This window comes from Streptomyces sp. NPDC054813 (genome assembly GCF_053611365.1).
Genome location: NZ_JBSHAF010000010.1, coordinates 148,427 through 203,204, shown reverse-complemented (window position 1 = coordinate 203,204; position 54,778 = coordinate 148,427). Strand labels below are relative to the sequence as shown.

Sequence of the window (54,778 nt, the reverse complement as noted above, 5' to 3'; positions counted from 1 at the left end):
AGCCCCACACCGCGAGGACACACACCCCCGCCCCCCCCCCCACACACCCCCCCCCCCCCCCCCCCCCCCCGCCCGGGGGGGCGCCCCCCCCCCCGCCCCCCCCCCCCTCGGGGCGCGTTCAGTCCCGCAACCGCTCGTAGTACGCCAGGCAGTCCGCGTAGGTCGGCAGCAGCCCCGACGCCTCCGCCTCGGCCAGGGTGGGTGCCTCGGCGTCCTTCTCCGACAGCACCGGCTCCAGGCCCTCGGGCCACTCGATGCCCAGCGCGGGGTCGAGCGGGTTGATGCCGTGCTCACGGCCCGGCGCGTACCCGGCCGAGCACAGGTACACCACCGTGGCGTCGTCGGTCAGCGCCATGAACGCGTGCCCGAGGCCCTCCGAGAGGAACACGGCGTGCCGGTTCTCCTCGTCCAGCCGGACCGCCTCCCAGCGGCCGAACGTGGGGGAGCCGACCCGGATGTCCACGACGACGTCCAGCACGGCCCCGCGCACGCACTTGACGTACTTGGACTGGCTCGGCGGCACGTCGGCGAAGTGGACGCCGCGCAGCACGCCCCGCCGGGAGACCGAGCAGTTGGCCTGGGCGAGGTCGAGGTCGTAGCCGAGGGCCTCACGGAACTCCCCGGCCCTGAACCACTCGTGGAAGCTGCCCCGGTCGTCGGGGAAGGCCTTGGGCTCCTGGACCCAGGCGCCTTCGATGTCCAGCGGTCGCACGGTTCTTACTTGCCTTCCTGTCGTGCGGGCTTGCCCTTGCCGAGGGCCCTGACCAGTGCGCGGCGCACCGGCAGCGGGAGCTTGCGGGCGAGGCGGCGGGCCGCGCTCGGCCTCGGCTTGGCGGCGGGCCTGGGCGCGGCCGCCGCGGGCTTCTTCGGGGCCGACTTGACCACCTTCAGGCCCTCGGGGGCGTTGCGGACGACGAGCGGCAGCGTGAAGAAGCGCGGCTCGGTCGCGTCCGCGACCAGGCACAGCGCGAGCCGCCAGCCGCCCTCCTGGAGCGAACGCACCGGCAGTGGGGCGTCCAGCACCGCTCCGCCGCTCCCGGCGGGGGACAGTGTGGCCGGCACCTCCAGCACCTCCGCGGCGGGCTTCGGGCCGGTCAGCCGGACCGAAGCCTTGACGTCACCGGCCACATGGAACGGCAGCACGGCGCGCAGTCGGTCGCCCGCCACGGTGAAGTCCTCGGGCCGGAAGGCGCCGAACCCCAGCCGCTTGCCCGCCATGTCGACGTCGAGCGCGAAGTTGTCCTTGACCGTCCAGTACGGCAGCACCCGGAGGCCGCCGACCACACCGGGCGACGGCATCGCGGGGAACGGCTCCCTGGACACCGGGAACAGCCGGTGCTCCCGGGTCCAGCCGCCGATGGTCAGCCGGACGAACGCGTCCCACAGGCCGGCCGGCAGCGGGGTGCCGCTGGCGGCGGTGGCCGGGTCCACGGTGGCGGTGGCCCTGACCACGAGCCGGACGCGGCCGGGCTCGCCCTCGACGGGCAGCGTCTCGCGGGTGAGCTGGACCGGCTGGAAGAACTGCGCGTGGGTCTCGCGCTCGCGCATCATCAGGTCGACGTTGGCCTTCCCGAAGCGGGCGGCGGTGCCACGCTCCAGCCAGGCGACGGCGTCGGCGACGGTCTCCGGCGGCCCGTCGAGCGGTACGGCGGCGGTGTCGGCCGGGTAGGTCTTGGGCGCGCCGTCCGCGGTGTACTCGGCCGTGAAGTCGATCTTCAGCGCGCCGCCGTCCCAGGTGACGCTCTCCAGAGCCGTCGAGGGGCCGATGGAGGCCTCCCACTCGGCGACCGCGAGCACGTCCTCGTAGCGGCCGGCGCCGGCCAGCTCGGTGACCACCCGGTGGGCCGGCTCCAGCAGGGCGAACACGGAGGGGCCCATGCGCTCGGCGATCACCTTGTGGATCTCGTCGAAGAGCTCCCTGCGGTAGTCGTCCGGCAGCTTGAGGAAGCGCTTGCCGCGCAGCCGCTCGCCCATCTCGCTGCGCAGCCAGCGGCGGAACATCCGGTCGCGCGTGGGGCCGGGCTCGGTGTAGCGCTCGACGACGTCGAGGGCCTCACGCAGGTTGGCGAAGTAGCCGACCGGGTCGAAGCGCTGGAAGCCGGCGTTGGAGGCGTCGTCGCGCTTGAGGTGGTAGTAGCAGACGTAGTCGCCGAGCACGGAGATGTTCGACGCGCGCAGGTACGCCTCGGCCACGAAGACATGGTCCTCAAGGCGTCGGCGGCCCTCGGGGAAGCGCAGCCCGATGCGGTCCAGGAAGGACCGGCGCAGCATCTTGTGCGGGGTGAGGCTGTCCATCAGCGGGGCGTTGTCGACGGTGGCCCGCGGGTGGTTGTGACGGAACAGCTCCACGGGCACCGGGCGGCCCTTGCCCGCCATCTTGCCGATGATCAGGTCGGCCTCGTTCTCGACGCCGTAGTCGTACATCCGCTCCAGGGCCTCGTCGCCGAGGAAGTCGTCGTTGTCGACGAACATCACGAACTCGCCCTTGGAGGCCTCGATGCCGACGTTGCGCGGCTTGCCGGACCAGCCGGAGGGCTCCTGGTGGATGACGTGGATGTGCGGGTGCTCGGCCGCGAGGGCGTCGAGCCGGGCCGGGGTCCCGTCGCTGGAGCCGTCGTTCACGAAGATCACTTCGTACTCGTCGCGCGGCAGTGACTGCCGCAGCATCGACGCGATGCAGTCCTCGATATAGGGCCCCGGATTGTAGACAGGGACGACAACACTGACCTTGACCGGCATCCGGCTTCCTAGCCCCCTGGATAAGCCGTCCATTCTTCTGGACGGCACGTACATGTGGCCGAATGCTAACCCGGTCTTGCCCTCAGGTGTGTCTCATCCCTTGGTCAAGACCGGGTCGTGAAGGGTCAGCCGTGCGTCAAAACCCCTGATCAGCCGTGGGTCTTGGCGAGCAGCTCCAAGACCTCGGCCGTGCTGCCGGACTCACCGAGCCGCGGGAAGATCCGCTCCACGCTGCCGCGGTGCGCCTCGGGGTCGGCGTCGGCCATGGCGTCCGTGGCGAGCGTCACGTGGTAGCCGTGCGCGTAGGCGTCGCGGGCGGTGGACTCCACGCCGATGCTGGTGGCGATGCCGGCCAGGACGATCTGGGTGACGCCCCGGCGGCGCAGCTGGACGTCCAGGCCGGTGCCGTGGAAGGCGCTCCAGTTGTGCTTGGTGATGTGGATGTCGCCGTCATGGCCGGAGAGCTCGTCGACGACGATGTCCCAGCCCTCCGGGAAGGCGAGACCGCGCGGCTGCCGCTCGGTGCGGCCCGGGACGGCGTCGGCACCGTCTGCGGCGAAGGACACCCGGACCAGGACCACGGGCAGGTTCTGGGCGCGAAAGGCGTCGGCGAGCTCGACGCTGCGGGCCACGACCTCGGCTCCGGAGTACGGCTGGGTGGGCATGCCCACGATGCCCTGCTGGAGGTCGATGACGACAAGGGCGGTACGCGGGTCGAGGGTGCTCAAAGACATGAGGTGGATCAGGCCTTTCGGGGGGCTTGACGGGGTTGGGGGGTGAGCCGGGCCAGGGAGCGGTCCGGCAGGGTGATCGCCAGCAGCAGTGCGGAGCCGGCGAGCATGAACAGGGCCAGGCCGTGCAGCCCGCCCGTGTCGGCGCGGTGCGGGAAGAACGCCGCGGTGGCGGCGGAGGCACCCAGCGCGCCGAGGTACATGAAGGTGCGCAGCAGTCCGGCGGCGGAGCCGACCCGGTCCTTGTCGGCCTGCCGGTACAGCGCGTTCTGCGCGGCGAGGCCGAGCAGGCCCTGCGGTATGCCCAGCAGTGCTCCGGTGCCGAGCAGCACCCAGAGCGGGCTCTGCGCGTCGAACATCAGCAGGGCCGCGCAGCCCGCGATCTGCAGCACGGAGCCGGCCAGCACCTTGGTGCGGATCGCCTCGCGGCGGCCGGTGAGCGTGGAGACGACCAGCGCGGCGACCGACAGCGGCAGGAGCACCAGCCCCGCGGTGGAGGCGCTGAGCCCGCGGCCCTCCTCCAGCCACTGCGTGTAGCCGTACAGGACGGAGTAGGAGGTGACGTTGCCGAGGAACTGCCGTACATAGGTGGCGATGAGGGGGCCGTTGCCGCCGAGGACACGCAGGTCGACGAACGGGTCCGGGACACGCAGCTCCCGGGCCCCGAAGGCGGCGGCCGCGAGGAGCGTCAGGGCCGGCAGGTACCAGCGGTCGAGCCGCGGGTCCATCAGGAAGAGCATCAGGGAGACCAGCAGGACGGCGAAGAGGGCCATGCCGGGGAGGTCCATGCGCCGGCGCCGTTCGGCGGGTTCGGCCTTCGGCAGCCACAGCACGCCCAGGACCAGGCAGGCCGCCGAGAGCGGCACGTTCACGGTGAACACCAGGTGCCAGCCGCCTGCGCCGATCAGCAGCCCGCCCAGCGTCGGGCCGATCACGGACACGGTCTGCGCGGACACGGCGAGCGCGGTGAGCACCCCGGCCGGGCTGTCCTGCCCGGTGCGTTCGGCCTCGCTCCGGGTCAGCCGCATGGCCGCCGGGAAGGCCGCCGACGTGCCGAAGCCGAGCAGCACCCGGGAGGCGACCAGCACGCCCAGTGAGGGGGCCAGCGCGCCCATCAGGCCGGCCACCCCCACCAGGGCCGTGGCGACGAGGTAGAGCCGGCGCGGCCCGTACACGTCCACCAGCCGGCCGATCACCGGCTGGCCCACGGCCGTCGCCAGGTAGAGCGCGGAGACCAGCCACACCGTCTCGGCGGGCGGGGCCCCGAAGGCGATGCCGATGGGCACCAGGGCCACGGCGATCATCGAGGAGTTGATCGGGTTCAGTACGGAACCCAGGATCATCGGCGCGATCAGCCGCCGGTCGAAACCGGCGGGGGCCGGGCGGGTGTCCTGCGGGGTGCGTCCGGTGAGCCTCGGTATCACGGCCGGGAGAGCCGTTCCAGCAGTTCGAACGCGGTGAGCATGGTCTGGCGCTCCTCCTCGGTGTAGCGCTCCTGGAAGGCGCGGGCCAGCCACTCGTCGCGCACCTGACGGTTGCCCTCGACCCGGGCCTGCCCGGCCTCGGTGAGGGTGACCAGCTGGCGGCGGCCGTCGGTGGGGTCGGGGCTCCGGCGGATCAGCCCCTGCTGGTCGAGAGCGGCCAGCGTGGTCGCCATCGACTGCGGCCGCACCCCCTCGGCGGAGGCCAGCGCACTGGCCGTGGCGGCACCGTGCTTGGAGACCAGGGTGAGCGCCGACTCCTGGGACGGGGTGAGGTCCGCGTCCTGCGCGACCTCCCGGATGCGGCGACGCAGTCTGCTGAACGCCACGCGCAGATTGCGCGCCGTGCGGGTCGCGGAGTCCGAGATCTCAACCATGCGGGCCACCCTAGGACCGTCAGTGAAAACTGTCCAGTCGGAACTGTTAAGTTCGGCTGAAGATCCCGTGGGGTCGTTAGGCTGGCCAGGTGCGCCTGCTCCTCACCTCCGACACGCACCTCCGGGTGCGCGCCAAGCGGCTCCCGGACCAGCTCCTCGCCGAACTTCCGCGCGCGGACGTCGTCCTCCACGCCGGCGACTGGGTCGACGAGGCCACGCTCGACCTGCTGGAGAGCCGCAGCCGCCGGCTGATCGCGGTCTACGGCAACAACGACGGCCCCGGCCTGCGCGCTCGGCTCCCCGAGGTCGCCTACGCCGACCTGGGCGGCCTGCGCTTCGGGGTGATCCATGAGACCGGTGCCGCCCAGGGCCGCGAGGCCCGCTGCGCCGCCCGCTTCCCAGACCTGGACGTCCTCGTCTTCGGGCACAGCCACATCCCCTGGGACACCACGGCCCCGGCCGGCCTGCGCCTCCTCAACCCCGGCTCACCCACCGACCGCCGCCGCCAGCCGTACTGCACCTACCTCACCGCGACGGTCGCCGACGGCGCCCTGACGGAGGTGACCCTCCACCGGCTGCCGCCCCGCCGGCCGACGCCGTGACAGCATGCGCGGATGATCTCCGACTCCGGCATACCCGATGCCGTTCCCGCGGGCTGATCGGCCGGAACGCCGTGGACCACGCCGGAGCCGGAGGGCGACCCGGGACCCGTCAGGGGGCGATCCCCACCCCGTCGATCCTGCTCCACCGCTTCTCCTGAGCCGCCGTCATGGCGGGCCAGCGCAGTCCGCCCGGTCGCGGGCGGACCCGGGAGGCGTAGGAGGCGGGGCGGAAGTCCGGGTCGTAGAAGCAGCCCGTGGGGTAGGTCCGCTCGAACGCGGCGCACGGGCCCGTGATCGTCCTGGGCGTCGGCTTCCGGCCCGTGCGCACCCAACCGTCCAGTGCCGCGATCGAGTTGGCGTAACGATGTCCCGGAACGTGAAGACCGCGAACCGCAGAGGCGACTCCAGGGCGCGCTCGGGGACACCGGTGACGGCGAGGATGTCGTCGAGGTTGTGCACGGCGGTCACGGCGGCCCCCGCGGCGGCCCGCTGCACCGGCCGTCCTGTCACCGCCAGGTCGACTCACTCCGCCCGGCGGTCAGTGCACGGCGGCCGTGTGGATGGCCCCGGTGGTCGTCGTCAGGGGCGCTCCGCTGCCGCCCCAGCGCAGGGCGACGATCTCGGCGGCGACGGACACGGCGACCTCCTCGGGGGTACGGGCGCCGAGGTCGAGGCCGAGCGGTGAGCGCAGCCGGGACAGTTCGGCCTCGGTGAGCCCGGCCTCGGACAGCCGGGCGCGCCGCTCCTGGTGGGTCCTGCGGCTGCCCATCGCCCCGATGTAGGCGGCCGGTCGGCGCAACGCCTCCTCCAGCAGCGGCACGTCGAACTTCGGATCGTGGGTGAGGACACAGATCACCGTGCGGTCGTCGGTCGCGGTGCCGCGCAGATAGCGGTGCGGCCAGTCCACGACCACCTCGACGGCGGCCGGGAAACGCTTGGGCGTGGCGAAGGCCGGGCGGGCGTCGCAGACGGTGACCCGGTAGCCGAGGAAGTCACCGATGCGGGCCACCGCCGCCGCGTAGTCGATCGCCCCGAAGACCAGCAGCCGCGGCGGCGGCGCGAACGACTCCAGGAACACCGTCACCGCGTCCTCGCGGCGCTCCCCGTGCGGGCCGTAGTGCCGCAAGGCCGAGGCGCCGAGCGCGAGTTCACCACGCGCGTCCGCGGTGACGGCGACGTCGAGGCCGCTCGCGCCGAGCGTGCCCGCCGCCCGGCCGGGCCATACGGCGAGCGTGGCACCGCGCGGTGCGGGCCCGTCCACCACTGTGGCCACGGTCACCGCCTCGCCCGCGGCCACCGACGCGGCCACCGCGCCGAACGCCGGGTCCGACGCGGCGGTCACCGGCCGCACCAGCAGGGTGATCTCGCCGCCGCAGGTCAGCCCCACCGCGAACGCGTCCTCGTCGCTGTAGCCGAAGGTCTGCAGCCGCGGCTCGCCACTCGCCACCACCTCCTGCGCCAGTTCGAACACGGCGCCCTCCACACAGCCCCCGGAGACGCTGCCCACCACTTCGTCGCCCGGCCCCACCGCCATGGCCGCGCCGGGCCCCCGCGGCGCGCTGCGGCTGACCGCGACCACCGTGGCCAGCCCGAACGGGATCCCGGCCGCGTGCCAGCCGGCCAGTGTCGGCAGAATCTCACGCACGTTCCGCTCCCTTCCCCGAAGCCGCGTCCGCCCGCGTCGGGCGCACCACGGCCGCCGGCCGCTCCGGCGCCGCCCGGCTGGGCCCTCGAGGGTTGTGCCCTCGGCGAAGGCGTCGACGCTGGGCAGCGCCGCCGGCGTCCCGGCCGCCGGCGGTGCGTGACCGGGCCGCGCTTCGCGGGGGTTCGCCCACACCACATGGTGGGCCAGGGCGTGCGGCCGGCGCATCTGCTGTCCGAGCGGCTCGGGATCGCCGCGCTCCCAGCCGCCCGAGAGCGGCACGACGACCGCGCCCCGCGCCATCTCGCCCCGCCCCCACCGGTTCGGGAACTGCGGTCGGTGCCGTTGCCGGAGCGGATCAGCGGGGCGTCGTCCGCCGGCGCTTTCGCCAGGTCGAGGACACCGTCCACGTTCAGCTCGCCTGATGCGGATCACTCCATGGCCGGGCTCTGGAGGCCCGCGAGCGCTGGGCCGGGGCTGTCGTTGAACGTTAATCCATTGCCGTCGGGTCAGGTGCCCTGCTGCACTTCTCCCTGACCTGATGACCCGACGGCCCACCGAGAGGACCACCGATGCGCGCTGCGTGCATGTCCGCCCAGGAAGGAATCCCACCCATGCCGAAGGACATCACGCTCAGTGCATCTGCTCAATCTCGGAATTCTCGCCCATGTCGACGCAGGTAAGACCAGTCTGACCGAACGGCTGCTGCACGCGGCCGGGGTCATCGACGAGATCGGCAGTGTCGACGCCGGCAGCACCCGGACCGACACCCTCGCCCTGGAGCGGCAGCGCGGTATCACGATCAAGTCCGCGGTCGTGTCGTTCCCCCTCGACGGGGTGACCGTCAACCTCATCGACACCCCGGGGCACCCGGACTTCATCGCCGAGGTGGAACGGGTCCTCGGGGTGCTGGACGGCGCGGTCCTGGTCGTCTCGGCCGTGGAGGGCGTCCAGGCCCAGACCCGCGTGCTGATGCGGACGCTGCGGCGGCTGCGCATCCCCACACTGGTCTTCGTCAACAAGATCGACCGGCGCGGCGCCCGGCACGAGGCCGTGCTCGCCCAGCTCTCCCGCAGACTCGCCGTCCCGCTGGTCCCGATGGGCCGACCGGTCGCGCTCGGCACCCGCGCCGCCCGCTTCGAGCCCGGCCTCGCCCCGGGGGCGGTGGATGTGCTCGCCGACCACGACGACGCACTGCTCGCCGCCTATCTGGACGGCGGGGTCCCCGACGGCCGGCTGCGCGCCGCGCTCGCCGACCAGACCCGGCGGACCCAGGTCCACCCGGTGTACTTCGGCTCCGCCGTCACGGGCGCCGGGGTGCCCGAGCTGATCGCGGGCGTCGAACGGCTGCTCCCCGCCGCCGACGGTGACCCGGCCGGACCGCTGTCGGCCACGGTCTTCAAGGTCGAACGCGGCCCGGCGGGCGAGAAGATCGCCTACGCGCGCATCTTCACCGGCGTCCTACGGGTCCGCGACCGCATTCCCTTCGGAGGCGGCGGCCGGGAGGCGGCTGAGGGCCGGGAAATGCGGACGGGCCGGTCGGCCGGAGCCCGTGAGGGGGACCTGGTGGCAGGCGCCCGCGAGGAGAACCGGGCTGCCGGCGAGGCCCGGCCCGGCCGGCCGGAGGGTCGGATCACCGCGCTGAGCGTTGCCGAGCGGGGCGCCGACCTGCGGCAGGACAGTGCCGGTGCCGGGCGGATCGTCAAGGTGTGGGGGCTCGGCGGCATCCGCGTCGGCGATGCGCTCGGCGTGCCCGGACGGGGGTACGAGCACCACTTCGCACCCCCGACCCTGGAGACCGTCGTCGTCCCGGGACCGGTCACCGACCGGCGCGCCCTGCATGTCGCGCTCACCCAGCTCGCCGAGCAGGACCCGCTGATCGACGTCCGGCACGACGAGGTACGGCAGGAGACCTCCGTCTCCCTCTACGGCGAGGTGCAGAAGGAGGTGGTCCAGGCGACCCTCGCCGACGAGTACGGCCTCGACGTCACCTTCCGGGAGACGACCACCATCTGCGTCGAACGGCTCACCGGCACCGGAACCGCCGTCGAGTTCAACAAGAAGGACGGCAACCCCTTCCTGGCGACGGTCGGCCTGCGGGTGGAACCGGCCCCGCCCGGCACGGGCGTCGGCTTCCGGCTGGAAGTGGAGCTGGGCTCGATGCCGTACGCCTTCTTCAAGGCCGTCGAGGACACCGTGCGCGAGACCCTCGGCCAGGGGCTGCACGGCTGGCGGATCCCCGACTGCACGGTGACCATGACCCACTCCGGCTACTCGCCCCGGCAGAGCCATGCCCACCAGGGTTTCGACAAGAGCATGTCGAGCACGGGCTACGACTTCCGGGGGCTGGCCCCGCTCGTGCTGACCGAGGCGCTGCGCCGGGCCGGCACCCGGGTGCACGAGCCGATGCACCGGTTCCGGCTGGAGGCGCCGGCGGACACGCTGGGCGCGCTGCTCCCGGTGCTCACCCGGCTCGGCGCGTCACCTCAGCAGACCAGGACGCAGGGGCCGCTCTGCCTGCTGGAGGGAGCGGTGCCCGCCGGCCGGGTGCACCGGCTGGAGCAGTTGCTGCCGGGGCTGACCCGGGGCGAGGGCGAACTGGAGAGCGCGTTCGACCACTACGCCCCCGTCTCGCGCGGAACGGTCCCCGAACGCCCACGGACCGATCACAACCCGCTCAGTCGGAAGGAGTACCTGTTGAACGTGACGGGTCGAGTGGGTGGCTGAGTCCCAAGTGCCAAGCAGGTATTCAACTTACCCATGAGTCAGAAGTATTGACGGTGTCCGGAAATCACCAGACTGTAGTGGACATGACTACTGTCCGGGCGCGTTTGATCGTTGTCCTGGTTGTCCTCTGCGGATTCCTCGCGGTGGCGGGCGCTCCGTCCGCCACCGCGGCCACCCCGTCCGACTCCCTCTGGTTCGACGGCGCCTCGCTCACCGTGCAGAACGGCCGTTTCGTCGACGGCCAGGGCCGTGAGGTGGTGCTGCGCGGCTACAACGTCTCCAGCGAGACCAAGCTGGAGGAGAACGGCGGCCTGCCGTTCGCCTCCGTCGCCGACGCCAAGAAGTCCGCCACCGCACTGCGCGCCCTCGGCGGCGGCAACTCCGTGCGCTTCCTGCTCTCCTGGGCGCACGCCGAACCCGCCGAGGGCCAGGTGGACACCGCCTACCTGGCCGCCGCCACCGCGCAGATGCAGGCGTTCCTGGACACCGGCATCCGCGTCTTCCCCGACTTCCACCAGGACCTGTACTCTCGCTACCTGTTCAACTCGGGCAGCTGGTACACGGGCGACGGCGCCCCCGAATGGGCGGTGGCGCTCGGGAACTACCCGGCCGAGTCCTGCGGCATCTGCCTGTTCTGGGGCCAGAACATCACCCAGAACACGGCCGTCCAGGAGGGCCAGTACGACTTCTGGCACAACAACTACGGCCTCCAGGACGCCTTCCTGGCCACCGCCCAGACCACCATGGCCTACCTGGCCCAGCATCTGACGTCCGACGAGTTCGCGGGCGTCGTCGGCTTCGACCCCTACAACGAGCCGTACGCCGGCTCCTACGACTCCGGCCAGACCTCCCGCACCTGGGAGCAGAACCTGCTGTGGCCCTTCTACCAGAAGTTCCGGGCCCGGATGGACGCGGCCGGCTGGAGCGCCAAGCCCGCCCTGGTCGAGCCCAACCTCTTCTGGAACGCCAACATCAGCACCCAGAAGCAGGAGGGCGGCCTGCTGGACGCGGGCACGCTCGGCTCGCGCTATGTCTTCAACACCCACTTCTACGACCAGAAGGCCATCTCCGGCATCCTGATGTGGGGCAACGCCTCCGACGGCCAGTACAGCACCGACTTCGGCACCGTCCGCGACCGCGCCTCGGCCGCCGGAACCACGGCGGTCGTCAGCGAGTTCGGGCATCCGCTGTCCGGCACCACCGCGGGCAAGGCGCCGACCGTCGACAAGGCCATGTACCAGGCCCTCGACTCCCGCCTCCCCGGGTCCACCTGGTGGACCACCCCGGCGTCCTCCGGTCCGGTGCTCTCCGGTACCCAGTGGCAGTGGGACATCTACAACGGCCGCCATCACGAGCTGATGAACGACAACCCCGACAAGGTCCTCACCTCCGGTGACGCCTGGAACGACGAGGATCTCTCGGCCGTCGCCATGAACGACTCCGGCACGGTTACCCTCCGGCAGGACGCCAGACTCCTCGACCGGATCTACCCGGGCGCCACCTCCGGCTCCACCCTCGCCTTCACCTACGAGGACCGCTCCCGGGACGGCTCCACGACCCTGACCTGGAACCCGGTGCCCAGTTCGCTGCCGAACGTGGCCGCGCTGGTGGGCTCCGGCCAGTACGCCGTCCAGGTCTGGCGCTCCGGCAGTGCCACCGCACCCACCGAACTCCACCTCCCGGCCTCCTTCCCGACCGCGTCCACCACGGTCGTCTCGGATCTGGGAACCGTCTACGCACCCCCGTCGTACACGTCCTCGACCCCGGTCGGTGTGGCGGTCGAACCGGGTGGCACGGGCAGCCGCCGACTGCTGCTCAGTGACTCGGACTCCGGCGTGCTGCACTTCGCGCTGGTGACCAACGGGGCGACCTCGCCGGGCTCCACCCTGCTGAACGCGGCCAAGTCCGAGCTGGCCGCCTGGGTGGCGGCGAAGTTCTGACAACGCGCTTCGGCCTCCGGGACGCCGTGCGACCCCGGAGGCCGAAAGTGCCTGAGAGTCCGTCAATTCGAGGACGGCCCCGTCCAGCCGGCCTGCACATGGCCGAGCCGGACGCGCTGCGGGTGGTCGCCGACCGCGACCGAGGTCACCTTCTCGCCGGTGGCGAAGTCGATGGCCGTCACCTGGTCGGCGCCGCTCTCGGAGATGACGCAGTCCTTGCCGTCACCGCTCACCGTGGCCCAGTACGGGGTCGACGCGGTCACGAGCGGACCCTCCTGCAGGGTGGCCCGGTCGACGACGGTCGCGTAGTTGTCCATCGTCCCGGCGACGCACAACTTGGTCCCGTCGGGGCTCATCGAGATGCCGTGATGGCGCGAGTCCAGCAGCCAGGTGGTGCGGTCGGTGCTGGTCGCCGGGTTCTCCGGCAGCGTCTTCACCCGGGTGATCTTGTCGGTGGCGACGTCGTACTCCAGGAAGCCGTTGAAGAACGACACCTGGAAGTACAGTTTCGACCAGTCCGGGGTGAACGCGGCGGGCCGCACCGCGTCGGAGAAGTTCGTCAGGCCGATCGCGTCCAGCCGTTCGCGCATGTCGATCGTCCGGACGGTCTTGTAGGTGGTGGCGTCGACGACGGTGATGTGCCGGTCGCCCTTCGTCCAGTCCCATATCGGGTCGTCGAGCGAGGTCGTGACCTCGCCGATCGACATGTTCCAGATGTACTTGCCGCCGTTCGTGAAGACGTTCTCGTGCGGCTTGTCACCGGTGTCGAACTCGCCCAGTTCCTTACCGGTGTTGATGTCCAGCACCTGCACCTTGTTCGCCGTGGACGCCGAGACCGCGACCTTGGTGCCGTCGGGGGAGACGGCCATGTGGTCGGCGCGATAACCTGCCACCGGGAAACGCCAGTTGACCGTGTCTGTGGCCAGGTCGATGGAGACGACGTCGGCGAAGCTCGGACGGGAGACGACCACGGACTTGCCGTCCGGCGTGGAGTACATGTCGTCGGCGTACTGGTCGTGTCCCTGACCGACCTCGTTGCGGATGGACGTGTAGTAGATCCACTTGATCGGGTCGGCGTTGATCTCGGCGATCCGCTGGTCCTTGTCGGGAATGACGTTGATCTGGCCGACCTTGGCGAAGTCTCCGGACGAGTTCAGTACGGTCGCGGTGCCGTCCCAGTTGTTGCCGACGAACAGCACTTCGCGCAGGGAGGCGTCGGCCGCGGCGGTGGCGGCTGTCGCGGGTGCGGCGACGGTCAGGACGAGGGCGGCGGCTACGGAGCAAAGGTGCCTGGGTCTGAAAGCAGGCATGACTGCTCTCTCCTCTGAGGGGGGTGTGGGGGTGCGCGCAGGCCAGGGGTCTTGGAATCTGAACACGGCTGCGTTCAAAGTGAACTTACTGAAAAGTAAGGAGAGGGCGCCTTACTCCACAAGAGGCGTACACGACAAAATTGGCCATCGGGCGAATGACGGAGGGGACAACCTTGGCGGGCAGGCTCAAGGCACCGACGGGACGCTACGGCGGCCGGTCCGCCGAGGAACGCAAGGCCGAACGGCGTCGGCGCTTCCTGGATGCGGCCCTTCAGCTCTTCGGCGACACACCGGGATTTCGCGCCACGACCGTCGCCGCGCTCAGCCAGGCGGCCGGCCTGTCGACCCGTCAGTTCTACGAGGAGTTCCACACCCTGGAGGACGTGCTCGCCGCGCTGCATCTGGAGGTCAACGCATGGGCCGAGGAGGCGGTGACGGACGCGTTCGCGGAGGCGCAGCTGCTGCCGCTGGTGGAGCGGGTGACGGTGCTGTTCCGCGCGTATGCCCGTGACGTCACCTCAGATCCACGCCGCATCCGCATCGCCTTCGTCGAGATCATCGGCGTCAGTCCGCGGCTGGAGGAGCAGCGGCTGGCGCGGCGGGCGCGGTGGGTGGAGCTGATATGCGGTGAGGCGAACGCGGCCGTTGCGCGGGGGGACGCGGCGCCCCGGGGCTATCGGTTGGCGGCGACGGCCTTTATCGGCAGCGTGAACGGGTTGCTGCACGACTGGAGCGCGGGGTGGGTGGACGCCAGTCTGGATGAGGTCGTGGAGGAGCTGGTGCGGTTGCTGGTGGGGATGTTGCGGCCGGAGGGGTGGGTGTCGGGGGGCTCCCGGTAGCTGTTCGTCTGCGGGTGTGGGTGGATCGGGGCCAGTGAGCCGGACGGCAGCAGTACGTCGCTCGACCGCGCCGCCGCGACCAGGCCGTCCGTCATCCGCCCGACCAGCCGCCGGGCCATCTCCACCATCCTCAGCAGCTTGCCGGGCCCGCTTACGCTGCGATGCAGCCCGCGCCCCGCGAGGACTCCAGCTCGGTCCGGGGATCCACCGGGAGGGGGGAAAGCCACCCCGGAACCTTCGACGAGCCCCGCTGCGCGCACGACCGGCAGTATGGCGGCGTGCGGGCCATCATGCGGTGAACGCCCATAGGGGAGCGGCGACTTCACGCCTGTCACATCCGTTGACTTCACCCTCGCGCGGCTCTACGTTCGGCGCGCAGAGTGTTCGGAACCTCGATCTCTGTTCGGGATTACGAACGAATTCGAGTCGCACCCCGTGGAGGAGCCGCATGTACCCCCCGCCCAGATCGACCGGCAGCGGTCTCGTACGACACCTGTGGGCCACCGCCGTACGCGCACTCGCCCTGGCCCTGACGGCCGCCGGCGCGCTCCTCTTCGCCGCCCCCGGACCGGCCCAGGCGGCGACGGCCCGGCAGATCTCCGTGCCCACCGCCCCGATGGGCTGGGCCTCCTGGAACAGCTTCGCCGCGAAGATCGACTACGACGTCATCAAGCAGCAGGTCGACGCGTTCGTCGCGGCCGGGCTGCCGGACGCCGGATACAAGTACATCAACATCGACGAGGGCTGGTGGCAGGGCACCCGGGACAGTGCCGGCAACATCACCGTCGACACCGGTGAGTGGCCCGGCGGGATGAGCGCCATCGCCGACTACATCCACAGCAAGGGCCTGAAGGCCGGCATCTACACCGACGCGGGCGCGAACGGCTGCGGCTACTACTACCCGACCGGCCGCCCCGCCGCCGCGAACACCGGCAGCGAGGGCCACTACGACCAGGACATGCTCCAGTTCTCCGAGTGGGGCTTCGACTTCGTGAAGGTCGACTGGTGCGGCGGCGACGCCGAGGGCCTGGACGCGGCCACCGCCTACAAGTCGCTGAGCTCGGCGGTCACCAAGGCCACCGCCGCCACCGGCCGCCCGCTGACCCTGTCCATCTGCAACTGGGGCTACCAGAACCCGTGGAACTGGGCGCCGGGCGTCGGCACCATGTGGCGGACCAGCACCGACATCTACTACTACGGCGGCACGGCGTCGCAGGCGAGCGTGCTGTCCAACTTCGACCAGACCCTGCACCCGGCCGCCCAGCACACCGGCTACTACAACGACCCCGACATGCTGACGGTCGGCATGACCGGCCTCACGGCGGCCCAGAACCGTACCCACATGGCCCTCTGGGCGATCTCCGGCGCCCCGCTGCTGGCCGGCAACGACCTCACCACGATGACCAGTGAGACGGCCGCCATCCTCAAGAACTCCGACGTGATCGGCGTCGACCAGGACCCGCGCGGTCTGCAGGGCGTCAAGGTCGCCGAGGACACCACCGGCCTCCAGGTCTACGGCAAGGTGCTCTCCGGAACCGGCAACCGCGCGGTCGTGCTGCTCAACCGCACCTCCGCCGCCCAGAACATCACCGTCCGCTGGTCCGACCTCGGTCTGACCGGCGCCGCCGCGACCGTGCGCGACCTGTGGGCACAGCAGAACCTCGGCTCCTACGCCACGAGTTACACCGCATCCGTCCCGGCGGGCGGTTCGGTGATGCTCAAGGTGAGCGGCGGCACGGAGGCGTCGAGCACCGCCTACAGCGCCACCGCCACCGGCAAGTACACCGGCGTCAGTGCCGCGAGCACCGGCCTGAACGTGGTCGACGTCGCCTACACCAACACCGGCTCCGCCGCCGTCACCGGCACGCTCCAGGTCAACGGGCAGACCGCGACCACGGTCTCCTTCCCGCCGACCGGGTCCTCGCAGGGAACCGTGTCGGTGCAGGTCGACCTGAGCAAGGGGTCCGGCAACGCGCTCACCTTCACCGGGAGTTCGCTGCCGACGCTCGGTTCCGTCACGGTGGGTCCGGTGCCGGGCACCAACGGGACGCTGCTCGTCGGCAAGCAGTCCGGCCGGTGCGCCGACGTCTACAACAACACCATCACCAACGGCACCCAGGCGGAGATCTGGGACTGCAGCGGCGGCCAGAACCAGGCCTGGACGTACACCTCCCGCAAGGAACTGGTGGTGTACGGCAACAAGTGCCTGGACGCGTACAACCTGGGCACCACCAACGGCACCAAGGTCGTGATCTGGGACTGCAACGGGCAGAACAACCAGAAGTGGAACGTCAACTCGGACGGGACGATCACGAACGTCAACGCCGGGTTGTGCCTGGACGCGTACAACGCGGCCACCAGCAACGGGACCTCGCTGGTGCTGTGGACCTGCAACGGGGGGACCAACCAGCAGTGGAGTCAGAGTTGAGCCGGTAGTTCGGGTAGGTCTTCGGGCGCGGGTGGGCTGTGGCTGGTCGCGCACACGCGGCGGTAGCCGCATACCAGACACAGCCCCGCGCCTCTTTGGGGCGCGTCCACGCTCAGGTCGACAGTGCGATCAGGGTCGCTGCCGCCCATAGGGCGCAGGCGAGCAGGAAGCCAACCATGAGTCGTTGGCGCAAGATCCGGTACCTCTGCTCGTACTCACGCCTCAACTCCGTGCCGCGTTCCGCCGTGCGGCGCCACGATGTGCGGCTCAGCGCCAGGTACTCGGTCCTGAACTGGCGCTCCAGATCATCCCGTTGGCTGTCCGTCAGCCAGCCCAGGCGGTCCGCCGCCCGGGTCGCCGCGTCACGGCACTCCTCGCGTGCCGCCGCCAGCAGCAGATGCCCCTCGATCTGGCCGACCAGCGCCCGTTCCTCCTCCCGGGCCGTCATCGCGTACTCAACTCCCGGTCCACGGTGTGGTGCAGATCGAACGCCGGGGACTCGCTCCGTATCTGGGGGAGTGACACGAAGTTGTGGCGTGGCGGCGGGCACGACGTCGCCCACTCCAGGGAACGCCCGTACCCCCAGGGGTCGTCCACCTCGACCTTCTCGCCGTACTTCGCCGTCTTCCACACGTTGTAGAAGAAGGGGAGCAGTGACGATCCCAGCAGGAAGGAGAAGATCGTCGAGACCGTGTTGAGCGTGGCGAAGCCCTCCACCGCCAGGTAGTCGGGGATCCGGCGCTGCATGCCCTCCGCGCCCAGCCAGTGCTGGACCAGGAAGGTGCCGTGGAAGCCGACGAACAGCGTCCAGAAGGTGATCTTGCCGAGCCGTTCGTCGAGCATCTTGCCGGTGAACTTGGGCCACCAGAAGTGGAAGCCGGCGAACATCGCGAAGACGACCGTGCCGAAGACCACGTAGTGGAAGTGGGCCACCACGAAGTACGTGTCGGAGACATGGAAGTCGATCGGGGGCGACGCGAGCATCACGCCGGTCAGACCGCCGAAGACGAACGTCACCAGGAAGCCCAGGGTCCACAGCATGGGCGTCTCGAAGGACAGCGAGCCCTGCCACATCGTGCCGATCCAGTTGAAGAACTTCACTCCCGTCGGGACCGCGATCAGGAAGGTCATGAAGGAGAAGAAGGGGAGGAGCACACCGCCGGTGACGTACATGTGGTGCGCCCACACGGTCACCGACAGGCCGGCGATCGCGATGGTCGCGGCCACCAGGCCCATGTAGCCGAACATCGGCTTGCGGGAGAATACCGGGATGACCTCGGAGATGATGCCGAAGAACGGCAGGGCGATGATGTAGACCTCGGGGTGGCCGAAGAACCAGAAGAGGTGCTGCCAGAGCAGGGCTCCGCCGTTGGCCGCGTCGAAGACGTGGGCGCCGAACTTGCGGTCCGCCTCCAGCGCGAACAGCGCGGCGGCGAGGACCGGGAAGGCGAGCAGGACCAGGACGGCGGTCAGCAGCACGTTCCAGACGAAGATCGGCATCCGGAACATGGTCATGCCGGGGGCGCGCATGCAGATGATCGTGGTGATGAAGTTGACCGCGCCGAGAATCGTGCCGAAGCCGGAGAAGGCCAGGCCCATGATCCACATGTCGGCGCCCACGCCCGGGGTGCGCACCGCGTCCGAGAGCGGGGCATAGGCGAACCAGCCGAAGTCGGCCGCGCCCTGCGGGGTGAGGAAACCGCCCACCGCGATGGTCGAGCCGAGCAGATAGAGCCAGTAGGCCAGCATGTTCAGGCGCGGGAAGGCGACATCGGGTGCGCCGATCTGGAGCGGCATGATCCAGTTCGCGAAGCCCGCGAACAACGGGGTCGCGAACATCAGCAGCATGATCGTGCCGTGCATCGTGAACGCCTGGTTGAACTGCTCGTTCGACATGATCTGCAGGCCCGGCCTGGCCAGTTCGGCGCGCATGAACAGGGCCATCACACCACCGACGCAGAAGAACGAGAACGCTGTGACCAGGTACAGCGTGCCGATCGTCTTGTGATCCGTGGTCGTGAGCCACTTGAGGTTCCTCATGCCCCGCCTGTGTCCGGGCGGTGCGCACCGGTCACACTCGACGGATGCGACGAGCGTCACGGAAAGGGGTGTGACGATCGGGAAGGTGCCGGACAAGAACCGAACATGAGCAACGACGAGATTTTCGCCGCTGCCTATCGCGAGCACTACTGGGCGGTCAGCCGTTATGTCGCGCGGCGACTGGACGGGCGGACCAGCGAGGTGGAGGAAGTGGTGGCGGAGGTGTTCACGGTGGCCTGGCGCCGCCGCGCCGACCTGCCGGCGACCCCGCTGCCCTGGCTGTACGGCGTGGCACGCAACTGCCTCGCCAACGCGGTACGCGGATACGGGCGCCGGCGCCGGCTGGTGGACCGGCTGGGCAACGACGAGAGCGCCCACGGGCGGCAGACCGTGGCCGGCCCGGACACCGAACGCCCCGGCTCCTGGGTGCACGAGGCGCTGGGCCGGCTCTCCCCGGCCGACCGGGAGGTGCTGCGGCTGACCGCGTGGGAGGAACTCGGTGTCGACGAGGTCGCGGTCGTCCTGGGCTGCGGCAGCCGGGCGGCCGCGATGCGGCTGCACCGCGCCCGCCGCCGGCTCAGAGCCGAGATCGACCGACTGCGACCCCCTGCCGCCGAGGCTCTTTCCGAGGAACACCGCCATGGCTGACGAACTCGATCTGCTGCGCGCCGCCGACCCGGTACCCGCCGACGGCCCCCACTTCGGCGACGGCCCCCTGGACCACACCGCCGAACGGCACCTCGCCCGATTGCTGCACGACGCTCCGCACCCCTGGCGCCGGACCCGGCCGCGACTGGTGTGGTCGCTCGCCGCGGCCCTCGTCGCCGTGGCCACCGCCCTGACCGTGCTGCTCGGCGGTCCCGCCGGCACTCCCGCGGTCGCCGCACCCCGGCCGCTGGCCGTCCGCGCCCACTCCACCCCCGTACCACTCGCCGAGGTCGCGAAGCTGGCCGCTGTCGCGGCCCAGGACGGGTCCCCGGCGCTGCGCCAGGGCACCCACGTGCAGTCCTGGAGCCTCGGCATGAGCGACGGCAGGCCGCCGGTCACGCTGCCGGAGGAGCGGGTGGTGCGCTGGGCCGCGGACGGCAGCCATACCGAGGTGGTCGTGGCGACCGACCCGTCCCACCCCGGCCGCCCGGTCCTCACCGACGACGGTGACCGGTCGCGGCTGGTCGAGGACGGCCATGTGCTCAGCCGGCGGACCTTCCCGCCGATGTGGGGCGACGCCCCGCCGTTCGGCACACCCCCGCACGACCCGGCGAAACTGCGCACCTACCTGACCGAGCTGATCTACAGCCACACCCTCACCACGTCGGAACTCCTGGACGCCTCCCGCGAGCTGCTCGACAACTGGACGCTCGGCGCCCGGGAGTCGGCCGCCCTGGCCCGCCTCCTCGCCGACGCCAAGGGGCTGCGCCCGGCCGGCCAGGTCACCGACCGGCTCGGCCGCACCGGGCAGGCGTACGTCCACGACGAGGCCTCGGGCGCCCGGCGGATGCTGATCCTGGACCCGGCCACCGGTGCCGTACTCGGCCTGGAGACCACGTTCACCCGGGGCGACCCCGAGTACGGCGTGCGGGCCGGTGACGTCATGGAGTACAGCGCCTGGATGCGCTGATCACACCCCGAGCTGCCGGGCGGCCGCGGTGACCGTCTGCTCCAGCAGCACGGCGATGGTCATCGGGCCGACCCCGCCCGGCACCGGCGTGATCAGCGAGGCCCGTTCGACGGCGGTGTCGAAGTCGACGTCACCGACGTTCCCCTCGTTGTAGCCCGCGTCGAGCACGACCGCGCCCGGCCTGATGTCCTGGCCCCGGATCAGCCGGGGCCGGCCGACGGCGGCGACCACGATGTCGGCCTCGCGAACGGCCGCCGACAGGTCCCGGGTGCGGGAGTGGCAGTAGGTGACGGTGGCGTCGCGGGCGAGCAGCAGCATGCCGGCCGGCTTGCCCAGGATCGCGCTGCGGCCGACGACCACCGCCCGCTTCCCGGCCGGGTCGACGTCGTACGCGTCGAGCAGCCGCAGGATGCCGCCGGGCGTGCAGGAGACGAAGCCCGGCAGGCCGAAGCTCATCGTCGCGAACGACGCGAAGGTCACGCCGTCGACGTCCTTCTCCGGCGCGATCGCCTCGAACGCCGCCCGCTCGTCGATGTGTTCGCCGACCGGGTGCTGGAGCAGGATGCCGTGCACCGCCGGGTCGGCCGACAACTCCCGCAGCGTGCCGACGAGTTCCCCGGTGGTCGTGGTGGCGGGCAGTGCCACGTGCCGGGAGGCGATGCCGGCCTTGCGGCTGCGGTTCTGCTTCATCCGGACATAGGTGACGGAGGCCGGGTCCTCGCCGACCAGCACGGTCGCCAGGCACGGCGTGGTGCCGGTGCGTGCGGTGAACTCGGCGGCCCGCTGCGCGGTCTGCTCGACGATCCGGCGGGCGACGGCGGTTCCGTCCATGAGACGGGCATGGGTCATGCGGCACACTCCTGAGCTGGTCAGACCTTGATCGCCCAGGCGCACGGCATCGACAGTGCGGGCCGCTCCACGGTGGTGCTCCACCTCAGCGCCAGTCACGGCCCGCGCCCAGCGTAACCGAGGTGCTCAGCGTTTCCCACGGCGGTGCGCCGCCCGCAGGGCCGTCCGCAGCAGCACGACGGACGCGCGCGGAGGCGTGCGGCGGCTGTGCCCCAGTCCGGCCCGTGCCGAGAAGGTCCAGGTCAGCCGCGCGCTGACCTGGACCCTCGCGGTCCTTCCGGCTACTCGTCCCATGCCTGGATCATGATCTGTTCGGCGATCTTGCCGTCGCGCAGCGTGATCATCGACTCGGCGAGCACCCGGACGCCGTCCGCGTACTCGCACGACTCGCTGTAGGCGGCCTGGTCGCCCTGCACGATGCACTGGTCCAGCTTGTGCGTCATGTCCCGGCTGTAGACGTCGTCCAGCATCGCGGCTATGTCCCTGCGGCCGTGCAGGACTTTGGGGTGGCTGGGCTGGGCGGTGCGGTCGACGATACGGATCTCCGCGTCGTCCGTGTAGAGCGCCAGCAGGGTGTTCCCCGTGTTTCCCTCTACGGCCCGGCGCAGCGTGGCGGTGTCGAACGTGGAGCCTGTCGCGGTGCCCATGATGACCTCCTGCGGGAGCCCGCGACCCGATGCGGAGCGGGCCGCGACAGCCCCACCTTCGAGCCTCCTCCGCCCCGCCGGGCTCGGCAAGCGCAGGCCGGGCGCTCCGCCTGACGGGTGAGGGGGACCGGCTGCCCGTGTCCGGCCCGGCGCCCGGGCCGTTGCTGGAGACATGATCTCAACACGACGTATCGTCGCCGCCGTCGGCCTCGCCGTCGGGGTCACCGGCCTCGCCGCACCCATGGCGAACGCGGCCGATGCGAGCGCACCGCACCCCGGGAAGCTCACCGCGCTCGGCGTGCTCGACTCGGTCTCCCGCAGCGGCATCCCGGCGGAGTACCAGGGCCAGATCCCCAAGGTCTCGGAGCAGGTGCAGGGGCTGAACGGAGTCCACAAACTGAGCGAACTGCACCAGATCACCGACCTGGCGGCGCCGGCCATGGGACTGGTGCCGGGCATCGAGTACTGACCCACGCCCCACCCCGAGGGCCGTCCCGGAAAATGGGGCGGCCCTTCGTCGTACTCGGTGCCCGGCGGCCGACTACCGGGCGCTCGGTGCCCGGCGCCCAGGAACCGCGTGCTCAGTGCTCGGCGGCCAGGAACTGCGTCGCCGCCAGCTCCGCGTAGAGCGGGTCCGCCGCCACCAGCTCCCGGTGGGTGCCCACCGCGCGGACCCGGCCCGTGTCCATCACCACGATCCGGTCGGCCATCGTCACCGTCGACAAGCGGTGCGCGACCACCAGTACCGTGGTCGACCGTGCCACATCGGCGACGGTGTCCCTGAGGGCCGCCTCGTTCACCGCGTCCAACTGCGAGGTCGCCTCGTCCAGGAGCAGCAGCCGGGGCCGGCGCAGCAACGCCCGGGCGATCGCGACCCGTTGCCGCTCGCCGCCCGACAGCTTGGTCCCGCGGTGCCCGACCAGCGTCTCCAGGCCCTGCGGCAGCCGCGCCACCAGACCGTCCAGCCGGGTCGTCTTCAGCACCCGCGTCACCGCGTCCTCGCCCGCCTCCGGATTGCCGAGCAGCAGATTGTCCTTCAACGACCCGGACAGCACGGGGGCGTCCTGCTCGACGTATCCGATGGCCGAGCGCAACAGGGGCAGTTCCCAGTCGGGGAGCGGACGGCCGTCGAGGGTGATGGCGCCGGACTCCGGGTCGTAGAACCGTTCGATCAGGGAGAAGACGGTGGTCTTGCCGGCGCCGGACGGGCCGACGAACGCTGTCATGCCCCGGGCGGGTATCGCGAAGCTGACCCCGTGGTGGACGTACGGCAGGTCGTCGGCGTAGCGGAACCGTACGTCGGTGAAGGTGAGGGCGGCCGGTTCGGCGCCGGCGGACGGCAACTCGGCGGGCTGGGCGGGGGGTTCGGAGGGCAGTTGCAGTGCCTCCTGGATCCGGGCGAGCGCGCCGGCGCCGGTCTGGTACTGCGTGACCGCGCCGACGACCTGCTGGATCGGCGACATCAGGTAGAAGACGTACAGCAGGAACGCCACCAGCGTGCCGATGCCGATCGCGCCGGTCGCCACCCGCGCCCCGCCCACCGCCAGGACCGTGATGAACGCCAGCTGCATCGCGAGCCCCGCCGTGTTGCCCGCCGCGGCCGACCACTTGGCGGCCCGCACGCTCTGCCGCCAGGACTCCTCGGCGGCCTCGTGCAGCGCACGCTCCTCACGGTGCTCGGCGCCCGACGCCTTCACGGTGCGCAGCGCGCCCAGCACCCGCTCCAGCGAGGCCCCCATCACCCCGACCGCGTCCTGTGCCCGCCGGCTCGCCCGGTTGATGCGCGGCACGATGGTGCCGAGCACCATGCCCGCCCCGGCGATCACCGCGAGTGTGACACCCAGCAGCACGGGGTCGACCACCCCCATCATCACCACGGTGGCGACCAGGGTGAGCCCGCCGGTGCCGAGCGCAACCAGTGAGTCCGTGGTGACCTCGCGCAGCAGGGTGGTGTCCGAGGTGATCCGCGCCATCAGGTCACCGGGTTCGGTGCGGTCCACGGCGGTGATCCGCAGCCGCAGCAGGTACGACGACAGGGTGCGCCGGGCTCCCAGCACCACCGATTCGGCGGTGCGCCGCAGCACGTACGAACCCAGGGCGCCCAGCACGGTGTTGGTGACCACCAGACCCGCCATCGCGAGCAACTTCCCGCTGATGGAACGGTCGTGGGAGAGGTCCTCGATCAACCCCCGCGCCACCAGCGGCAGCAGCAGCCCGGTCGCCCCGGTCAGCAGCGAGAGCACCGCACCCGCCAACAGGGCCCAGCGGTGCGGCCGTACATAGGAGAGGAGCAGCCGGAACGCGGACGGACCGGTGCGGTCTCCCGTCCGTCGCGGCGAAACTGCGTCTGCGGTGGTCACGGTGCTCCTCGTCCGGACGGTGGGCGGCGCACCAAGGCTACGTCGGCCCGCTCCGGCCCCGGGGCCCGGTCACCTACGGGCGGAACCGGTCCTCGCCGGGGTCGCGTCCAGGTCGGCCGGCCCGGACGACGTGCTCGGCGAGGATCGCCCGGACGTTCTCGGCGCTCTGCCGGTCTCGGCTAATTACCCCCCAGGGGTATATGGCGCACGCCGGCCGCTGGGAATACGGTGCCCGGCGGGAAAGATCCGCAATGATCGACGTGCTCCGTGCCGTTACCGAGCGGTCACGCGTAGGGTCGGAAGACAGGCACGTCAGCACAGCGACGAAAGGGTCAGGTCCATGGCGCAGGAAGTACGCGGCGTGATCGCACCGGGCAAGGACGAGCCGGTGCGGGTCGAGACGATCGTGGTGCCGGACCCGGGGCCGGGCGAAGCCGTCGTACAGGTACAGGCCTGCGGGGTCTGTCACACCGACCTGCACTACAAACTGGGCGGAATCAACGACGAGTTCCCGTTCCTGCTCGGCCACGAGGCCGCCGGTGTGGTGGAGTCGGTCGGCGCGGGTGTCACGGACGTGGCGCCCGGGGACTTCGTGATCCTCAACTGGCGTGCCGTGTGCGGGAACTGCCGGGCCTGTCTGCGCGGCCGCCCCTGGTACTGCTTCAACACCCACAACGCCGAGCAGAAGATGACCCTCGCCTCGACCGGCCAGGAGCTGTCCCCGGCGCTCGGCATCGGGGCCTTCGCCGAGAAGACGCTGGTCGCCGCCGGACAGTGCACCAAGGTCGACCCCGCCGTCTCCCCGGCGGTCGCCGGACTGCTCGGTTGCGGGGTGATGGCCGGCATCGGCGCCGCGATCAACACGGGCAACGTCGGACGGGGCGACTCGGTCGCCGTGATCGGCTGCGGCGGGGTCGGCGACGCGGCGATCGCCGGGTCCCGGCTGGCGGGCGCCGCGAAGATCATCGCCGTCGACATCGACGACCGGAAACTGGAGACGGCGCGCACCCTGGGCGCCACCCACACGATCAACTCGCGCGAGAGCGACCCCATCGAGGCGGTCCGGGAGCTGACCGGCGGCTTCGGCGCCGACGTCGTCATCGAGGCGGTCGGCCGCCCCGAGACCTACCGGCAGGCCTTCTACGCCCGCGACCTCGCCGGGACGGTCGTCCTCGTCGGCGTACCGACCCCCGAGATGAAGCTCGAACTGCCGCTCCTTGACGTCTTCGGCCGGGGCGGCGCGCTCAAGTCCAGCTGGTACGGCGACTGCCTGCCCTCCCGGGACTTCCCCATGCTGATCGACCTGCACCTGCAGGACCGGCTGCCGCTGGACGCCTTCGTCACCGAGACCATCCAGCTCGACGAGGTGGAGAAGGCGTTCGACCGGATGCACCAGGGCGACGTGCTGCGTTCGGTGGTGGTGCTGTGATGACCACGCGCATCGAACGCGTCGTCACCTCCGGGCAGTTCACCCTCGACGGCGGCACCTGGGACGTCGAGAACAACGTCTGGATCATCGGCGACGAACGCGAAGTGATCGTCATCGATGCCGCCCACGACGCCCAGGCCATCGCCGAGGCGGTCGAGGACCGGGTCCTGAAGGCCATCGTCTGCACCCACGCCCACAACGACCACATCGACGCCGCGCCCGCCCTCGCGGACCTGACCGGTGCCAAGATCTGGCTGCACCCCGACGACCTGCCGCTGTGGAAGCTCACCCACCCCGACCGCGACCCCGACAACCACCTGTCCGACGGGCTGGTCATCGAGGCGGCCGGCGCCGACCTGACCGTCCTGCACACGCCCGGCCACGCGCCCGGTGCCGTCTGCCTGTACGAGCCCGGCCTGGCCACCGTCTTCACCGGTGACACCCTCTTCCAGGGCGGCCCCGGCGCGACCGGACGGTCGTACTCCCACTTCCCGACGATCATCGACTCCATCCGGGACAAGCTGCTCACCCTCCCGCCGGAGACGAAGGTCCTGACCGGACACGGCGAGTCGACCACCATCGGCACCGAAGCCCCCCATCTGGCGGAGTGGATCACCCGCGGCCACTGACGCCGGGACAAGGCGACAGAGGATGTCAGGCTTCCGCGCGACCCTCGACGAAGACCACGAGGGACCACGCGCCGGAGGCCTGACCTGCCGGACCGTTCGACGGACCGGCAGGTGACTACGCCTCCGCCGGCGGCAGGCGTCCGGAGTGACCGGGCGGCAACGCCAGGTCCTCGCGGACGGCCGCGTAGAAGTCGTCGCGGCCGTCGCGCTGCCGCTCCAGCAGGATCCGCCACGCCTCGGGATCCCGCCGCTCCTCCCGCAGGAACCGCTCCATCGCCATGACCGCGAGCACCCACTCCTGGCCCTTCGCGACCACGGTCGGGCTGCCCAGCATGATGAGCTTCTCGCCGTACGGATCACGGGCCAACTGGGCAGCGGCCAGCAGGGGTTCGGCCTCCTGCGGGGAGAGCGGGTGGGGATGCGGGTCGTTGCCCAGATGTGCGGCCACCCGGTAGTCGACGGAGACGGTCCTCTTCAACGCCTGCGCCCACTCCGCGTACACGGTCAGCCGGCGCTCGTCCCAGCGCGCCTCCTGTTCCCGCCGGAACCGCACCCGGTCACCCCGCACCACGGCGAGATACGAACCGAGCGCACCGATCACGACGCCCATGAGGGCCGGGAGTTGCTGCAAGAACGCGGACATGCCCGCACGCTATCTGTCCTGTTGATCCCTTGGCCCGTACGGTCGTTGCCATGACCGGACTCAATCGCTTTGCGGGACACGGGGTTCTCGTCACGGGCGCGGCGCGCGGCATCGGCGCGGCCGTCGCCCGGCGGCTGGCCGAGGAGGGCGCACGGGTGCTGGCGACCGACCGGGACCTGCCGGAGGCGGAGCGGACGGCGGCCGCACTGCGCGAACAGGGGCTGGCGGTCCAGGCGTTCGGCTGCGACGTGGCCGACCGCGACTCCGTGGCGGCGGCCGTCGACCGTGCCGTCGGTGCCTTCGGACGACTCGACGTGCTGGTGAACTGTGCCGCGCACTGCACCCCGGACGCCCCGCTCTTCGAGGACCAGCCGGACGACGGCTGGGACCTCGACCTCGACATCACCCTCAGCGGCGTGCACCGCTGCTGCCGGGCCGCCCTGCCGCACCTGGCCGCTTCCGGGCGGGGCGCCGTCGTCACCATCGGCTCCGTCAACGCCGGGGCCGACTTCGGCAACCACGCCTACAGCGCCGCCAAGGCCGGCCTCGGCTCGCTGACCCGCACGCTGGCCGGGCACGCCGCCGCGCGCGGGGTCCGGTTCAACCTGGTGGAGCCGGGCACGGTCCGCACCTCGGCCTGGGCGGGACGGGAGGACGAACTCGACGCCCTCCGGCCGCTCTACCCGCTCGGCCGGGTCGGCGAGCCGGCGGACGTCGCCGCGGCCGTCGCCTTCCTCGCCTCCGGGGACGCCGCCTGGATCACCGGCACCACGCTCCGCGTCGACGGCGGTCTCACCGCCGTCCACAGCGGCTTCCACGCGGCGCTGCGGCCGCACCGGGAGGCCCGGCATGCCTCACAGGGCGGCTGACGCCGCCGTGACCGCGGCCAGCACCCGCCGGGTGTCGTCCTCGGTGGTCCGCCAGTTGCTGAACGCCGCCCGCAGCGCCGGCACCCCGCCGTACACCGTCGGGGTGAGGAACGTCTCCCCGGACGCGGCGAGGGCCCGGACCAGGGCGTCCACCCGCTCCTGCGTGGGGTTCTCGGCGAGAGTGAAACAGACCACGTTGAGCCGGACCGGGGCCAGCAGGCGCAGGTCCGGAAGGGCGTCGATGGCCGAGCCGAGGCGCCGGGCCTCTGCGACGTTGCGCTCGACGATCTCGCGGTACCCGGTACGGCCGTACGCCGTCAGGGAGAACCAGGCCGGCAGCGCCCGCAGCCGGCGGGAGGTCTCCGGGGTGAGGTGCAGGAAGTCCGGGTCGCCGGTGGGCGGGCCCAGGTAGGGGGACTCGTTGTGGAAGACGGCCACCTGGAGGTCGCGGCGGCGGGTGAACTGCACGGCCGCGTCGTAGGGGACGTTGAGCCACTTGTGCAGGTCCACACAGACCGAGTCGGCCGCGTCCAGACCGGCGACCAGCGCGGCGTGGGCGGGGGAGAGGGCGGCGAAGGCACCGAACGCGGCGTCGACGTGCAGCCAGAAGTCGTAACGCTCCTTCAGCGCGGCGATCGCCCGCAGGTCGTCGAAGTCGACGGTGTTCACCGTGCCGGCGTTGGCGACGACGATCGTCGGCCGCCCCTGGAGCGCGGCCAGCGCCGCGTCGAGCGCGGTCACGTCCACCGCCTCCCGGTTGCCGGGCAGCAGCGGCACCGGCCGCAGCCGGTCCCGCCCGATGCCGAGCACCGACAGCGCCTTGCCGACGCTGGAGTGCGGGCTGCCGGAGAGCACGTCGACCGGGCCCAGCGCGGCGGCGCCCGCCCGGGAGACGTCCACCCCGAGCCGCTCCCCGAGCCACTCCCGGGCGATCGCCAGACCGACCGTGTTGGACATCGTGGCCCCGGTCACGAACGCCCCGCTGTGCGCCTCGCCGAGCCCGAACAGCTCGGCCAGCCAGGCCACCGTCTCGCGCTCCAGGGCGGTACCCCAGGAGCCGGCGGCCCCCGCCGCGTTCTGGTCGTACGCCGAGGTCAGCCAGTCGCCGGTGAGCGAGGCGGGCGTCACACCGCCGGTGACGAAACCGAGGTAGCGTGGGCCGGCCGAGGCGGACAGACCCGGCGCCCACCGCTCGGTGAACCGGGCCAGCGCCCCCTCCCCGCCCTCCCCCCGCTCGGGCAGCGCCGCCCGCGCGGGTACGGGGCCGAGCGCGGCCACCGGCCGCTCGTCCAGTCCGGCCAGCGCACGGGCGGCCACGTCACGCGCCGACCGCAGGAGTTCGGGCAACCGGGCGAGATCGTCGGCAAGCATGCGGTGCATGGACGGCAGCCTAGGCCGCCCGCGCCCCCGACGCCGAAGTTAACCGTTTCGTCACAGCCTGGCCGGTGCTACAACCAATGCCCTCGATCGGCCGGTCTAGGACCAAGAGATCGCAGGACACAGGAAGGAGACATACTTCACATGGGGGACATACGTAGACGAGGTGTCGTCGTACTCGGCGTCACCGGACTGGTGGCGCCGCTCACGCTCGCCCTCACCTCGGCTCCGGCGCAGGCCGCGAGCTGCACCACGCAGGCGGGGCCCTACCAGAAGCAGGTGGAGAAGTTCCTCGGGCGGCCGGTGGACGGCAAGCAGTCCGCCGCCGACTGCAAGGCGATCAAGGCCTTCCAGGACAAGCACGGCATCACGCCCGACATCGGCTACGCCGGCCCCGTCACCTGGGGCGTGATGGACCTGATGAACAAGCAGAAGGCCGTCGGCGACAAGCCGAACAAGGACGGCAAGTGCCCCACCAACAAGGGGCGCATCGCCTGCGTGAACCTCACGCTCCAGCTGAGCTGGGTCCAGGACGGCAACAAGCTGGTCTACGGCCCGGTGCCGGTCCGTACCGGCCGCAACGGGTACGAGACCCGGACCGGCCTGAAGAAGATCTACTGGCGTGACATCGACCACGTCTCGTCCGTGTACAACGTGCCGATGCCCTACAGCCAGTTCTTCGACGGCGGCCAGGCCTTCCACTCGGTGGGTCTCAGCATGTGGAACCCGCCGGGCTCGCACGGCTGCGTCAACATGACCACCAAGGACGCCAAGAAGTACTGGTCCCTGCTGAAGAACGGCGACGACGTCTACGTGTACGGCCGCAAGCCGGGCACCTGACGGCACCCGGCTCCGGCCGGCGCCCCGGCTCAGCTCTCCGGGGCGTCCCCGAAGTCCGGGATCTCCAGCCTGGTCCCGCCCTGCCGCGCGGACTCGTGCGCGATGATGCCCGGCAGGGTGTAGCGGGCGGCGACCCACGCGTTGACCGTCGGCAGGGCACGAGTGTTGACGGCCGTCACGAAGTCGTCGACCAGGAAGTGGTGGCTGCCCTCGTGCCCGTTGTGCAGCGTGTCGAACTCCCGCGGCAGTCGCTCTCGGTCGTGCACCGGCGCCGACCCGGAGGTGAAGGCCGCCCGCAGTTCCGGCGCGATGTGCTGGAGTGAGGGATCGTCGGGCGACATGGTGGGCTTGGGCTCCAGGAGCTCGCTGATGTCCTTCACGCCCTTCTTGTCCTGCCACAGCGCCACCGTCGCCAGCTGCTCCATGCTGGCCTCGGTCCCGAAGAACCGGAAGCGTGATTCGCGGATGTGCGACGGATAGCCCACCCGCCGGAACTCGTTCGTACGGAACGACCCGCCGCCCGCGACCTCGAACAGCGCGGTGGCGTTGGACACGTCGTTGCCGAACTGGCTGACGTCCTTGTCGAAGACGCCGTCGCCGCGGTCGTCCACCACTCCGATCGCCGACACGCTCACCGCGTGCGTCTGCCAGGCGCCGAGCACCCCGCCCACCGCGTGCGTCGGGTAGAGCAGCGGGGGATAGCTGGCGGTCGCCTTCCAGTTGTCGCCGCCGCTGTAGCGGTACGCGTCGTAGAAGCCGAGGTCCATGTCGTGGACGTAGTCGCCCTCGGCGTAGAACAGCCGTCCGAAGGCGCCCTCGGCGATCTGGTTGCGGGCGTGCACGGTCGCCGGGTTGTACTGGCTGGTCTCGCCCATCATGTACGTCAGGCCGGTCGCCTTGACCGCGTCGATGATCGCCGCGATCTCCTCGGCGGTGATCGCCATGGGAACCGCCGAGTACACGTGCTTGCCGGCGTTCAGGCCCGCCAGGACCAGCGGGCCGTGCGTCCAGCGCTGGGTGAAGATCGCGACCGCGTCGACGTCCGCCGACTCCAGCATCGCCTCGTACGACGGGAAGGTCCCCGCCAGATTCTGGGCGGCGGCGAGCCGCTCCGCCCGCTCGGGCAGCAGGTCGGTGACGTACACGTCACCGACGCCGGGATGGGCCTGGAACAGTGTGGCGAACTGGCCGGAGAACTGGCCGGCACCGACGATGCCGAGTGAGAAAGTCATGGTGGTTACTTTTGCTTCGGAAGAATCTCGCCGTCAAGGGGCGGACGGAAGTAGGAAGGACGTCAGAAGGGCGCTTCTGCGGCGCACCCGGCGCACGGTAGGGTGGCCGAGTTACTTCAGGTCCGAAAGGAAAGGGATGCCGTGTCCGACTGGCTGCCGCTGAGCCCCGCGGAGCGCTCCGTGGCGATCGAGGTGCTCGTGCACGGTCCCCTGTCGCGCACCGAGCTGGCCCGCCGGCTGAACCTCTCCCAGGGCAGCCTCACCCGCCTCACCAAGCCGCTCATCGAGTCCGGGCTGCTCGTCGAGGCCCCCTGGGCGGGCGCCCCCGCCGAGGCGCGCCAGGGCCGTCCCTCGCAGCCGCTGGACGTGGTCGCCGAGTCCCGCTTCTTTCTCGGCTTCAAGGTCACCGACGAGACGGTGTACGGCGTCGTCACCACCCTGCGCAGTGACATCGTCGCCCGCCTCGACCGGCCGCTCACCAGCCACGACCCCGAGGAGGTCGCCGACCTGCTGGCCCGGATGGCCGCGGAGCTGACCGCCCGGCACCCCGCCGTCGCGGGCATCGGCATCGGCGTCGGCGGGTTCGTGCGCGAGCACGCGGTGGTCGGCGAGTCGCCGTACCTGCGCTGGCGTGACGTCCCGCTGGCGGAGCTGGTGCGGCGGCGCACCGGGCTGCCGGTCGTGGTGGAGAACGACGTGGCCGCCCTGGTCGAGGCCGAGACCTGGTTCGGCGCCGGCCGGGGACTCGACCGTTTCGTCGTCCTGACCATCGGCGCCGGTATCGGCTACGGGCTGGTGCTCGGCGGCCGGCGGGTGCCGTACGCCGAGGAGGACCGGGGCTTCGGCCGGCACTGGATCATCGACCCGCAGGGCCCGCTGACCCCGCAGGGCGAGCGCGGCAGCGCCGTGTCGCTGCTCACCATCCCCAGCATCCGCTACCAGATCGGGGCCGCCACCGGCCTCGACGCGTCCTACGAGGAGATCCTCGCGCGCGCCGCGGAGGGCGAGCCGATGGCCGCGCGGGTGATCGGCGAGGCCGGCCGGGCGCTGGGCACCCTGCTCGCGCACATCGCCAACTTCGTCATGCCGCAGAAGATCCTGCTCGCCGGAGAAGGGGTCGGCCTGATCGAGGTGGCCGGGGACACGGTGCGGGACACCGTCCGCGCCCACCGGCATCCGCTCGCGGCGCCGATCCACCTGGAGACCAAGGTCTCCGACTTCCACGACTGGGCGCGCGGCGCGGCCGTGCTGGCGATCCAGGTACTCGTGCTCGGCGGCGACGGGGCCTGAACTGCCGTTTCCGACCGGACGTCCGCTGTCGCCCGGTATCTAACTCCCTTTTCTCCCCGACTCATTGACGTGATGATTAACACGGTCCGATATGTCCATATCGGTCGTACTTACTCACGGCGCCTTCACGTCGATCGGCATATGCTTCACACCATGTCCACCACTGTTGAAGCCGTCACCGAGCGATCGGCCGACGAGGTCAACGAGGAGATCCGGGCCCTGTGGCTCCGGTCGGGCGGGACACTGAGCACCGAGCAGCGCGAGGAATACCAGCGGCTCGTCCTCGAATGGGCGGCCGCCTCCCCGCACCAGCCGGACCAGGCGGCCTGACCGCCCGTCCCGGGCACCCGTCGGGACGGGTGCCCTTCTCGTAGCCCCGTGGGTCCTTCCGGAGCCTCCCCGGGTCCCGCCGTCAGCCCCAAGTAGCCGAGTAGTAGCGCTGGTACGCCTTACGGTCCTGCTCCGCCCGGAAGTAGCGGGTCGCGACCAGGGCGACCAGGCTGCCCCCGATCACCAGCAGGCCCGGACCGACATTACGGGTGTCCGTGAGCCGGGCGACGAGGCTGGTGTCGTCCGAGGAGCCGACCGGCGCCGACGAACCCGGCGAGGCCGCGCTCGGCGCGATCGCACTGTGGGTCGCCGCCGCCGACGGCGCCGGCGAGGCGCCCTGCCCCCCGGCCGCGTTCTGCGTCGACGCGATCAACTGCACGTTCAGCGCCGCCATCGCCCGCGTCACCGGCTGGAAGAACGTCACCCCGCCCGCGGTGCAGTCACCGCTGCCGCCCGAGGTCACGCCCAGCGCGATGCCTTCGGAGAACAACGGACCGCCGCTGTCGCCCGGTTCGGCGCACACGTTCGTCTGGATGAGCCCGGTGACCGTGCCCTCGGGGTAGTTGACGGTCGCGTTGAGCGCGGTCACCGTACCGTCGTGCAGCCCGCTGGTGGAGCCGCTGCGGAACACCTTCTGCCCGACCGTCGGATCGGCCGCCCCCGTGATCCGCACGCCCTGGCCGTTGCCGATGGCGACCACGTCCGCGTTGTCACCGGCCTTTCCGCCGGCGTACTGGATCAGCGAGAAGTCGTTGCCCGGGAACTGCGTGTTGATCGTGGTGCCCAGCTGCTGGTTGCCCTGACTGTCGTCGAACCAGATGGTGTTGGCGGGACCGCAGTGACCGGCGGTGAGGATGAAGTCGGTCTGTCCGTTGGTGACGTTGAACCCCGCCGAACAGCGGCCGCCCGTCGACAGGATCGGCTGCGCCCCGTTGAGCCGCGGGGTGAACGTGCCTTCCGAGCGCTGCATCTGCACAAAACTGCCGATGCCCGCGGCGACCCGGCTCAGGTCCGACCAGTCGGAGGCCGAGACCGTGCTGTCGGCCTCCACCATCACCCGGTTGGTCCGGTAGTCCACCGCCCACGCGGTGCCGGCCACCCGCGGGGCCCCACGGAGCGTGGCGGTGGCCGCCTTCAGCTCGTTCATGCTGTGCGACACCATCTTGGGCTCGGCGCCCGCCCGCTTCACCATCGCGGCCGCCTGCTCGTCGGTCACCGCCACCACCGGCTTGCCGTCGGCGCCGATCCAACTGCCCGCCGTACGGGCCGTACCGAGCTTGGCCACCAGCGCGGAGCCGGTGTCACCGGCCCGGGTCGCCGAGCTGAACGGGACGGCGGACGTGCCGGGAGTCTCGCTCGCCATGGCCGTGGTGACCATCGCGCCTCCCAGAAGGAGTCCGCCGACCGCCGCCAGCTGTGTCCCCCGCCGGACGACCCGTCGTCGTGCGTGCCTCATCCATGGCTCCCGAAACCCCGAACGCGCGGTGTGGACACCGCGGGGCCCTCCGGTCGTCGAGCGCCCTGCTCTTCATACGGGGCCGGGCGCGGGGGTGTTCACCACGACGGTGATCTTTGCGATCCCATGGCGGTACGACATGGCCGTCCGGGCGCGTTCCCGGGCACCCGGGGGCCGCCTATCTTGACCCCATGACCAGCATCCCGCAGGAGAACCCGGACGAACCGAACCCGCTGCGCGCCCTCACCCTCGACCGACTGCGACGCCGTACCAGCATGAAATGGCGCACCTATCCGCAGGACGTGCTCCCGGTGTGGGTGGCGGAGATGGACGTGCCGCTCGCCGGGCCGGTCGTCCGCGCGGTCACGGACGCGATGGAACTCGGGGACACCGGCTACCCGGCGGGCACCGGCTACGCCGAGGCGCTCGCCGCGTTCGCCGCGAAGCGCTGGGGCTGGCTCGGGCTGGACGTGGCCCGCACCGCGATCGTCCCCGACGTGATGCTCGGGGTGGTCGAGATGCTGAGACTGGTCACCGGGCCCGGCGACCCGGTGGTCGTCAACTCGCCGGTGTATCCGCCGTTCTACCAGTTCCTCGCGCACATGGACCGGCGGGTGGTGGAGGCCCCGCTGGGCGTCGACGGGCGTATCGACCTCGACGTCCTGGAGGAGGCGTTCGGCGGGCTCGGCGGCGGACGGGCCGCCCATCTGCTGTGCAGCCCGCACAACCCGACCGGCACCGTCCACACCGCCGTGGAACTCACCGCCGTGACGGAACTCGCCGAGCGGTACGGCGTCCGGGTCGTCGCGGACGAGATCCACGCCCCGCTCACCGCCCCCGGCGCCGGCTTCGTGCCGTATCTGAGCGTGCCGGGCGCGGAGCGCGGACTGTCCCTGATGTCGGCCTCCAAGGCCTGGAACCTGGCGGGCCTGAAGGCCGCGCTCGCCGTCGCCGGACCCGGGGCCGCCGCCGACCTCGCCCGGCTCCCGGAGGAGGTGAGCCACGGTCCCAGTCATATCGGCGTCATCGCGCACACGGCCGCCCTCACCGACGGCACCGCCTGGCTGGACGCCCTGCTGGTCGGCCTGGACGAGAACCGGCGTCTGCTGGCCGGCCTGCTCGATCGCCACCTGCCCGCGGTCCGGTACCGGCCGGCCGAGGCCACCTATCTCGCCTGGCTCGACTGCCGTGCCCTCGGACTCGGCGACGACCCGGCCGAGGTCTTCCTGGCGCGCGGCCGGGTCGCCGTCAACTCCGGGATCCCCTTCGGCACGGGCGGCGCCGGGCACGTGCGGCTCAACCTCGCCACCTCGCCCGAGGTGATCACGGAGGCGGTACGGCGGATGGCGGCGGCCCTGGTCTGAGGCGCCGCGCGACGGGGGCGCCCCCTACACTTCCGGCATGGACGACACCACCGGGACCGACCTCGACCGGCTCGGCGCCGGCAAGTACCTCCTCGTCACCAGCTACCGGAAGGACGGCAGTCCCGTCCCCACCCCGGTCTGGGTGGTGCGGGACGGAGAGACGCTCGGCGTCTGGACGACGGCCGACTCGTGGAAGGTCAAGCGGATCCGCCGCCGCGCCGATGTCCGGGTCGCCCCCTGCGACCTGCGCGGACGGCCGACCGGCGACCCGGTCCCGGCCACCGCCGAGATCACCGACGAGACCACCACCGCCCGCTACCGCGACCTCATCGCCCGCAAGTACGGCATCACCGGACGCCTCACCCTGCTCGGCAGCAGGCTGCGGCGCGGCCGCGAGGGCACCGTCGGCATCCGGGTGACCCTCGCGCCCTGAGGAGGCCGTATCCCCCCAGGGCACGAGGAGCGCGAGACGCGTCCGTCGCACGAGGAGCGCGAGACGCCCAGGCCGCGCGTGAAGCGCGAGACGCGTCCGGCAGCGTGCGGAGCGCGGACGCGTCCGGGCGTGCGAGGAGCGCTACGAGGCGTCCAGCACCGTGCCGTTGAGCAGCAGGCCGTCCGGCAGCGGCGTACCGTCGTCGCCGGTCTGCCGGAAGTTGACCGACTCGGCCGGCTCACCGACCCGGTCCGCGACGGTGGGCACCGACACGTCGAGGCTGGTCCGGCCGGGCGGGATGTCCAGCCACAGACCGAGGCCGTCCACCTTGGACAGCGGCCGCTCGGGGTCCGGTGCGGCGCCCGAGGCGTCGGCCAGCCACTGCGGGTCGACGTCCTTGGTGGACAGCTCAGGAGCGCCACCGCCCGGCGGGACCGGGACGAACAGCGCGCCGATGTCCGTGTCCGCGGCCTCCGACAGCGAGATCCGCCACTTCAGCGCCGAACCCTCCGTCACCTTGTCCGCGAGCGGGGTCACCGTGACCTCGGGCGCCGGGTCGTCGTCGTGCACGGTCAGCCCGCCCCGGTAGGAGCCGACGACCGCCCCGTGGACGGCCTTGACCAGCACGTCGTACGGCAGGTCCGCGCCGTAGCGGGTGTTGCCCCGCACCTCGACCGGTACGTCGACGGCGTGCCCGCCGGGCCGTACGGTGACCAGGCGGTCCTTCGCGGTGCCGGTCGCCGGGTCGACGACGTAGAGCCGGACCTGGCCGCTGCCCCGCCCCGACACCCGCACCGGAACGTGGTAGGTGCGTACGCCCGAGTCGCCCTCGTCGACCCTGAGACGGCCGACGTCGACGCGCGGCAGCACGGCCGCCCGTACCGCCGGGGTGCCCGGCCGCCAGCCCCAGGCGTCCATCAGCCAGGCCCGCCCCGAGGCCGAACGCGCGGTCAGCTCAAGGGACTTGACCGAGCGCAGCTCGACCCCGGCCCGGCGGGCGGCGGTCAGCGGTACCCGCAGTTCACGCGCCCAGTAGGACGCGGTGCGCTCGCTGCCTGGCAGCCCGTCGACCCGGACCCGGCCGAGGACGGCCCTACGTCCGTGCGTGTCGGTGACGGCCACGTCGAGCCGGGTGCCCTGGGTGTTCGGGGGCACGAAGATCCGGAGCGCGAGCGCCTCGGCGCCCCGGAGGGAGACCGGCCGTGCCACCCTGACGCGGGTCGTGGCCCCCACGGACGTCCAGCGCAGTGCGACCGCGTTCCGCCCTGACTCCCGTGCCGTCTCCCACTGGGCGAAGTGCGGGGAGCCGCCCTCAGCGTTCTCGCCCAGGCAGGCCGCCGCCGGATCCGGATCGGCCGCGGCGCACAGCCGGCCACCGCTCACGGTCACCCTGCCGTCCGGCAGGAACCCCGCGCCACGGTTCGCGCCGACCGCGTGGCTCAGCACGCGCGCCGGATCCGCCGAGGGCGCCCGCCGCCCCGAACCGTCCAACAGCGGAAGCACCTTGTCGTCCCCCGCGACGAACAGCCGGGCCGCCGCCGCGATGTACGTCGAGCCCGCCCGGTGCTGCTGGCCGGCGGTCAGCCGGGTCGCGGTCCCCTGGGAGCAGACGGGGTCCCGGTGGTCGGGGTCGTCGTAGAAGTCGTCCTCCGCCGGAGCCTGCGCCTGTCCCGGCGTCCACTCGGTGTTGAAGAAGTTGTGGTTGGCGCCGATCACGTAGACCGCGCTGTGCAGGGCCTTGCCGGCGCTGACCGCACGGGTGCCGTCGACGTACATCTCGCCCTGCAGGTCGGAGACATCGCCGTCGCAGCCCGGCAGGACGGTGAGCGACGGCACGTCCGGTACCGGGTTCTGGCCGAAGACGGTGGGGCCGATCAGCACGGCGCCGCTGATGTGCCAGCGCACCTTCCCGTGGTAGCCGTCCTGGTCGGCCGGCGGGGGGTAGAGGCTGTCCAGCGCGGCCCGGTTCACCCCCTCGCCGCCGCGCGAGTGACCGATCAGCAGCACCCGGGACAGGTCGGCGCGCGGAGCCTCGCGGACGATCGGCGGTGCCTGCCGCGGGTTCCGTGCCCAGTCGGCCCAGTGGCCCAGGTGCAGTCGGATCAGCGAGGAACGGGCCTGGGCGCCGCCGTCCTCGGCCTGCCAGTCCTGACCGTTGATCCCGTTCGCCGAGATCGACACGGTCACATAGCCCTGGGACGCCAGCAGCCGCTGGTCGCGGAGGTAGCCCCGGTGACTCGGTATCGGGAGCGTCCCGGCCGGGCAGGGCCAGGCGCCGGAGGCCTGCCCGTCGTCGCCGTGCGGGGCGTAACAGGTGGCGTGGCGGCCGTGCAGGAACAGCGCGAGCGGGCGCGGGCCGGTGACGCCGGTGGGCGCGACCACCACGGCGCTCATCTCGACCGGAACGGAGAACCCGGGCAGGTGCACCGACTTGAGCCGGTACTCGCCGGTGGTCGTGCGGTAGCGGCCGGGCTTGCCCGGATCCACCGGGCCGGCGGGCAGTGGCGCCGGGGGACGGGCGGCCGGTGCGGGCGCCTGGCCGGTCGCGGATCGGGTGTCCAACCGCCGTCCACCCGACCAGACCTGAAGGTTCGTCAGGTCATCCGCGCCGGTTCCTTCGAGGCCGAGCCGGAAGGTGTGTCCGTCCCGCTCGGGCTTCGGCACCCCCAACAGCCTTCCGTCCGCACGGAATTCCACCCGCGCGTCGCCCATCGGCACCTGTCTGCCGGACCGCCACACCAGTTGGGGCGCCGAGCGGCCCTCGTCGATGCGCCAGCCCGGCGGCAGCTTCCCGCCGGACTCGGCGGCCGCCGGGGCCGGCCGGGCGTGCGCGGCGGTGCCGGACACCCCTCCCACGAGCGCGAGCACCGCGGCCGCGGTGACCCATATGCGCCGGGTACGGACCAATGTTCCCTCCTCGGAAGGCGAGTACGGGCGCCCCGGCCGTCCCGAGGAGCCCCTCGCCCCCCGGAGGACGGGGAGCAAAGTCTGTGGGTTGCCTGTGCAGGAAGAGGGATTGGTTACGTACGGGAGGGACGGCACCCGGCGAAGGCGCCGCCGCGTTACTCGACGCCGGGTGGCACGGCCGTGGCGTGGTGGTAGTACATCCGCCAGCCGCTCTCCCCGTCACGCCTGCGCCACAGCGAGCTGTGCCGGGAGCGGCGGTCGCCGAGGCGGGCCTCGAAGGTCAGCTGCACCAGACCGGGAGCGAGTACCACCCCGGTCATGCCGGAGGGTTCGTAGCGTGGGCCGTCCTTCGAGGCGCCGGTCCTGTCCGGGAGTCCGCCGAGCGCCTGCACGTACGTGTACCGGCGGCCGGACGCGCCGACCTCCACGAACTCCGGGTCGAGCAGTTCGCCCGCGAGTTCCCGCGAGGCGCGCACCTCCGGGTCCATGAGCCGCAGCTCGCCCGCGATCGCCGCGTCCACCTGGGCCGATTCATCGCTCATGGACGCATGCTCGCCAGGCCGCCGGCTGCCGTGCAAGCGGATTTCGGTCGGTCAGCTCCAGGCCCGGTACGGCTCGTCGAGCAGTTGGAAGACCGGCTCGCCCCGCACCGGGTCCTTGGCCGTGGAGAGCTTGACCCGGTCGCCGCTGTGGATGCCGATCAGCGGGCCCATGACCCGGCCCCGTACGACGAACCCCTCGGCCATCTCGATCAGGGAGACGTTGCGCGCGGCGGGCGTGTTGCGGTGCACCACCGTGGAGTGGCGGACCGTACCGCTGCCCTCGCTGCGCTCCGTACGCAGTTCGCTACCCTGGCAGACCGGACACAGCAGCCGGTGGTACGTGGCGGTGCCGCACCAGGTGCAACGCTGGAAGACGATGGCGTCCTTGTGGTGGTCCGCGGGGCGGTGGTCCGCGGGCACGGGGTCGAGAACGCTCGTCGCGAATCCGACCGCCGACTGCGCGGCGCTCGCTGAGTGGTGGTACACGCTGGTCAACTCCCTGCGCTCGCCCGGAAACCCGAATCGAGCGTGCGCGGACCCGACCGCGCACGCCTGTGCCCGGTTCGCCGTGCCACCGTGCACGCCGTCAGCGTATGGCACTCAGTGTCATCCGTAAAGGCACTGCGTACCCCAAAATTGCGGGGATTCTGCGGAGGGCCACCGGATGCCAGGGCCGTCAGGCACGGCCGAACGCGGTCTCGATCTCCTGCACCACCCGCCACAGCGGGGCGTCCCGCCGGGAGACCAGGACGACCACGTCGTCCGGATGTTCCACCGGCCCGCCGAACAGCGCGGCCGGCGCCCCGCCCGCGGCGGGCCCGGCGGCCTCGGTGCCGAACGCGGTCTGCACATACCCGAGGGCGTGGTCGACCGTCGCCGCCGCGTCGCCCTGGCCGTCCGAACGCAGCCAGGAGCGCAGCGCGTTGTTGTGCGCCGCGACCACGGCCGCCGCGATCACGTCCGCCCGCAGTGTCCCGTCCGGGCGGCCGGCGTACCGGCCCCGCAGATACTCGGCCAGCGCGCGCTCGTAGCGCCACACCACCGACAGCTCGTACGCGCGCAGTCCCGGGACCTTCTTGGTCAGCCGGTAGCGCTGGACCGAGAACGTCGGGTTCTCCGCGTACATCCGCAGCACCAGCCGCGCCGCGTCGCACACCCGCCGCACCGGCTCGCACTCCAGGTCGCTCGCCGCCAGAAAGGCGGTCATGTCGGCCAGGCAGCCCTCGTGGTCGGGGAAGACCACGTCCTCCTTGGAGGGGAAGTACCGGAAGAACGAGCGCCGTCCGACCCCGGCCAGGGCAACGATGTCGTCGACGGTCGTCTGCTCGTAGCCGCGCTCCAGGAAGAGCCGGAAGGCCGCCGCGACCAGGGCGTCCCGCATGGGCGGCTTCGCGTGCGGCGCGGTGCTGCTGGAGCTCATGGACGCGAACGTAGCACTCCACCGCACCTCATGGCACTCAGTGCACACCCTGCGGGGAACTGAGTGCACTCCTCCTCCGCCGGTCCGGTCCGGGCTGAACCGGTGGACCGGTCCCGCCGTATGTGTTCTCGGGGATCGCGGACACCCGCGCGAAAGGGACGTAGAAGGAGAGCAGTGTGTCGACACCGCCCGACCCTGAGCAACCGCACCGCGGGCCGATCCTGGAACCGGTCCGGGTCCTGCGCCCCCGCCGACTCGACGCTCTCGCGGAGCTGATGCGCGAGATCCGGGAGGAGGCGGAGGCCGACGAGAAGGCGAGAGAGACCGGGAACCAGACCGGCAAGCAGACCGGGAATGAGGCCGGCAAGCAGACCGGGAAAGAGGCCGGGAAACGGCCGGGGCCGGCGGGCTTCGAGGCCTTCGACGGGGAACGATGGCCCGATGCCGGCACGGAGGACGAGACCCAGGAGCTGCCGCCGGTGGTCGACGGCCCGCGCACCGCGCGGGTCGGCCATGGCGCCCGCTCCTCCCGCGCCTTCGGCTTCGGCCCGGGACTGCGCCGGGCCGCCGCCGTGGTGGCCGTCGGCGCGGCCGCCCTGGTCGGCTTCGGCTGCGCACTCCTGCTGCCCGGTCGCGAGGGCACCGCCGCGGCCGCCCAGCCCTCCCCGTCCGCCACCACGTCACCGGCCACCACCCCGCCCGCCTCGGACACCTCCGCCGACCCCGACGGCGCCGGCACCCTCCGCGCGGGCGACACCGGCCCCGAGGTCGTCGACCTGGAGCAGCGCCTGCTGCGCATCCCCGACGTCTACCGCGACGGCTCCACCGGCGGAACGTACGACGCCGCCCTCACCGCGGCCGTGGAACGCTTCCAGATCTGGTACGGCATCAGCGGCGACGAGCGGGGCGTCTACGGCGACGACACCCGCCGCGCCCTGGAGGCGCGCACCAGCCCGACGGACGGCTGACCGGCGCCGAACGACCGGTGGGCGATCCCGCCGGCCGGTCCGGCCGGCGGCTTCGAACGCCGGGCAACGGATCAGGAAAGCGCCGGGAACGTGCGAGGAGCGGGCGTCACCATGGGTGGCCACCGGTAGCCTCGTGCCGCCGCGCTCCGCCCGTACGACCCCGGAGGCCATGCCGATGAACGGCTCCCGCATCCCGGGCCTGCTGCTGCCCGCCGTGTTCCTGCTGGCCCTGGTGGTGGGCCTGTTCTGGTACTGGCGGCACCGCGACGACGACTGACCGCTGCGGCCGCTCCGCTACTCCTCGTCCGCCACCGGCACCCGGATGTCCAGCACGCACACGTCGTCCCGCCGTTCGCCCTCCAGCATCGCGGCGAGCAGCGCGTCCAGGGACCCGGGTTCGGGGGTGCGGACGGCCTCGGCCAGGCGGGTCAGGCCCAGGTCGATGTCCTCGCCGAGCCGCTCCACCAGGCCGTCGGTGTACAGCAGCAGCCGGTCGCCGGGCTCCAGCTGGAACTCGGCGGACTCGTAGACCGGGTCCGCCGAGGCCCCGAGCAGTATGCCGTCGGGGCGGTCGAGCCGCCGGACCTCGCCCGCGCGCACCAGCAGCGGCGGCAGATGACCCGCCTGGGCCCAGACGAGCCGGCGCTCGGCGGGCTGGTAATGGGCGAGGACGAGGGTCGCGGTGGACTGGCTGTCGCGCGAGTGCAGGAGCAGGAAGTTCAGCCGGGCGAGCGCACCGGTCAGCGAGGAGCCGGTGGTCACCATGCCCTTGGCGGTGAACCGGAGCTGGGCCATCGTCGCGACGGCGTCGACACCGTGGCCCGCCACGTCGCCGACGACGAACAGCGCTGAGTCGTCGGGAAGTTCGATGGCGCTGAACCAGTCGCCGCCGACGTGTACCCCCGCCTGCGCGGGCAGATAGGCGACCTCGACCCGCAGTCCGCACAGCCGCAGCGGCCCGCTGGGCAGCGGGAGCAGCGCATGCTGGAGCCGGATGGCCAGCGCGCGCTCGGCCTCCAGGATGCCGCGCTGCGTCAGGATCGCCCGCTCGCTGTCCACCAGGGCGAGTTCGGCGCTGCGTTGCGCGGTGAGGTCCTGGACGAATCCGTGCACCTCGACGACCATGCCGTCCGCGGCGGTCACCCCCTCGGCGACGGCGCGCAGATGCCGTACCGTGTTGCCGGTCCTGATGCGGAACGGGACGTCGAACGACCCGCCGTTGCGGGCGAGTTCGGCGACCGAGCGGGCCAGCGCGTGGGCGTCCTCGGGCAGCACCAGGTCCGGCAGCAGGTCCAGCGCGACCGCTCCGCGCCCCGGGTCGCGGCCCAGGATCGTGTATACCTGGGACGACCAGCTGACCTGACGGGTGATCAGGTTCCAGTTGGCCCAGCCGAGGTTGCCCAGCCGCTGCATGTCCGCCAGGCGCTGTTCCTGGCGCCCCTCCATGTCGTGCCGCAGCCAGGTCACCAGCAGCCCGTCGCCGAGCCGCGAGGCCCGTACCGAGTAGGCGGCCCGCACGGTCGCGCCCGCGACGACCTCCTCGTGGACGAAGGGCTCACCCTCGTACGGCTCTCCGTCGAGCGCCTTGAGATACCCCTGCCACAGCGACTCCCCGGCGACGGAGGGATAGCTCTCCAGGATGTGGGCGCCGACCAGCTCGCGGCCGGTGCGGCCGAGGATGTCGACGGCGTCCGGGGTGGCCGCCTCGATGCGGTAGTCCTCGACCTCCCCGACGACGGTGCGCAGCGGGGTCAGCAGGACCGTCGCTCCGGGCAGCGCGTCCAGCACCGTCTGCACCGTGCGGGAGAAGTCCGAGGCCGGCGGTTCGGCCGGGGTACCGAGAGAGGTGAGCCGGCCCGCGCACAGCCGGGCGACGGCCCGCAGCAGCTCGCGTTCCCCGGGACCGAAGACCGCGCCGTGCCGGCGCAGCACACCGAGGGTCACGCCGGTCGCGTCCCCGGTCGTGACCGGCAGCCAGGCCCGGGACAGCCAGCGCCCGGGCGGCTCGTCGATGAGCTGGTACTCCTGCCGGTCCCGGGCGAAGTCCTCCAGCCACAGGGGCTCACCGGTCTTGAGACTCTCCAGCGGGGCGAATCCGCTCAGCGGCGGTACCCGGCGCCACTGGGCGGCGAGCGCCGCGTCGGCACCGGCGTACCCGATGAGTTCGAGTCCCTGGCCGGGCAGCCGACGGTACAGCAGTACCGCGTCGGCGCCGGTCCCGGGCGCCAGATGGTCGAGCAGCGCGCCGGCCAGTTCCTGCGGGGAGCCGACCTGCACCAGGGCCTTGCCGAGGCGGCCGAGCGTCTCGGCGGTGCCGGGCGGGGCGGGCGACCTGCGGGGTTCCACCGGGGCGGGCAGTTCGGTGACGGGATCGGCGGCCGGGGGCGCGGCGGGCATCAGGGCGCCGAGGGTGAGCCAGCACTCCTCGAGCAGCGTGCGGCTTCCGGCCCGGGCCCGCCGCACGAGTGCCTCGTGCGCGGCGTCGGCGGAGCAGCCGGTGGTGGCCATCAGGGCGCCCGTGGCCCGCTCCACCACGGCGGAGGCGGCCGCCTGGTCCCGCAGCCGGTCCAGCTCGGCGCGCTGCCGGGACACCACCTTGGCCAGGGCCGCCGGCTCGGCGCCGGCCCCGGTGCCGACCGGCGGCGCGTGCTCGCTTGTCACGGATCGAGCATGGCACAGGAAGGGGCATCCGATCACACCCGTGCCCGATCAGTGAAGGAGCTGTGCATCCTCGAAGCGGACTCGAAGCGAAACGGTCAGCGGCCGGTACTGTGCCCGACGAGCGCCTCGGTGACCGCACGGACGCTGCGCGCGATGTGCTGGAGTTGCAGCACCTCCGCCGCGTACAGCTTGATGGTGTGCTCGATGACCGACTCCGGCAGTCCCAGCAGAGGCAGTTCGGCCCGTGCGGTCTGCAGTGCCGTGCGGGCCACCCGGATCTCGTGCTGGACCTGTATCTGCGCGTGCCGAGCGAGCAGCACGGGGTGCCGGATCAGGGCCGGGTAGCTGGCGTAGCGGGCCGGCACCAGCTCTCGCAGCCACTTGGTGGCGGAGCGCTCCCAGTCGTAACTGCCCGGCGTCTTGACCTGGCAGGGCCAGTCGGGACTGATACGGGTGGTCGTCGTCAGGGTCATGATCATCGCTTCCGGGGTGCGGCGTCGGAAAGGGTGGTCGACGGATGTCTGGGCGGCTCCGGCCTAGGGGATGGCCGGAGCCGCCGCGGGCGAATCGCGCAGGCGATGCCCGTTCGAACACCCCCGGCGCCGACGCGGGTAGGAGACGGCGGCTGGGGGCGTCCGTGCAGGGACCCCGGGCGTCGGCCGCCGGCACTGCGGGTGGTGCTGCGTGCGCATGGGCGGTCCGTCGGCTTTCTGGGGGCGGGTGCGAGCGGTGCGTCCTCGGTGCGGAACCTGCCCGGAGTGTGCCGGGGTGGTCCGTGAGCAGTATTTATATATGCCGACCGGTTTGCAAGACGTATGAAAACATTCATGCGTGAATTGCGGTGAATGGTCCCCCTACGGGTTCCTGCGGCGGAAAGGGGGGAGGGACTGCCGGTGCGCCGGGCCCCGGGGTCAGTCCTTGAGGAAGAACTGGTGCTGTTCGGCGACGTGCTCGTACTCCTCCAGGCGCGCCTGGGTGCGCTCGGGATCGGCATCGGTCATGGCCTGGAGCAGGGCGGCGGCCATCAGGCCGGGCGCCGCGTAGGTGTCGAAGACCAGGCGGGACCCGATCCCGGTGCTGAAGGTGACGTCGGCCTCGTCGGCCAGCGCGCCGAGCGCCAGGTCGGTCACGAGCGCGACCCGCAGACCCGCGGTCCGCGCCACCTGGATCGCGGTCAGCGTCTCCTGCGCGTGCCGCGGCATCCCGAACGCCAGCACCCAGGTGCCGCCCGCCTCCCGCGACTGCAGCAGCGCGTCGTAGGCCACGCTCCCGCCGCGGGTCACCAGCCGAACGTCGGGATGGATACGGCGGGCGGCGTAGGCGAAGTACTCCGCCAGCGAGACGGAGATGCGCAGCCCGAGCACGGTCAGCGGGGAGGACTGGGACAGCTCGCGGCCGATCCAGATCACCCGGTCCGGGTCGGCGAAGTCCCGGCGCAGGTTCTCCAGGTTCTCGATCTCGGCGTCCACGGCCGCCTGGAGTTCGTTGCTGCGCTGCTCGGTGGCGGCTCCGGTGCCGCCCGCCAGGGTGCGCAGCGCGATCGACTGGAGCCGCTCGCGCAGCGCCGGGTAACCGCTGAAGCCGACCGCGCCCGCGAACCGGGTCACCGACGGCTGGCTGACCCCGACCCGCTCGGCGAGGTCGGTGATCGACAGAAAGGCCGCCTCGGTGATGTGGTCGATCAGGTACTGGGCGATGCGCCGCTGGCCGGGGGAGAGCCGGGGACCGTCGAAGAGTTCGCGGAGCTGGGAGGTGGGCGCGGCCTCCGCCTCCGGCACCGTCTTGCCCGAGGTGATCGCGGATGCCTGGGCGCGAGCCTGCTGCGGCGATGGCACCGAAGCGCCTCCTTTGTCTCCCACGAGGACTCAACATAGCTCACGGACCGTGGTGACCAGGGGTTGTGCCGACCGTCTGACCGCCCCGGCGGCCGAACGCACAACGTGCGGGGCAGGCGCCGGGGTTCCGGCGGTCACCGCCGGTAGACGGTGATGGAATGCCCGACGTCGTCGACGGGACGGCTGCTGTCGATCAGCGCGGCCAGCCGGCCCCGTGCCTTGGCGACCGACGAGTCCGACACCACCAGCAGCCCGTGCACCTCGCCGGACGGCACCGTGCGGGGATCGGTGGCGTGGATGCCGTAGTAAGAGGGGATGCCGCTGCCCTTGTAGACCAGCCAGATCCGCTCGCCCGGGTAGCGCTCCCCCAGCCGGTCGGCGAGCCGGCCCAGGTCCTGGCCCCAGTCCACGTTGGAGTCGTGCAGCCGCAGATGCGTCTTCCCCGGACCGCCGAACGCTTCGTTGGAGTACGGCAGGTAGAACGGGAACGTCCGCAGCGAACTCACCGCCACGAACAGCAGCAGCGCCCCGCCCACCGGCCGCGACCACCGCCACCGCACCGCCAGCACCGCAGCGCCGCCCACCGCCAGGAACATCGGCATGAACAGCGCGTACCGCGTCCCGAAGTCCCGCGACCCGGTCATCGCCGAGACCAGCAGCACGGCCGGCGGCAGCAGCACGTACGGCGCGGCCGGCCGCAGCCGCCGTACCGCCACCACCGCGACCGCACCGGCCGCCCACAGCGCCAGCATGCCCAGCGGGGTCTTCACCAGCAGGGCGGCCGGCAGGTAGTACCAGCGGGAGCCGGTGTAGAGGTGCCCGAACAGATAGCCCTGCCAGGGATAGTCCTCCAGGCCGAACTGCAGGCGCATGCCGTCCCGGTAGGCGTGCGGAAGGGGCATCAGGTCGATCAGCAGGCCCCGCGGACCGTGGATCGCCGGGACCGGCACCGCGGACACGGAACGCAGCCGGGGATCGACGGCCAGATAGGACAGCCACACGACGGCGACCGCCGTCACCGTCACCACCGCCGCCGCCGTGACCGCGCGCCGCACCCGGCCGGGGCGTACGCCCCACACCGACAGCACCGCCAGGGCGGGCAGCAGCGGGAGCGCGGGCAGCGCGCTCATCTTCGTCGCCACCGCCGCGCCCAACGCGGCCCCGGCGAGGGGCAGATACAGCCCAGGGCGGCGCCGTGCCCGCCACAGCAGCCAGACGGACGTCAGCACGAACCCGGCCGACGGCACGTCCAGGGTGGCCAGCGAGCCGTGCGCGATCAGGTCGGGGGAGAAGCAGTACAGGGCGAGCGCGAGGAGCCCGGCGGCCGTGCCGAGGACCTCGCGGGCGAACGCGAAGACCACCAGGGCGAACAGCAGCGTCAGCGCGATCACCGGCAGCCGGGCCCACAGCATCAGCCGCCAGGGGTCGTTGCCCGAGGCGTACAGCAGATGTCGGCCCACCTGCCCCTGGTCGCCGTGGTACGCCGGGTCGTAGTGCGGGTCGGCGACCGCGATCCCGGCCATGACGATGAGCTTGCCGAGCGGCGGGTGCTCGGGGTTGTAGCGCAGCCGGTGCTCGTGGAGGTAGTCGGTGGCCGCGGCCACGTAGACCGGCTCGTCGATGGTGGGCGTCTGCTGGACTGCGGTGGTCACCATCGCGACCGCCATCTGGGTGAGCAGCAGCACCACGAGGACCGGCACCAGCCACCGGCGTCGGGCGCGCAGGGCGGCGGTCAGCCGGGGCGCGGGGGCCGGCCGTGGGGCGGGTGCGGGGTCACCGAGGGTGCCGGGATCGAGGACCGACTGCTGTTCGCTTGCCATCATCCGCCCCGCGGGGACACCGGGCCCGCGGTGACGGGAGCGAACAGGAGCAGGGTCATGGGCCCTACTCTCGCATCGCTCCCGTCACCGGGCGCGTCACCGCTTCACGAGTCGTACCGACAGACCGTCTGCCGTGTACACGGGTACGGCCCGCAGCTTGTCGGAGTTCAGCTCGATGTGGTCGAACTGTCCGCGCAGCCGCGGTGCGTCGAGCACCGGGAGGGTGCGGCCCGCGGTCGGCGGCTGCTCGGTGTCGAGCTCCAGGGACAGCGTGCTGCCCTTGCCGAGCACGGCCAGGTGCTTCACCCGGAGCGGCGCCTTGCGGCCCTTGCCGAGCGTCACCTCCAGGGTCCCCGCCTCCTGCGTGTACGTCCCCCGCACGAACAGTTCCGCGGCCACCCGCAGGGTGCCGGCCTCGATCCGGACGTCGCCGCGGCCCAGCGCCTCGTCCGAGGCGGCGACCAGGGTGCCCCCGGCCACCACGGTGCCGCCGCGGTAGCCGTTACCGCCGGTCAGCGTCAGCGTGCCGGTGCCCTTCTTGGTCAGGCCGCCGTGGCCGTCGATGTCATGGCGCCAGCTGTCGGCCGCCGAGAAGCCGCCGGCCGCCGCGTCCAGGGTGACCGTGACGTCCGTGTCGAAGGCGCCGTAGCCGTCCGCCGCGGCGAACAGGTCGAGGCGGCCCCACTGCTCGACGCCGTCCAGCAGCACGTACCCGGCGGGCAGGGCGGTGCTGCGCAGCACCTCGCGGCGCTGGTCGGCGGTGAGGTACGGCTGCCGGGTCTCCAGGAGCACCTCGGCGCCCTTGGGCACGGTGAGCGGCTGGTCGCCGCCCTGTCGCCGCAGGATGTACGTCAGCCGGGGGGTGGCCGCGCGCTCGTTGGCCTCCCGGTCGGCGTACGGGTCGGCGGCGGGGCCCGCCGAGTGGGCGTAGGCGTACAGGGTGTCGGCGGTGGTGCCGGTCCGCGCCTCGAAGTAGGCGAGGGCCTGGGCGCGGGCGGCCGCCTTGAGGCCGGCGTTGGCCGGGTCGGCGAGGGTGGCGGCGGCCAGGGCGGTGGCCATGATGCGGCCCCCGATCACGTCGACCGTGTTGTGCATGCCGGCGATGATGCGGGTGTCGCTGAGCTCCAGGGCGCGGGCGACCAGCTCCTGGAAGCGCTCCGGCACCGCGTAGGCGTAGGCGAGGGCCGCCAGGTGGAAGGCGTTGGTGTGGCCGGAGGGGAAGCCGCCGTCGTCGACCGGGGAGGTGCTGCGCTGGCGCAGCAGCTGCGGGGCGACGGCCACCTCGGAGTCGTAGACCGGGAAGCCGTAGGCGTCGGTCCTGCCGGTGTCGACGACCTCGCTGTCCTCGTTCATGCGCCACGGGCGCGGGTACTGGTAGGCGTACTTGGAGGGGTTGCCGGAGGCGTAGTTGCCGCGCACGGTGTCGACCAGCTCGGCGACCTTGCCGAGCGCCGAGTCGTGCGAGCCGGCACCGAGCGCGGAGCCCGCCGGGGCGTCGGCCGGGACGGCGTCGTTGATCGTGGTCGCGGGCGTCCCGTCGGGGGCGCCGGTGATCGAGGTGACCGCGAGCGAACCGGCCTTGTACAGGTCCGCCAGCGGGCCGAGACCGGCGATCATCGCGTAGCTCTGGTGCTGGCGGTCGTAGACGAACGCCTTCTTCGCCTCGGCGACGGAGCGATTGCGCGTGATCTTGGCGCAGTACCGCATGTTGTCGCGCAGGATGTCGGCGCGCAGCACGGCACCGGTGTTCCAGGCGGAACCGGTCTTCCATATCCGCGCGAAGCCGCCGAGGATGCGCACCACCGCGTTGGTGTCGGCGGTCAGGTTGGTGCTGATGTTCGTCTTGTAGTCGTCGACGAACGCGAGAGCGGTCGCGGCCTTGGCGTCCGCGGCGGCGAGCCAGCCGGCGAACGTCGGGGCAGCCAGCACACCCGCCGAGGCGCCGAGCGAGGTCTTCAGGAATCCCCGTCGGCCGACGGCGAGTCCACGGGCCGGTGAGGAGGTGTGGTGCCCGGCAGGTGACGGCATGGGTGTGCCTCTCTTGAGGTCTGGGGGAGTCCACGCGGACGGCCGATGCACAGGTGCGCGTGAGCGTGTGGGTTCGCGTGGGAAAGGTGTTGAACGAGCGAAGTTCTAGGGCGAGTTCATGTCCCGGCGGTCATGGTCCGACGACCGTCACATGACCCGGAGTTGAACGGCAGCCCGGTGGTTCACCGGAAGAACAGGCCTGGACCTGCGTGTTCGCAGTGTCGAACAGCCCGTGGTCCAGGCATGCGGGACCGGACCGGCTGCGGACGGGTTTCTCACAGGGTCGAACGTGCCAGCGCGACCGCGCCCTCGACCGGCGGGAGTCGCAATGGCTGTGGCCGCGCCCCGGGTACGGCCTCGGCGAGCGCGGCCGCGAAGGCGTCGTACAGGCGTGGCTGGGAGAGGATCGTGCCGCCCGCGACCACCACGTCGTCCACGGCGAGACCGCGCGCGGCGAGCCGGACCACGAGGCCGGCGAGGGCGCGGCCGCCGTCGGCTATCACGTCGGCGGCGAGCCGGGAGCCCGCGTCGGCCGCGGCGAAAAGCACCGGGGCGTGCCGGCCCCACTCGGCGGAGACGTCGGAGGCGCCCTCCAGCGCGGCGCCGAGTGCGGGTACTTCGGCCACCCCGAAGGCGGCGGCGAGTCCGGTCGCGAGGGCGTCGGGGGCCTCGCCGCGGTCATGGGCGGCCCAGACGGCGCGGGCGGCCTCCCGGACCAGTCCGGCGGCGCCGCCCTCGTCGCCGAGGACCGCGCCCCAGCCGCCGACCTGCACGGGGCTGCCGTCGGCATGCCGTCCGACGGCCACCGAACCGGTGCCGGCGACCAGGCCGACACCCTTGTCCAGGCCCGCGGCGGGGACGAGGAGTTCGGCGTCGCCCACGACGAGGACGGGTGTCTCGTGGAAGTCGCGCAGCGCGGCGCTGATCTGGGCGCACTGGCGGGGGGTCTCACAGGCGTGCCCGCCGACGGCCAGGGCGGCGGGGCGGGTACCGGCCGGCAGGGCCTCGTGGACCAGCGCGGTCAGCCAGCGGGCGGCGGCGGCCGGGTCGTGCGGCCGCCAGCCGCTGCTCGAACGGACGTGATCGGCGACCAGATCCGCGCCGGTGAATGCGCGGAGATGGGTCTTGGTGCCCCCCACGTCGATGCCGATCACGAGTGGGGAAGAAGGAGTGTCCTGCACGGATCCTCTTTCGTCGTCTGGGCGAACAGCGCCGAAGAGCTTGGCACTGTGCTGCGACGGCGGGCGAACCGTGCCTGGCCGAACAGGAGTTGAGCAAGTCGGGAAGCCCCGGGACGGGCTTCTTCACGGAGCACGGCAGGCGAGTACCGTGTACTTCGTTAGGAAGTTAACTAACGAAGTAGAGTGCGTCAAGAGTTGCCGCGGACTCGATCAACGGGACGCTGTCGAGGCCAGAACCGCGCGGCACAAGGGCACCGCATCGCCGCATCCCGCGACACCCGGGGGAGCGCGGCCCCTGACCCATGGGGGAACTGTGGAACACGTCGTGACTGAGGCCCCCGCCGAGGCCCCCCGGCTCACCGAGAGCGCCGGTGCGGTCTTCGCCGTGCTGGCCCAGGCCGGCAGCGCCACCCGGCCGCAGCTCGCGAGCCTCGCCGGCCTGTCCAAGCCGACGGTCTCCGCCGCCGTCGCGGAGCTGGAGGGGGCCCGGCTGGCCACCCACTCCGGCACCGCGTCCAGCGGCACCGGCCGCTCCGCCGCCGTCTACGGCCTCGGGCCGGCCTCCGGCTCGGTCCTCGCCGTCGACCTCGGCCCGGCCCGCACCCGGGTGCGCGGCTGCGCCCTGGACGGCACGCTGCTCGCCGAGGCGGACACGCCCCGCCCCCGCGCCGCCGACGCCGTCCGTGAGGCCCTGGCCGCGCTGCCCGCGGACGCCCCGCTGCGGGCCATCGTCGTCGCCATCGGTGACGTCACCGCCCCTGACCTGGCGGGCACCGGGATGCGCCCCGCGACCGCCAAGGCCGGGCCCGTCTTCGACGCGGTCTCGGTCGCCCTGCCGCCGGGGGTCCCGGTCCACCTGGAGAACAACGTCAACTGCGCCGCCCTCGCCGAACTCCACGAGGGCGCCGCCCGGGGCCGCCGCACCTTCGGCTACCTGCGGATCGGCGTCGGTATCGGTCTGGGCATCGTCATCGGCGGCCAGGTGCTGCGCGGTGCCAACGGCGCGGCCGGTGAGCTGGCCCGGCTGCCCTACCCGTGGGACGACGACCGGGAGCCCCGTCAGGAGGCCCTGGAGGCCTACGTCGGCTCGCAGGCCCTGCTGCGCCGGGCCGCCGAGGCCTGGCGGGCCGGTGACGGTCCGCGCCCCCGGACCGCCGAGGGACTCTTCGCGCTGGCCGCCGAGGGCCGGGAGCCCGCCCGCGGCCTGGTCGCCCGGCACGCCGTCGACGTGGGCCGGCTGGCCGCCGCCGTGGCCGCCGTGCTGGACCCGGGGCTGATCGTGCTCGGCGGCAGCACCGGCGCGGATCCCCAGCTCCTGCCCGGGGTGCGGGCCGAGCTGGGGCGGCTGAGCTGGCCCACCGAGGTGGTCAGCAGCCAGATCGGGGATCTCGGTACTGTCGTGGGTGCGGCCCGGCTCGCGGTGGCCAAGGGAGTCCAAAACGTGACCGAAGGCGCGCAGGTGAAGGATTGACGGCTTCCTTATCGGTCTGCCAATGTCCGGACAAGCGCTTTCTAAGTCGGCCGGGACGCCGGCTTGGGGTGAGCCTCCCAGCCCGTACACGACGTACGGCAACCGCATGAGGGCGTGCCCGTGCGGTGACGGCCAGGACGGCCGGGGATCTCGCCCCGCGTGGACGATGCGGCCGGGCGAGGCCGCGCCCCCGGAAAGCGACTTTTCCTTCAAAATGCACCCGTGCCGCCTCAGCCGGCGCCGTGCTCCGTCCGTACGACGAAATGGGATCGAAGATGACCACTGTGGGTGCGCGGCGCTCTCGCCGACTCGGCCGCGGCGGCATGCGCCGCCTGGTTCCTCTCGCTGCCGTGGCCACGGCAGGAGTCCTGCTGCTCTCCGCCTGCGGGTCGGGATCCGGCTCGGGCGGGACCTCCAAGTCGCTGACGTTCTGGATCTCCACGGTTCCGGGGCAGGACGCGGGCTGGAAGAAGCTGGTGGCGCAGTACAAGAAGGAAACCGGCGTCAACGTCAAGCTCGTCAACATTCCCTACGACGGCTACCCGACGAAGCTGCACAACGCCGCGCAGGCGAACTCGCTGCCCGACGTGGCGGACGTGCCCGCGCTGGACCCGATCTGGTCGAACAAGCTGATCGACCTCAGTTCCATCGCCAACGACAAGACGAACAACATCAACGCCAACTTCCTCGCCAAGGACTCGTCCGGGAAGGTGCTGTCCATCCCCTCGGACGTCACCGCGTCCGGCCTGTTCATCAACGAGACGCTGTTCAAGAAGGCCGGCGTCGCCGTCCCGACCTCGCCGTCGAAGACCTGGACCTGGACCGAGTTCATCGCGGCGGCGAACAAGGTCCGGGAGAAGACCGGCGCCAAGTACTCCCTCACGTTCGACCAGTCGCCGTCCCGGCTGCGCGCCATGGTGTACGAGATGGGCGGGCAGTACGTCCACGCGGACTCCTCCGGCAAGTTCTCGGTGGACGCCGCGACCAAGAAGGCCGTGAAGTACTTCGTCGGACTGAACGACGACAAGACCATGCCGAAGTCGGTGTGGACCAGCGGCGCCGACCCGTCGGCCATGTTCCAGAGCGGTGACGTGGTCGCCTACTGGTCCGGTGTCTGGCAGGTCGCCTCCTTCGCGGACAGCATCAAGAAGTTCGACTGGGCGAGCGTCCCGACTCCCGCCCAGCCGGTGCAGGCCAGTGACGTCAACAGCGGCGGCATGATGGTGGGCTTCAACAACAACGGCGCCGCGTCCACCGCCGCGCAGAAGTTCCTGTCCTGGGTGTACGAGCCGGAGCACTACACCGAGCTGGTCCAGGCCTCCGGGTTCCTCCCGGTCGAGAGCGGTCTGAGCCCGAAGTACCCCTTCAAGTCCGCGGCGGCGCAGGCGGCGTTCAAGCTGTACAACGAGGAGATCCCGTTGTACGCCCCGATCTCGGGCTACTTCAACGGCGCGCAGACGAACTGGGTGCTGAAGGGCAAGAGCCTCACCACCGACCCGACCAAGACGGAGCTCGGCAAGGCGATCAACGGCCAGCAGTCGGTCGACAAGGCCCTGCAGAACATCGTGGACGGCTACAACACGGCGGTCGGCAGCGGATCGTAGGCCAGAGGGCCGGGCGGCGGGGGGGGGGACCCCCCCCCCCCCGCCCGGGCGGGCCCGGCGGCCGGGGGCCCGGGGGGTGAGCCCCCGCCACACCAGCAACCCACCACGCGACCTGGACA

General features: G+C 72.0%; 47 protein-coding genes, 3 pseudogenes and 1 riboswitch. Of the genes and pseudogenes, 20 read left to right on the top strand and 30 right to left on the bottom strand.

What is annotated here, in order from left to right:
• Positions 1-118 precede the first annotated feature (118 nt).
• The 5 genes from rfbC to ACWGJB_RS21980 all read right to left on the bottom strand — a co-directional run bounded on the left by rfbC (position 119) and on the right by ACWGJB_RS21980 (position 5,328).
• Positions 119-712: a dTDP-4-dehydrorhamnose 3,5-epimerase gene (gene rfbC / locus ACWGJB_RS22000; RefSeq protein ID WP_453381818.1), complete on the bottom strand. Its 594-nt coding sequence runs from the start codon at positions 710-712 to the stop codon at positions 119-121.
• 5 nt (positions 713-717) lie between these two features.
• Entirely contained in the window at positions 718-2,739 is a 2,022-nt protein-coding gene (locus ACWGJB_RS21995; RefSeq protein ID WP_453381817.1) for a glycosyltransferase family 2 protein, read from the bottom strand.
• A gap of 149 nt (positions 2,740-2,888) precedes the next feature.
• On the bottom strand, positions 2,889-3,473 hold the full coding sequence (locus ACWGJB_RS21990) for a hydrolase (RefSeq protein WP_453381816.1): 585 nt from the start codon (positions 3,471-3,473) through the stop codon (positions 2,889-2,891).
• Positions 3,474-3,481: 8 nt separating this feature from the next.
• Positions 3,482-4,894, bottom strand: a complete 1,413-nt coding sequence (locus tag ACWGJB_RS21985; protein WP_453381815.1) for an MFS transporter — start codon at positions 4,892-4,894, stop codon at positions 3,482-3,484.
• On the bottom strand, positions 4,891-5,328 hold the full coding sequence (locus ACWGJB_RS21980) for a MarR family winged helix-turn-helix transcriptional regulator (protein ID WP_453381814.1): 438 nt from the start codon (positions 5,326-5,328) through the stop codon (positions 4,891-4,893). Before ACWGJB_RS21980 ends, ACWGJB_RS21985 begins: the two co-directional genes overlap by 4 nt.
• An 89-nt stretch (positions 5,329-5,417) precedes the next feature.
• On the opposite strand from ACWGJB_RS21980, the gene ACWGJB_RS21975 reads away from it, so the two are divergent.
• Positions 5,418-5,930: a metallophosphoesterase family protein gene (locus tag ACWGJB_RS21975; protein WP_453381813.1), complete on the top strand. Its 513-nt coding sequence runs from the start codon at positions 5,418-5,420 to the stop codon at positions 5,928-5,930.
• A gap of 109 nt (positions 5,931-6,039) precedes the next feature.
• Here the strand turns inward: ACWGJB_RS21975 and ACWGJB_RS21970 are convergent.
• The 3 genes and pseudogenes from ACWGJB_RS21970 to ACWGJB_RS21960 all read right to left on the bottom strand — a co-directional run.
• Positions 6,040-6,291, bottom strand: a pseudogene (locus ACWGJB_RS21970) (hypothetical protein); the annotation flags it as partial.
• A 177-nt stretch (positions 6,292-6,468) separates the two neighbouring features.
• Complete coding sequence (locus tag ACWGJB_RS21965) at positions 6,469-7,575, bottom strand: XdhC family protein (protein ID WP_453381955.1); 1,107 nt, start codon at positions 7,573-7,575, stop codon at positions 6,469-6,471.
• A gap of 96 nt (positions 7,576-7,671) precedes the next feature.
• Positions 7,672-8,007: pseudogene (locus tag ACWGJB_RS21960) on the bottom strand (VWA domain-containing protein); the annotation flags it as partial.
• A 201-nt stretch (positions 8,008-8,208) separates the two neighbouring features.
• Between ACWGJB_RS21960 and ACWGJB_RS21955 the strand changes: the two are divergent.
• Together ACWGJB_RS21955 and ACWGJB_RS21950 are read left to right on the top strand one after the other, a co-directional pair.
• Entirely contained in the window at positions 8,209-10,299 is a 2,091-nt protein-coding gene (locus tag ACWGJB_RS21955; protein ID WP_453381812.1) for a GTP-binding protein, read from the top strand.
• 83 nt (positions 10,300-10,382) lie between these two features.
• Entirely contained in the window at positions 10,383-12,239 is a 1,857-nt protein-coding gene (locus tag ACWGJB_RS21950; RefSeq protein WP_453381811.1) for a cellulase family glycosylhydrolase, read from the top strand.
• 62 nt (positions 12,240-12,301) lie between these two features.
• On the opposite strand, the gene ACWGJB_RS21945 is transcribed toward ACWGJB_RS21950, so the two are convergent.
• Positions 12,302-13,549 (bottom strand): YncE family protein, encoded by a 1,248-nt coding sequence (locus tag ACWGJB_RS21945; protein WP_453381810.1) that lies wholly within the window; start codon positions 13,547-13,549, stop codon positions 12,302-12,304.
• 173 nt (positions 13,550-13,722) lie between these two features.
• Here ACWGJB_RS21945 and ACWGJB_RS21940 point away from each other — a divergent pair, with 173 nt between their 5' ends.
• Positions 13,723-14,388, top strand: coding sequence for a TetR/AcrR family transcriptional regulator (locus ACWGJB_RS21940; RefSeq protein WP_453381954.1), 666 nt, complete (start codon positions 13,723-13,725; stop codon positions 14,386-14,388).
• Between the two features lie 23 nt (positions 14,389-14,411).
• On the opposite strand, the pseudogene ACWGJB_RS21935 reads toward ACWGJB_RS21940, so the two are convergent.
• Positions 14,412-14,660 (bottom strand): annotated as a pseudogene (locus ACWGJB_RS21935) (glycosyltransferase); the annotation flags it as partial.
• A gap of 176 nt (positions 14,661-14,836) precedes the next feature.
• On the opposite strand from ACWGJB_RS21935, the gene ACWGJB_RS21930 reads away from it, so the two are divergent.
• Positions 14,837-16,816 (top strand): ricin-type beta-trefoil lectin domain protein, encoded by a 1,980-nt coding sequence (locus ACWGJB_RS21930; RefSeq protein ID WP_453381809.1) that lies wholly within the window; start codon positions 14,837-14,839, stop codon positions 16,814-16,816.
• Between the two features lie 112 nt (positions 16,817-16,928).
• Here the strand turns inward: ACWGJB_RS21930 and ACWGJB_RS21925 are convergent, their stop codons facing one another.
• Both ACWGJB_RS21925 and ctaD read right to left on the bottom strand, forming a co-directional pair.
• Positions 16,929-17,264: a hypothetical protein gene (locus tag ACWGJB_RS21925; protein ID WP_453381808.1), complete on the bottom strand. Its 336-nt coding sequence runs from the start codon at positions 17,262-17,264 to the stop codon at positions 16,929-16,931.
• Entirely contained in the window at positions 17,261-18,856 is a 1,596-nt protein-coding gene (ctaD, locus tag ACWGJB_RS21920) for an aa3-type cytochrome oxidase subunit I (RefSeq protein WP_453381807.1), read from the bottom strand. The genes ACWGJB_RS21925 and ctaD overlap by 4 nt, the downstream gene beginning before the upstream one ends.
• A 105-nt stretch (positions 18,857-18,961) precedes the next feature.
• On the opposite strand from ctaD, the gene ACWGJB_RS21915 reads away from it, so the two are divergent.
• Positions 18,962-19,504 carry an RNA polymerase sigma factor gene (locus ACWGJB_RS21915; RefSeq protein WP_453381806.1) on the top strand — a complete coding sequence of 181 codons (543 nt, stop codon included), beginning with the start codon at positions 18,962-18,964 and terminating at the stop codon, positions 19,502-19,504.
• Entirely contained in the window at positions 19,497-20,474 is a 978-nt protein-coding gene (locus ACWGJB_RS21910; RefSeq protein WP_453381805.1) for a CU044_5270 family protein, read from the top strand. The genes ACWGJB_RS21915 and ACWGJB_RS21910 overlap by 8 nt, the downstream gene beginning before the upstream one ends.
• Here ACWGJB_RS21910 and ACWGJB_RS21905 read toward each other — a convergent pair whose 3' ends face one another.
• From ACWGJB_RS21905 to ACWGJB_RS21895, 3 genes are all read right to left on the bottom strand, one after another.
• Entirely contained in the window at positions 20,475-21,323 is an 849-nt protein-coding gene (locus tag ACWGJB_RS21905; RefSeq protein ID WP_453381804.1) for a bifunctional 5,10-methylenetetrahydrofolate dehydrogenase/5,10-methenyltetrahydrofolate cyclohydrolase, read from the bottom strand.
• A gap of 26 nt (positions 21,324-21,349) precedes the next feature.
• Positions 21,350-21,432, bottom strand: a riboswitch (ZMP/ZTP riboswitch).
• 17 nt (positions 21,433-21,449) lie between these two features.
• A complete protein-coding gene (locus ACWGJB_RS21900; protein WP_351744909.1) occupies positions 21,450-21,617 on the bottom strand; it encodes a hypothetical protein in 168 nt (55 codons plus the stop codon).
• The gene (locus ACWGJB_RS21895) at positions 21,605-21,970 is read right to left on the bottom strand and encodes a nuclear transport factor 2 family protein (protein ID WP_453381803.1); all 366 of its coding nucleotides are present in this window, start codon (positions 21,968-21,970) and stop codon (positions 21,605-21,607) included. The genes ACWGJB_RS21900 and ACWGJB_RS21895 overlap by 13 nt, the downstream gene beginning before the upstream one ends.
• A 172-nt stretch (positions 21,971-22,142) precedes the next feature.
• Between ACWGJB_RS21895 and ACWGJB_RS21890 the strand changes: the two genes are divergently transcribed.
• Positions 22,143-22,439 (top strand): hypothetical protein, encoded by a 297-nt coding sequence (locus ACWGJB_RS21890; protein ID WP_453381802.1) that lies wholly within the window; start codon positions 22,143-22,145, stop codon positions 22,437-22,439.
• Positions 22,440-22,551: 112 nt separating this feature from the next.
• On the opposite strand, the gene ACWGJB_RS21885 is transcribed toward ACWGJB_RS21890, so the two are convergent.
• Complete coding sequence (locus ACWGJB_RS21885) at positions 22,552-24,330, bottom strand: ABC transporter ATP-binding protein (RefSeq protein WP_453381801.1); 1,779 nt, start codon at positions 24,328-24,330, stop codon at positions 22,552-22,554.
• Between the two features lie 340 nt (positions 24,331-24,670).
• Here ACWGJB_RS21885 and ACWGJB_RS21880 point away from each other — a divergent pair, with 340 nt between their 5' ends.
• Together ACWGJB_RS21880 and ACWGJB_RS21875 are read left to right on the top strand one after the other, a co-directional pair.
• Positions 24,671-25,759 (top strand): S-(hydroxymethyl)mycothiol dehydrogenase, encoded by a 1,089-nt coding sequence (locus ACWGJB_RS21880; protein WP_453381800.1) that lies wholly within the window; start codon positions 24,671-24,673, stop codon positions 25,757-25,759.
• Positions 25,759-26,388 (top strand): MBL fold metallo-hydrolase, encoded by a 630-nt coding sequence (locus tag ACWGJB_RS21875; protein ID WP_453381799.1) that lies wholly within the window; start codon positions 25,759-25,761, stop codon positions 26,386-26,388. Before ACWGJB_RS21880 ends, ACWGJB_RS21875 begins: the two co-directional genes overlap by 1 nt.
• Before the next feature lie 115 nt (positions 26,389-26,503).
• Here ACWGJB_RS21875 and ACWGJB_RS21870 read toward each other — a convergent pair whose 3' ends face one another.
• Positions 26,504-27,031 carry a hypothetical protein gene (locus tag ACWGJB_RS21870; protein ID WP_453381798.1) on the bottom strand — a complete coding sequence of 176 codons (528 nt, stop codon included), beginning with the start codon at positions 27,029-27,031 and terminating at the stop codon, positions 26,504-26,506.
• A 50-nt stretch (positions 27,032-27,081) separates the two neighbouring features.
• Between ACWGJB_RS21870 and ACWGJB_RS21865 the strand changes: the two genes are divergently transcribed.
• Positions 27,082-27,900, top strand: a complete 819-nt coding sequence (locus ACWGJB_RS21865; protein WP_453381797.1) for an SDR family NAD(P)-dependent oxidoreductase — start codon at positions 27,082-27,084, stop codon at positions 27,898-27,900.
• On the opposite strand, the gene ACWGJB_RS21860 is transcribed toward ACWGJB_RS21865, so the two are convergent.
• Positions 27,886-29,280: a pyridoxal phosphate-dependent decarboxylase family protein gene (locus ACWGJB_RS21860; protein WP_453381796.1), complete on the bottom strand. Its 1,395-nt coding sequence runs from the start codon at positions 29,278-29,280 to the stop codon at positions 27,886-27,888. The two genes, ACWGJB_RS21865 and ACWGJB_RS21860, sit on opposite strands and share 15 nt — an antisense overlap.
• A 141-nt stretch (positions 29,281-29,421) precedes the next feature.
• Between ACWGJB_RS21860 and ACWGJB_RS21855 the strand changes: the two genes are divergently transcribed.
• A complete protein-coding gene (locus ACWGJB_RS21855) occupies positions 29,422-30,117 on the top strand; it encodes a L,D-transpeptidase family protein (protein WP_450756784.1) in 696 nt (231 codons plus the stop codon).
• A 29-nt stretch (positions 30,118-30,146) separates the two neighbouring features.
• On the opposite strand, the gene ACWGJB_RS21850 is transcribed toward ACWGJB_RS21855, so the two are convergent.
• Positions 30,147-31,349, bottom strand: a complete 1,203-nt coding sequence (locus ACWGJB_RS21850) for a Gfo/Idh/MocA family protein (protein WP_453381795.1) — start codon at positions 31,347-31,349, stop codon at positions 30,147-30,149.
• 141 nt (positions 31,350-31,490) lie between these two features.
• Here ACWGJB_RS21850 and ACWGJB_RS21845 point away from each other — a divergent pair, with 141 nt between their 5' ends.
• Together ACWGJB_RS21845 and ACWGJB_RS21840 are read left to right on the top strand one after the other, a co-directional pair.
• Positions 31,491-32,639, top strand: coding sequence for an ROK family protein (locus tag ACWGJB_RS21845; protein ID WP_453381794.1), 1,149 nt, complete (start codon positions 31,491-31,493; stop codon positions 32,637-32,639).
• Between the two features lie 141 nt (positions 32,640-32,780).
• Positions 32,781-32,969, top strand: a complete 189-nt coding sequence (locus tag ACWGJB_RS21840) for a hypothetical protein (protein ID WP_351323903.1) — start codon at positions 32,781-32,783, stop codon at positions 32,967-32,969.
• Between the two features lie 82 nt (positions 32,970-33,051).
• Here the strand turns inward: ACWGJB_RS21840 and ACWGJB_RS21835 are convergent, their stop codons facing one another.
• A complete protein-coding gene (locus ACWGJB_RS21835) occupies positions 33,052-34,425 on the bottom strand; it encodes a S1 family peptidase (protein WP_453381793.1) in 1,374 nt (457 codons plus the stop codon).
• A 191-nt stretch (positions 34,426-34,616) separates the two neighbouring features.
• Here ACWGJB_RS21835 and ACWGJB_RS21830 point away from each other — a divergent pair, with 191 nt between their 5' ends.
• Positions 34,617-35,789: a MalY/PatB family protein gene (locus tag ACWGJB_RS21830; RefSeq protein WP_453381792.1), complete on the top strand. Its 1,173-nt coding sequence runs from the start codon at positions 34,617-34,619 to the stop codon at positions 35,787-35,789.
• Between the two features lie 37 nt (positions 35,790-35,826).
• Positions 35,827-36,222, top strand: coding sequence for a PPOX class F420-dependent oxidoreductase (locus ACWGJB_RS21825; protein WP_453381791.1), 396 nt, complete (start codon positions 35,827-35,829; stop codon positions 36,220-36,222).
• Positions 36,223-36,363: 141 nt separating this feature from the next.
• Here the strand turns inward: ACWGJB_RS21825 and ACWGJB_RS21820 are convergent, their stop codons facing one another.
• From ACWGJB_RS21820 to ACWGJB_RS21805, 4 genes are all read right to left on the bottom strand, one after another.
• Complete coding sequence (locus tag ACWGJB_RS21820) at positions 36,364-39,129, bottom strand: hypothetical protein (RefSeq protein WP_453381790.1); 2,766 nt, start codon at positions 39,127-39,129, stop codon at positions 36,364-36,366.
• 155 nt (positions 39,130-39,284) lie between these two features.
• Positions 39,285-39,671: a nuclear transport factor 2 family protein gene (locus ACWGJB_RS21815; RefSeq protein ID WP_453381789.1), complete on the bottom strand. Its 387-nt coding sequence runs from the start codon at positions 39,669-39,671 to the stop codon at positions 39,285-39,287.
• 51 nt (positions 39,672-39,722) lie between these two features.
• A complete protein-coding gene (locus ACWGJB_RS21810; protein ID WP_453381788.1) occupies positions 39,723-40,157 on the bottom strand; it encodes a Zn-ribbon domain-containing OB-fold protein in 435 nt (144 codons plus the stop codon).
• Between the two features lie 190 nt (positions 40,158-40,347).
• Positions 40,348-41,091 carry a TetR family transcriptional regulator gene (locus ACWGJB_RS21805; protein ID WP_453381787.1) on the bottom strand — a complete coding sequence of 248 codons (744 nt, stop codon included), beginning with the start codon at positions 41,089-41,091 and terminating at the stop codon, positions 40,348-40,350.
• A 176-nt stretch (positions 41,092-41,267) separates the two neighbouring features.
• Here ACWGJB_RS21805 and ACWGJB_RS21800 point away from each other — a divergent pair, with 176 nt between their 5' ends.
• Positions 41,268-42,059 (top strand): peptidoglycan-binding protein, encoded by a 792-nt coding sequence (locus tag ACWGJB_RS21800; protein ID WP_453381786.1) that lies wholly within the window; start codon positions 41,268-41,270, stop codon positions 42,057-42,059.
• Positions 42,060-42,174: 115 nt separating this feature from the next.
• Entirely contained in the window at positions 42,175-42,336 is a 162-nt protein-coding gene (locus tag ACWGJB_RS21795) for a hypothetical protein (RefSeq protein ID WP_453381785.1), read from the top strand.
• Positions 42,337-42,353: 17 nt separating this feature from the next.
• Here ACWGJB_RS21795 and ACWGJB_RS21790 read toward each other — a convergent pair whose 3' ends face one another.
• From ACWGJB_RS21790 to ACWGJB_RS21765, 6 genes are all read right to left on the bottom strand, one after another.
• A complete protein-coding gene (locus tag ACWGJB_RS21790; RefSeq protein WP_453381784.1) occupies positions 42,354-44,720 on the bottom strand; it encodes a SpoIIE family protein phosphatase in 2,367 nt (788 codons plus the stop codon).
• Between the two features lie 95 nt (positions 44,721-44,815).
• Positions 44,816-45,199: a hypothetical protein gene (locus tag ACWGJB_RS21785; RefSeq protein ID WP_365793863.1), complete on the bottom strand. Its 384-nt coding sequence runs from the start codon at positions 45,197-45,199 to the stop codon at positions 44,816-44,818.
• A 432-nt stretch (positions 45,200-45,631) separates the two neighbouring features.
• Positions 45,632-46,555, bottom strand: coding sequence for a MurR/RpiR family transcriptional regulator (locus ACWGJB_RS21780; RefSeq protein WP_453381783.1), 924 nt, complete (start codon positions 46,553-46,555; stop codon positions 45,632-45,634).
• A 134-nt stretch (positions 46,556-46,689) separates the two neighbouring features.
• The gene (locus ACWGJB_RS21775; protein ID WP_453381782.1) at positions 46,690-48,378 is read right to left on the bottom strand and encodes a phospholipid carrier-dependent glycosyltransferase; all 1,689 of its coding nucleotides are present in this window, start codon (positions 48,376-48,378) and stop codon (positions 46,690-46,692) included.
• A 93-nt stretch (positions 48,379-48,471) separates the two neighbouring features.
• Positions 48,472-50,403, bottom strand: coding sequence for a phosphatase PAP2 family protein (locus ACWGJB_RS21770; protein WP_453381781.1), 1,932 nt, complete (start codon positions 50,401-50,403; stop codon positions 48,472-48,474).
• Between the two features lie 275 nt (positions 50,404-50,678).
• A complete protein-coding gene (locus tag ACWGJB_RS21765) occupies positions 50,679-51,584 on the bottom strand; it encodes a BadF/BadG/BcrA/BcrD ATPase family protein (protein ID WP_453381780.1) in 906 nt (301 codons plus the stop codon).
• 325 nt (positions 51,585-51,909) lie between these two features.
• Between ACWGJB_RS21765 and ACWGJB_RS21760 the strand changes: the two genes are divergently transcribed.
• Positions 51,910-53,055 (top strand): ROK family transcriptional regulator, encoded by a 1,146-nt coding sequence (locus ACWGJB_RS21760; protein ID WP_453381779.1) that lies wholly within the window; start codon positions 51,910-51,912, stop codon positions 53,053-53,055.
• A gap of 275 nt (positions 53,056-53,330) precedes the next feature.
• The gene (locus tag ACWGJB_RS21755) at positions 53,331-54,659 is read left to right on the top strand and encodes an ABC transporter substrate-binding protein (protein ID WP_453381778.1); all 1,329 of its coding nucleotides are present in this window, start codon (positions 53,331-53,333) and stop codon (positions 54,657-54,659) included.
• The last annotated feature ends 119 nt before the right edge of the window (positions 54,660-54,778 follow it).

Bases quoted from the DNA above. Each gene is read 5' to 3' on its own strand.
- ACWGJB_RS21995 (WP_453381817.1), bottom strand. From the start codon at position 2,739: ATGCCGGTCAAGGTCAGTGTTGTCGTCCCTGTCTACAATCCGGGGCCC.
- ACWGJB_RS21990 (WP_453381816.1), bottom strand. From the start codon at position 3,473: ATGTCTTTGAGCACCCTCGACCCGCGTACCGCCCTTGTCGTCATCGAC.
- ACWGJB_RS21980 (WP_453381814.1), bottom strand. From the start codon at position 5,328: ATGGTTGAGATCTCGGACTCCGCGACCCGCACGGCGCGCAATCTGCGC.
- ACWGJB_RS21950 (WP_453381811.1), top strand. From the start codon at position 10,383: ATGACTACTGTCCGGGCGCGTTTGATCGTTGTCCTGGTTGTCCTCTGC.
- ACWGJB_RS21945 (WP_453381810.1), bottom strand. From the start codon at position 13,549: ATGCCTGCTTTCAGACCCAGGCACCTTTGCTCCGTAGCCGCCGCCCTC.
- ACWGJB_RS21930 (WP_453381809.1), top strand. From the start codon at position 14,837: ATGTACCCCCCGCCCAGATCGACCGGCAGCGGTCTCGTACGACACCTG.
- ACWGJB_RS21925 (WP_453381808.1), bottom strand. From the start codon at position 17,264: ATGACGGCCCGGGAGGAGGAACGGGCGCTGGTCGGCCAGATCGAGGGG.
- ctaD (WP_453381807.1), bottom strand. From the start codon at position 18,856: ATGAGGAACCTCAAGTGGCTCACGACCACGGATCACAAGACGATCGGC.
- ACWGJB_RS21915 (WP_453381806.1), top strand. From the start codon at position 18,962: ATGAGCAACGACGAGATTTTCGCCGCTGCCTATCGCGAGCACTACTGG.
- ACWGJB_RS21910 (WP_453381805.1), top strand. From the start codon at position 19,497: ATGGCTGACGAACTCGATCTGCTGCGCGCCGCCGACCCGGTACCCGCC.
- ACWGJB_RS21905 (WP_453381804.1), bottom strand. From the start codon at position 21,323: ATGACCCATGCCCGTCTCATGGACGGAACCGCCGTCGCCCGCCGGATC.
- ACWGJB_RS21900 (WP_351744909.1), bottom strand. From the start codon at position 21,617: ATGGGACGAGTAGCCGGAAGGACCGCGAGGGTCCAGGTCAGCGCGCGG.
- ACWGJB_RS21895 (WP_453381803.1), bottom strand. From the start codon at position 21,970: ATGGGCACCGCGACAGGCTCCACGTTCGACACCGCCACGCTGCGCCGG.
- ACWGJB_RS21890 (WP_453381802.1), top strand. From the start codon at position 22,143: ATGATCTCAACACGACGTATCGTCGCCGCCGTCGGCCTCGCCGTCGGG.
- ACWGJB_RS21880 (WP_453381800.1), top strand. From the start codon at position 24,671: ATGGCGCAGGAAGTACGCGGCGTGATCGCACCGGGCAAGGACGAGCCG.
- ACWGJB_RS21875 (WP_453381799.1), top strand. From the start codon at position 25,759: ATGACCACGCGCATCGAACGCGTCGTCACCTCCGGGCAGTTCACCCTC.
- ACWGJB_RS21870 (WP_453381798.1), bottom strand. From the start codon at position 27,031: ATGTCCGCGTTCTTGCAGCAACTCCCGGCCCTCATGGGCGTCGTGATC.
- ACWGJB_RS21865 (WP_453381797.1), top strand. From the start codon at position 27,082: ATGACCGGACTCAATCGCTTTGCGGGACACGGGGTTCTCGTCACGGGC.
- ACWGJB_RS21860 (WP_453381796.1), bottom strand. From the start codon at position 29,280: ATGCACCGCATGCTTGCCGACGATCTCGCCCGGTTGCCCGAACTCCTG.
- ACWGJB_RS21855 (WP_450756784.1), top strand. From the start codon at position 29,422: ATGGGGGACATACGTAGACGAGGTGTCGTCGTACTCGGCGTCACCGGA.
- ACWGJB_RS21850 (WP_453381795.1), bottom strand. From the start codon at position 31,349: ATGACTTTCTCACTCGGCATCGTCGGTGCCGGCCAGTTCTCCGGCCAG.
- ACWGJB_RS21840 (WP_351323903.1), top strand. From the start codon at position 32,781: ATGCTTCACACCATGTCCACCACTGTTGAAGCCGTCACCGAGCGATCG.
- ACWGJB_RS21835 (WP_453381793.1), bottom strand. From the start codon at position 34,425: ATGAGGCACGCACGACGACGGGTCGTCCGGCGGGGGACACAGCTGGCG.
- ACWGJB_RS21830 (WP_453381792.1), top strand. From the start codon at position 34,617: ATGACCAGCATCCCGCAGGAGAACCCGGACGAACCGAACCCGCTGCGC.
- ACWGJB_RS21825 (WP_453381791.1), top strand. From the start codon at position 35,827: ATGGACGACACCACCGGGACCGACCTCGACCGGCTCGGCGCCGGCAAG.
- ACWGJB_RS21815 (WP_453381789.1), bottom strand. From the start codon at position 39,671: ATGAGCGATGAATCGGCCCAGGTGGACGCGGCGATCGCGGGCGAGCTG.
- ACWGJB_RS21805 (WP_453381787.1), bottom strand. From the start codon at position 41,091: ATGAGCTCCAGCAGCACCGCGCCGCACGCGAAGCCGCCCATGCGGGAC.
- ACWGJB_RS21785 (WP_365793863.1), bottom strand. From the start codon at position 45,199: ATGATCATGACCCTGACGACGACCACCCGTATCAGTCCCGACTGGCCC.
- ACWGJB_RS21775 (WP_453381782.1), bottom strand. From the start codon at position 48,378: ATGATGGCAAGCGAACAGCAGTCGGTCCTCGATCCCGGCACCCTCGGT.
- ACWGJB_RS21770 (WP_453381781.1), bottom strand. From the start codon at position 50,403: ATGCCGTCACCTGCCGGGCACCACACCTCCTCACCGGCCCGTGGACTC.
- ACWGJB_RS21755 (WP_453381778.1), top strand. From the start codon at position 53,331: ATGACCACTGTGGGTGCGCGGCGCTCTCGCCGACTCGGCCGCGGCGGC.